Genomic DNA, 57,671 nt, shown 5'->3' with positions numbered 1-57,671 from the left:
AGTTATTTCGAGGATCTGATCCCGGTATCGTGTGCCGTACGGTTTTTCAGGGACGGCAAAGAGAAATGGCATCTATACGCGAAGGCTTCGCACCTTTTGGTCCTTATCAGACCTGGTACCGCATCACCGGTAAGTTCGACGGTAAAAACACACCGCTGGTGATTCTGCATGGCGGCCCGGGCTGCACGCATGATTACGTCGACGCTTTCAAGGACATCGCCGCGAGTGGCTATCCGGTGGTTCATTATGACCAACTGGGTAACGGTCGCTCGACCCACCTACCGGAAAAAGACGCCTCGTTCTGGAATGTAGCGCTGTTTCTCGATGAACTGGATAACCTGCTCGATCACCTTGAGATCAGCGACAATTACGCGCTGCTGGGGCAATCCTGGGGCGGCATGCTCGCCAGTGAGCACGCCGTACGGCAACCGGCGGGACTACGGGCCTTGATCCTCGCCAATTCCCCTGCGGATATGCGCGTCTGGGTTGAGGAAGCCAACCGCTTACGCAAACTACTGCCTGGCGGTGTGCATCAAACATTGCTCGAGTACGAACGGGCAGGGGATTTTCAAGCAGTTGCTTATCAGGAAGCATCGAGGGTTTTTTACGACAATCATGTGTGTCGCGTCCTTCCCTGGCCGGATGAAGTCGCGCGTACGTTTGCCCAAGTCGATGCCGACCCCACCGTTTACCATGCCATGAGCGGGCCGACGGAGTTTCATGTGATAGGCAGCCTGAAAGACTGGACCATTGTCGACCGCTTGCAACAGATCAACGTGCCGACGCTGGTGATCTCCGGTCGCTACGATGAAGCCACACCGACGGTGGTCAAACCCTATCTGGAGCTGATCCCGAACGCGCGTTGGGCGTTGTTCGAAAACTCTAGCCACATGCCTCATGTCGAGGAGCGGGTTGGTTGCATGGGGACGGTGGTGAGTTTTCTGGATGAGTGTTTGTAGAGTGGGATAACCTTTGAGGGTCGGCCCAGGCCTGCTTGCCGCAACCAGGCATAAAAAAATGGACCTCTGAAAAGAGGTCCATTTTTTTTTTGGCCCGAATCATTGCTCAGGTCGCAGACACCATTCGTCAATTGCCCTGCACTCTGGCACGGACAGTGTCTCCAAAGAAGTTCCATTACCTCGTATTGGAGACTGAGATGAAACCCGATCCTTCTACCACCAAAGATGAGCCCACCGAGGATTTGAGCAACCCCAATGACGACGGCTGCGTGCTCGGTACCGCGGGCCGCGATGAAGATCCGAATGCCACCACAGACTGGGACAAGGAAAGGAACGCTGAAGACCATCGCCAAGGCCCGAGTGACGCCCGAGGGATGCCCGGTTACCCGCATGAAGCGCCTGATGAGCAGGCGCCATCGACTACCAATACGCGGCCACAACCTGGCGAAGCAGAGCCCGGCATCGAAACGCCAGAACAGGACAACGACAAGGTTGGTTGATTTGTGCAGGGACCTTAAACCACACCGCTCGCTCTTGCGGGAATTGGGCCGACGATCCTGATCGGTGTGCCATTGCAGCTGGGTCACTTGCCCTGCGGGGCGCAAGTGCGGTGCCGGATCGCGGTGACAGGCTGCTCGTCATTCTTCAGCCGAAATCTGCGGCTGATGTGTTGAGGTCTCAGCTGATAAGAGATGGACCGGGTATTCAGCCTTGATTAATCGCAAGTGCTCGATGGCTTCCAGGTATTTAAGATCGGCCTGTCGTCTTTTCTTCTGATAGTGCGTGAACTTTTCGATGTCCATGTGGGGCTGATCGAGAAGATCAAGGGCGGCATGGCTCAATTGATAGGCGTCGCTGAACAGTTGTTTGTTACGTTCAAGCGCCAGGTTTAGGCAGGCTATCGCTTGATCGGAAGTCATCGTACCGTTCATTGCTGCGACCTCTTTTAGGGTGTGTTCCAGGTTTTTGGGTAGTGCAGGGTAGGAGCCAGACTTGCCGTGATGCCAATCAGTTAAGCCATAACGCGATCTGTAGCAGCTGGCGAAGCCTGCGTTCGGCTGCGTAGCAGTCGTCAATCCGGCTGATGTGGTTTGCCTGACCTACCGCGATCTCTGATTTTACGACTGCTACGCAGCCGAACGCAGGCTTCGCCAGCTGCTACAAAGAGTGCCTCGCGGCTGAAATTGCTTAACTGACTGGCATCGCGCGCCAGGCGCGTTGCAAACAACCGCTGCCGGGATGATCAGCAGGACATACCTGGATATGGACCTGTTGCTCATACCCGTTGCTTTACCGCAACGGGTGCCAATAAATCGGACGGGGCGTGGTATCCATGCGGATTACGCAGTTGCCATCGCCAGGTGTCGATGATCATCCGCACCAGGTCGCGCTGTGCGTACCAGCCCAGATCCCGCCCGGCCTTGGTGGGGTTGGCCCAGCATTCGGCAATATCGCCGGCGCGGCGCGGCGCGAAGCGAAAGGGAATGGTAATACCGGTGATGTCCTCGAAGGCGCGGATGATCTGCAGAACGCTATAGCCAATACCGGTTCCCAGGTTCCAGGCATGGACGCCGTTTCTGCTCTGCAAAGCTTGCAGCGCTTTGAGATGGCCATCGGCAAGGTCGACCACATGCACGTAGTCGCGCACGCACGTTCCGTCAATGGTGGGATAGTCGCTGCCAAACACCATAAGTTCGGGCACTCGCCCCATCGCGACCTGGGTCAGGCAAGGCAGCAGGTTATTGGGCCGGCCATTGGGGTTTTCGCCGATCTGCCCGCTCTCGTGCGCGCCGATCGGGTTGAAGTAGCGCAACACAGCGATGCTCCAGCGCGGATCCGACAGGCACAGATCGGCGAGCAATTCTTCGGTCATGAGCTTGGTGCGACCGTAGGGGCTTATCGGTTTGCCGGTGCCCAGGTCTTCAATGATCGGTATCTGCCGGGGGGCGCCATACACGGTGGCCGATGAGCTGAACACCAGTTTGAAGACTTCGTGGCGGGCCATCGCATGACAGAGATTGAGCGTGCCGACCACATTGTTGGCGTAATAATCCAGCGGCTTTCGAACGCTTTCCTCGACGGATTTGAGGCCGGCAAAGTGCATCACGGCATCGATGTCGTAGCGGCTGAAAATATCGTCGAGCAGCTTTGTATTGCGAATATCGCCTTCGATGAAATCGACCCGAGCAAGGGTCAAACGCTCCAGACGCGTGAGCGATTCCCGGCAGCTGTTGCACAGGTTGTCGAGCACCAGCACCTGCTGGCCGGCGTTGATCAGGGCCAAAGTGGTATGAGAGCCGATGTAGCCGGCTCCGCCTGTAATCAGCGTGGTTTTTCCCATGATAGGGCGCTCCTCCGGTCACAAGAAGACGGTCAAGATAGGGAGTGCGATCCGTGCGAGAGACAGGTGTTGGGTGGGACGCTGTACGTCTTCCCGATTCGGTGTACATATCCGTTGCTGCGGTCACGGCTTCTATTGGTTTCGCTTTTACAGCGAGTCACTTTGGAAAAGCCCCAAAGTAACCAAAAGGCTTCTGCCCCTTTCGTTCGGTGCCTCGCCTAGGCTCGGCATGCCCTCGCTCCGGTCCTGCTCCGTGGGCCCGCCGCGATCGGCCATCCATGGCCGTGCGCGGCTAACCCGGCATCCATGCCGGGTTGCCCACTGCGCAGAACCTCCGCTCGGCCTCTCGAGGGGGCGGTGCGTCAACATCAACAGCTGCAGGCGAGCTAACGCTCGGCCTGTTGAGTGGTGAAAAGCGGAGCGGATGTGCGCTGATTTTTGTGTGGCTTGTCGGGTCGCCGCATCGCTGCGATGGCGACCCGTCAGCCGACCAATCTTCCCCGAATGTACCCAGTCCAATTGTGGGAGCTGGCTTGCCTGCAATGGCGACCCGTCAGCCGACCAATCTTCCCGGGATGTACCCGATCCAACTGTGGGAGCGAGCCTGCTCGCGAAGCTGTTGATCTTGCGGTTGCTGTTGCTTGCCGTTGCTTTGGCTTTTGATCTTGATCTGTTGCCCCTTTCCCAGAGGCCGAACGCAGGCGTTGCGCAGGGGGCACCGCGGCAAGGATGCCGCGGTAGCCGCCCCCGGCCATGGATGGCCGATGGCGGCGTGCCCCCGGAGCAATGCCTTCGTTATGGCATGCCGAGCCTAGGCGAGGCACCGAATGGCGGGGCAAAAGCGCTTTGGTTACTTTCGCGCTTTTCGAAAGTGACTCGCTGTAAAAGCGAAACCGCCAGCGGCCATAACCGCAGAAACGGATATGCACCCGATCAAAGAGTCCCGTCGACTATCAGGCCGCCAATCGCAGGCAAGCCAGCTCCCACAATTTTGATCGGAGTACATCTGCAAGAAACAGGTTGGCTATCAGGCCGCCTTCGCGGGCAAGCCTCGCTCCTACAAAGGGCAATAATCGCCAGCTCTGTGCTCAAGAGATGTGTAGATACCCATGCATTGATAAGAGTATTCACCGAGCCGTAAACACCGATTTGAACTCCTGCGGCCACCGCGGGTGCAGCGCGCTATAGGCCAGCGCATAAGTCAGCGTACCGACACCGATGCTGCAGGCCAGGTGCAGATAGCCGCGCAAACCCAGGTGCGAAGAAACAAACACCACGGCAGCAGCCATGATGAGCGAGGCGATCACGCTGCGATAATTGGATTCGAAGACAGGGCGCCAACCGTAACCTATTGCCGTGTTCAACCCACGCATCTGCAGGGGCGTGATGATCACCATCCGCGCCAGCAAAGCCACGGCTGCGGCCATGCCTGCGTAGTGGTGACCCAGGCTGTAAACCAGCGCCAGCGCCAGCAGCGTGGTTGCGACTTCAGCCTTGACAGTCAGGTGGGTGCAGTTGACCGCCACCAGGGCTGTCGTGGCGTACATGGCGGTGTTGCCGATGGCTGCCGTGCACGCCAGCACTTGCAGCAGGGGAATGGCTTCTGCCCATTTCGCGCCGAATATCAACAGGATGATGTCTTCGGCCGTTAACGCGATGCCGATGAACAGCGGCGTGAGCAGGAAACCACTGATTGCCGTCGAGTCGCTGATCAACCCGATCAACCGCGGGGTATCGCTGCCGCGCCGGGCAAACACCGGCAATGCATAACTCATCAGGCCGTTGTAAATCGCCGTGCGAGGCAGATCGATGATGCGCATGGCCATATTGAACATACCGACGGCGTGGGTGCCGGCCGTAATACCGAGTACCACATTGACGCCGCGCTGCAGCATTTGCCAACTCATCACGTTGATCGCAACCGGTGTTCCGGCCCTCAACAATTCGCGCAGGAATGGCCCGTCGATGTAGAAGGCAATCCGGCGGCGGTTACCGAGCATCAATACAACGACGGAAACGAACTCCATGATCAATACCTGAGCGATCAACGCCCACGCGCCAAATCCCCACAGCGCCATGGCAATGCCTCCCACGCCACCGGCCACTTTGCCCAATAGCGTGCGCGAGGCCAGCATCTTGAAGTTGCTGGTGCGGCGCATCTCCACGACATACACCCGCGCCATCATGGTGAAGAGGATTTTCACCGAGGCGGCCGCCGTCATCCACTGGATCATCAGGGACGTCGTATACAGCATTGTGGCGAACGAGATGACGACGATAGAAGCCAGGCTGATCAGCACGGCGAACCAGAAGGCCGTACAGATGTGTTTCTCTTCCAGATGCTCCAAACGTACCAGTGGGTCTTCGAGCATTGACGAGTAGAGAATGGCCAGTACCTCGACAATGGCAATGATCACCGTGCCCATCCCCAGCTCTGCCGGCGACATGAGCCTGGCAAAAGCGATGAAGGTAATCATGGACAGGAAAATCAGGCCGAATTTTTCTGTGAAGATCCAGATTAATGTCATCAGGCGACGATTGGCCATGGGCAAGGTCCAGACTCAGGGCGTCTTGCGCAGTGTTTTCACCCGTGCATAGGGATTGTGCAAGGTCGGTTTACATCGAAGAAAATCAGCGCTCGTCACGAGTGCTCGAGCATCCGCCGGAACACGCTGATGACCGAGCAGGGTAATTGGGAGGGAACGTTCAACACTGGCTGTTCTCCTTGGACATCGCTTTGGCGGGTACGCCCGCAAGCGTGACGCCATCCCCAGACGTGAAAGGACGTCTTGCCAGGCCGGGGCGTTTGGCGTGGTGGTGACGGAATGACAGGGCCAGGACACAGAACACCAGAAACTCCGCCGAGCGGTAGTTAGGCACGACATACGCCACATAGTTGGTGAGCATGAACAATCCGATGATGACCATTGCGCTGGCGTGGAACCGCGCCGACTGATCAGCTACCACCGCCCGATAGTGTTTGATCAGCGCCTGGACCAGCATCAAGATCAGCGCTATCAACTGAACGATGCCGCCGTTAAGCAAGGTTTCCATGTAACCGCTGTGGGCATTGCCGATGTAACCCCAACGGTTGATGAATACTTCAGCGCTTGGGCTGGACCAGAAGGCGCCGAAGCCGTAACCCTTGAGAAATTCGGCTTCGATCAGTGGTGTGAGCAGTTCCCAGATCCGCGTGCGGTCGGTGAGTGACGGGTCACGACCGGTCAGCTCCAGCAGCAACGCATAATTGCTGTATAGAAAAAAACAGATCAGCACATAGACGATCATCGTACCGAGGAACGCTGGCCATGAACGGTTGATGTGCAAGCGGATCAGCGTGAGGAAGTACCAATAGCTCACCGTGCCTGCGCAGATCAGCGCTATGGCGGTGGCGGATTGGGCCAGCGCAATCGCGATCAGCGAAAACAACGAGCAGAGGAGGGCCCAGGGATTGCGCTGACGGATCATCGGCAGCAGTAACAGAATAGCGACCGCGTTGATCCGTGCGCCGGCATTTTTTTCCGGGAAGATCCCTTTGAACGCACCATCGCGAGGACCGCCATAAACGAAGGCGATGTCAGGCCTGAACAGCGCGAATATCAAGCCTAAAAACGCTGCAGCGCCGATGATGCAGCCGAGCATGAAGGCGATTTTCTCGAGGCTGTAGTTGTAGGCGACGAAACCTGCAAAGAAGAACACGCTGATGATCGCCACAAAACGTCTGAAACTTAACATCGGGTCGTGGGACCAACTGATCGATGCGGCCAGGCAGAGCATGAACATCAGCAGGAAGACATTGTTCCGGTAAAAACTTTTGCTGAGGAAGACCTTGTTGCGAATGAAGAAAAACAGCGGTACCAGCAGGGTGATCAGGCCGCAGATCTGGTTGATTGCGTTGCCTTCGAGGTCTTTTTCGGCGGCATCCAGCCTCGACACATCAGCCAGCCCGAAAAAAAATCCAATCACCTGGGTATAGAACAGCACGCCGAACAACGTGAAGGCGTTGCGCAGGGTGGTGTACCTGACTTCCAGCTTGTTCATGACGACTGGCTTCCAAGTAAAGCGTCCAGATAGGTTTTCGCCGCGCAGGCGCTGACGAAGCGGGCAGCGGCATCAATGCGGGCCTGGCGGTTTGAATCACGCGGCAACGACAGTTCCACGGTGATTGCCTGTGCCAGTGCGTCAGGGTCGTCGACCGCCACCAGCGGGGCGACCGTGCCATTGTCGAGAATCTCTTGCGGGCCATAAGGGCAGTGCGTCGCCACCACCGGGGTGCCCGTGGACATGGCCTCGACCAGCGCATTGGGGCTGCCCTCGAAACGCGACGACAGCACAAAGCAATCGGCCGCTGCCACTTCCGCCAATGGATCGCTGGTGTAGCCCGGCAGATCGAATCTGTGGGCCACACCCAGGGTGACGGCCTGCTCGAGCAATTCGGTTCTGAGCGCGCCTTCGCCGAAAATGATCAATCGGGTATTGGGATCGGGTAATCGGGCGAAGGCATCGAGCAATACGTCGAAGCCTTTTTGCTGTGCCAGGCGACCTACGGCGACAATCACCGGGGTGGTTTTTTTCGACAGCCAGCGGTGGTTCGGACGTGCCGGCGCCTTGTCACGAAAATCGTTGTCGAGCACCGGGTTGTCAGCGATGGTGACATCCTGCGGGCGGGTAATGGTGGTGTCGACCAGGTCCTGGGCGACACCGCGCGAGACGCAGATCACCGGATTGGGAATGAGTCGATACAGCAGCGGTGCCAGCAGATAGGCCGTACGCACTTTCAATGCGGGGTTGACGTATTTGTCATGGGAAAACGCGTTGCGCTCGCTGACATGCAGGCGCGCCAGCGTACCGGACAGCGCGGCGGCGGCGATGGCCACGACGTTGACATGGGTGAGGGCGGCCAGTTGCGCGTCAAAGCGATTGTGGCGAAGAAAGCGTGCCAGCGCCGGCACTGCCCGGGAACTGCGCGCACTGTGCAATTCCACCTGTTTGACCCGGGGGTCGAGGCCAGCCGAGTTCACGCCTGCGCCGGTGAGCATCAGCAAGGTCACGTCATTGCCTGCATCAGTCAGCGCTCCAGCGAGGCGCACCATCATTTTTTCGGCGCCACCACCGCTCAGGTCCTGCAGAATAATCAGCAATCTTTTCATTGATTCCACACCTGATAGTACGCTTGCGCGGCGGATTGACTGGTGTACTGTCGGACGGCTTCAGCGGCCACTTCCCCGCTTGGCGCAGCCTGGCTTTGCGAGGTCACGCTGCGCAGCATCCCTTCGGCCAGCGCCGCTACATCATTGACCTTGACCAGGTCGCCGAGACGGCCGTTATCAAGCAGTTCCCTGGGCCCGGTTTCGCAGTCGCAGGCCAACACTGGCGTACCCAGCGCCAAGGCTTCGATCAGCACGGTCGGCAAGCCCTCGTGAAACGAACTCAGGATCAGCAGTCGTGCCTGCCTGATAAAAGGGTAGGGATTGCTCAGGAAACCGGTGAAATGCACATGGCCCTCGATGCCCAGGTGGCTGGCCTGTGAGGTCAGCGCGGCGAGTTGCGGGCCATCGCCGATGATCACCAGATCCGGCAGCGCGGCGCTGCGCAAGGCCATGGCATAGGCATCGAGCAGCAGGTGGAAACCTTTCGGTTCTACCAGCCGTCCCACCGCTAACCAGAACTCGGTCGGCAAACCGGTGAGCATGGGCGTCTGTGCGGCGCTGAGCAGTTGCTCGGTGACCACGGCATTGGGGCAATAACGAATGCGTTCGCGACCCCAGGGCACGAGCTCGGCGAGGGACTGGCGCAAGCCGTTGGAAACCGTCACGACCCGACCGTTGCCACAGAGGTACAACGCATAGAGCAGACGCAGGGTGGCGGGACTGATTTTTTGTTCGCTGCAATCCAGTGCTGCATGACGGCTATAGATAACCTTGCATGGGCGACCCAAGGTGGCAAACCAGGTGCAGAGGTTGGCTTGTTCTTTGGCGGCGATGAGGTGGGTCACTTGTTCGCGACGAATAATCCGCCGCAGCAATACGATGGACTTGAGCAGGCCAACGATTCCATTGCCGCCGCCATTGAGCGTGGCAGCCCCTTCATCGTCTGGCGTGTCGCCGTTCATGACGAAATAACTGACACGCTGGCCATCTTTGAGAAACTGTCTGGCCAGGCGTTGCTGGACACGCTCGAGGCCACCATCGGGCTTGAAGTCCTTGAGGATGAACAGGATATGCATGGTCGTTGCTCGGTGCCGGATGCTTAGGGATAAGTGATATTGATGGTCACTTTTCGCCGGATGATCATCACCAACAGATGAACAAAATTGGTCGGGTAATCGATAAGGTAGCGTTTGATGGTGTGCGGTTCGCGGTACATCCGATAGAACGCGCGCAGATGCAGGCGGTTGATCAGTTCAGGGTAATATTGATGAGTGGCTGTGGCCTCTTGGCGAATGAAACCGCCACAGGTAAATGCCACCCCGGTGAAACCGGCACGCAGGGCATCCTGCTCGAACCGCTCCTGCAGCCCGGCGCCCAAGCCTACGATCAGGATGTTCGCTTCACTGCGGCAGATGTCTGCCTGGATGCACGCGGCCTGCGCTGCATCGAAATAACCATTGTGATGACCGGCAATAATCAGCGCGGGGTAGCGAGCCTTGATCTTATTGAGGAACAGGTCCAGTTCGGCTTGCCGGGCACCGACAAAATAAAGGCGCTTGCCTTGTTTCTCGGCGCAGCTGAACACCGCGTCGGCGATGGAAGTGAAGTCGAAGCTGACCCGGCCGATCGTGCGGCCGGTGATGCGCGACATGAAGGTCGACATCAGCATGCCGTCGCAAAAATAGGCGATGGACGTCGGGTCCCGGTCGAACAGACTGCCGACGGATGCAAAGTTAATGAAGGAAAAGGCCTTGTTGGCGTCCAGCAAATTCGGGGTGTAATGCCCCATTAATTCCAGACTGATCATTGCCTGACTCCCAAGGATATTTTTTGTGATGCGAATGATTAGAACTGCTGTATCAATCGTGAAACATGTAATGCACAACTAACGGTAGAGTTTTACGTCAGTCAATAATCTGGCGTGCGCAATGATTAATTAACGATGATTCTTGTGCTGCGTTACACTCAAGGCTACTAGTGAGAGTTGTAACGACTGCTTAACACTACAGTGATGTGGCCAAAGCTACCGCAGGGTCCGAACCGTCGGTTCTTTTAAAAAACAAGCACTTCGAACGTTGCTAGATGCTGGGGCGGCGTATAGCTGTTCACTGCACTTTCATCTTTGTTAAACGCCGGCCTTGATAGGTATCGACCACTGCAGGCAGCCTGTCAAATGTCACTAGTCAAAAATATAACCTTCTGTCCAATAACGTATTCAGGCGCTTCAACCATTTGTTTTGGAAATAATTTTCAGCTCGGCTGGACGCCATGTCTGGGTTGAGGGTCGTGTGAAGGAGGCGCTCTGCCAGGGCTGATCAGTCTCTGACACGGTTGAGGGATAATAAAAGGATTTTTTTGATTTGCCTGGCCATGGGGACTTCTATTCTTTTGTGGATGATATAAGAGGCCCATATCATCAAGGCGGTGGTGCCCCATAGCAGTATGTGCGGGTTCACCATTGGATAAGCAAGGTTAAAGATCATAAAGCCGATCATTTGATGTAATAGGTAAAGTGGGTAGGTCAGGGCTCCTAACGTCGTCCAGTTCAAGTTCCCTATGGCTGCCGTTTTGTTCGTTGCGATCAAAAAAAACGTCATGAAGAACAGGATAATTACGCCGCATATGATCAGAGGATTGAATTCGGTTGCATATTTGGTTTCGATCGATGCGGCCCATACAATTGCGGTGTAACAGGCTAATGCTAAAGCACCGGCCAACAGGAAGACTCGTGTTTTAGTGAAGCCCTTGGCCCATATTATGTAGAAGGTGGCGCCCGCGATGAAGTAAGCAGAGTAATCGGTAATTAATATCGAGCGAATCTTTTCAAAAGTGAATGCTTCTACTATGGCGGAGATGAGTAGCCAGAGTACGAGGTAGGTCTCTATTTTTTCTATTTTCTTCAGACCCAACAGAATGGATATCATCAGGTAAAATTTGATTTCTACAAAGAGAGACCAGTAAACGCCATCTATCGACGGGACGCCCATCAAGTCGCTAAGCAATGTCATGTTAACAATGTATTGATAAAAATCAGCCGTATACCTTGGCTGTCCGATGGCAAGCGTGATTAGAAAAGTGAGGGTGCAGCACACCAGGAAAGCAGGGTAGAGGCGAACGACGCGGGAGATGAAGAATACTTTGAGATTATTGCTCGAAGCGGTCATCAGAATGACGAATCCGCTGATCATAAAAAACAGTTCGACTCCTAAATAACCGTATTTGGCAGGTTCAGCCAATAGCGGGTAGGGCATAGTAGACATGTCGCCCCTTGCATACCCGCGAAAAGCATAGTGAAAAATCACTACTGCGAAAGCAGCAAGGAAGCGCAGCAAGTCTAATTCATTCACCCGGCGCTTGATCATGTCTATGCGCTCCAAACGTGTTGGCGCTGATTGAAAACAGACCACCCTGCCGATTGAAATTTTGCCCCGGGGCGAACCTTATAGCGCCGTGTGACGGCTATTGAGCACGTTGCCATACCTTGACGTAGTCGATGCTGAAGGTGGAGGGCAGGTCAGCATCGTCGACCACGCCGAACCATTTCCACATGGCCTCACTGTCAAAGACGATTTGCATGGGGAAGAAGAAGTGGGTGTTCTTCGATTCCCTGACCAGCACGCCATCGACGTACCAGCGCAGGGTGTCGGGCCGCCAGTCGAAGCCGTAGACATGAAAGGCACTTGCCAGGCGCCAAGGGCTGACCCAGGTGCTGCCGTTGGCGATATGTTCGGTGCTTTGTGGCGTGGCCCACACGTGGGCGTTCATGTTGTATAGCCGATCGAAGGCAGCGTCTTTCGTCTTGCCGCCGATTTCGAAGATGTCGATTTCGGTTGCGTTGTCAGCCATGCCCGTCCAGGCGAGCCAGAATGCGCTGGAACCTGCGGAGTTCATGGGTTTGGCATGTGCTTCGTAATATCCGTAGAAGCCGCGTTCAATGGTTCGAACCATGGCAGAGGTGTAGTCCTTGAAACCGAGTAGCTCGTACTTCTGCGGCAAGGTTTCCTTGCGAAAGACAATGTTCAGGTTGCCATTGCTGACGGTGGCGTTGCGCGGAGTGAAAAGCGCCGGTTTGCGTCCGAGCGATTCGTTCCCTATGGCATTGTTGACGTGCCAGCGCCCGGGGTCGAGGGTTGTGCCATTGAAGTCGTCGGACAGTTTCGTGTCGAGAATCCACCGACCGGCATTGGTCTGATCGGACAGCGGCAGATTGGCGTTGGTCCGGGTCGGCAATGTGCCTAGTGGTCCGACACGAGTCCAGGTATCGGCCTGTGAGGGGATGGCAACTGACCACTTGTCTGCCAGGTACTGAAATGCACGCTGGCGCTCTGCGAGGGAGGCAAACGGACGGTCGTACACCAGCACTTCTGCGATGTCGCCGCGAAAGTTGTCGGAATTGCCGACGACGTTGCGCCCGACTGCATACGGACCAATCGGCACATCGTAAAGCTCCAGGACGGAAAAGGTCGGCTCGTACGCGGTGGCCTGTTGCAGGCTGATGGCGAAATTCGGCAACACGTTATCGTTGTTGGCGATTTGCGGGCGTGAGCTGAACAACCGTTGCCAGGGATCCCCCGGGGCTTGTTCGGGCAATCGACGGGACACGATCAATATCGTCACAGGGCCTTTGGCCGTACGGATTGTTTTGCCGAGAAACGCCGAAGCGCCACTGAAACGCACTACCGAATGACCATTCAGGGCGTTTGCCATCCGCTGTGGCTGCAAGGCGGCATCGTCTACTGTGGCGTCATTGGACTTGCCGGATTTGTCGCTCCAGCGCTGGAGACGGTTTTGCGCATCCAGGGTCATTGTTGAAGCATCGGCCGCGTCCAGCCACAGCACGAGCCCGCTGGTGGGTGCACCGGAAGGCGCTTGTGCTGCGTTGCAAACAAGCGAAACCGTCAGCAGTAGTGCCAGCAGATATTCTTTAAACATCGGCATCACTTCACCTCAATGGGCGCCGGAATTTCGAATGAAGACTGATACCCCTGCAGATTTTGAATTTTTCAGGTAGCGGTGGTTGACGCCGTTGCCTTGCGCAATGATCTGACGCGAGCATAGAGGTAGCGCAAGGTCGGTTTGCCATTGGCGAAGATCAGTGTTTGCCAGGAATATTCCAGCATTTGCCGGTACACGCCGATCACCTGGGCATGCTCGCCGCGTCGGGAAAATGCATTGAGAAAATCGGTGTGGTTGCCCAGCACGAAATCGATCCGTTGCTGCTTGCTGAGCTGCGCGCCATAGCGGGCGAGGTACACTTCGATGAACCTGATCTTGTTCAGGTAGTACTTTTGCGGTTGCGCGGTCATGTTGCCGCTGTTGACCGTGCGATCCAGCAGCACCTGTGGCACCGTGTGGATCTCCCAGTATTCGGCTATTCGGGTCCACATGAAGCGGTCTTCGGAGTAACGCAGGCTGGCATCGAAGCCGCCGAAATGCATGATCACGTCGCGCTTGACCAGCGCGGTGGATACGCCATTGACGACGTTGGCGTGGATGAAATCGTAGAAATGCCTGCCGTTCTTGCACCGGTCGTCCACTTGCTGCCTGCCGTCGCTGTAATTGACCTGCGTGTAGCAGTCGATCAGCCCCACCGGCCGTCCCTGACGGCTGAGTTCGTCATACAGTGCCAATTGTTTCTCCAGCTTTTGCGGACGCCATTGGTCATCGGCATCGAGCAACGCCACAAAAGTCTCTTCACTGTGCCGCAATCCGTGGTTGCGGGCGCTGGCCTGGCCTTCGTTGGCTTGCTGCAACAGCGTCAGGCGAAACGGCGCCGCGAAGTCTTTGACCCGTTGTGGTCCGTCATCGGTGGAACCATCGTCGACGACGATGACGTGATCGGGCAGTCGAGTTTGCCCGACCAGGGACGCCAGTGTTTGCTCAATGCTGTCGGCGCCGTTGTACATAGGGATCACGACGCACACTGAATGCGCTAAGGGGGGGGCTTTGTCTGACACGGATGTTTCTCCTTTTGTTACGCCTTGGCTGAGTCGCGCGGTAATGCCTCAGTAAGTGTCTTTTGAGAACAACGTAAAAGGGGTCTTGACCAGAATCTTGATGTCGAGCCACAGCGACCACTGGTTGATGTAGTTGAGGTCCTGGGCGACGCGCTGCTGCATTTTTTCCAACGTCTGGGTTTCACCTCGATGCCCGGTGATCTGGGCCAACCCGGTGATTCCCGGTTTGAGGCGATGACGGGCCATGTAGGCGCGAACCTTGCCGGTGTAATAAATGTTGTGCGTGACCGCATGCGGTCGCGGGCCGACCAGGGCCATTTCGCCGCAAAGCACGTTGAACAGTTGCGGTAGCTCGTCGATGGAACTGCGGCGCAAGAAACGCCCAAGTGGCGTAACGCGGTCATCCTCGCGGGTGGCCTGACGCACTTCGTTGTCGTCGTGCACACGCATCGATCGAAACTTCCAGACCTTGATCACCTCAGCGTTCCAGCCATAGCGATTTTGTTTGAACAACACCGGGCCGGGCGATGACAGCTTCACGGCTGCCGCCACGATCAGCAGCAAGGGGCTGAGCACAACAATGGACACGGCGGCCAGGCTACGTTCGAACAGCTCTTTGCAGAGCAGGCTGCCGGGGTGCGAACTGATCAGACTCTCGTTGAGGTAGATGGCCGGCATTCGCTCTATTTCCGAGATCGACTGATTGAGCAGCACCATGCTGCCGAAATCAGGGATCCAGACCACGTCGACATTCATGTCCAGAAGGTCGATGTACAGCGCTTCAATGATGGCGGCTTGTGCCATCGGCAAAACGATGTACACGCGGCGTATGTGCAGACGGGTGATGATTTCGCGAACCTCATCGATGCGCCCCAATAGCGGCAAAACGCTCGGTGCCGGGCCGGTATGGTCGGCGGTTGCGATAAAACCCAATAGCGGTACGCGATTGCGTCTGGACAGTTTCCTCGCCAGCTTTTGCGCGGTCGGACACGTCCCGATGATCACCGCGCGGCGCTCGTTGCAGAGCTTGTGAGAATGCAGTCGGGCCAGATAATGCAGGGGCAAAAAGCTCGCCGCCTGGACCAGGTAACCCAGCACGGCCCAGACGATGATCACCTGCCGCGAGAAAATCACGCTGGTTTGGGTGACGAAGGCAATGCTGCTCAGAACGGCCAGCAAAATCATCCAGGCCACCAGCAGCCGACCGAGCCCGGACAACCACTCATGACGCTTGTGGTAAACCTGCATGATGCTGTAGATCGGCACCGAACCGAGCGCGGTGAGAATCATCAGGACGCGGTATTCACTGGTCAGGCTGCCGACGCGCCAATACACCAGCAACATCAGCAGCAGGTTGGCCAGGGTTATTGCGCACAGCCATTGGCCCCAGAAGGTCAGACCTCGGCGACGCGTCATTTGAGCGGTGTAGAGCGATGTCATCGGCGCAACCTCCGGGCATGGGTTGGACTTCGGCGCCGAACACTGCACGCCCTCGTTCCCGCACGCTGGTATAGCTCGACTGGGATGAAGCAGCTTTTGGTAGAAGTTGGGAGGAAGACTACGGGTGTCACAGACGCAAGGTTTTACCGGGACATGTAGTCGTAGTTCTGGAACGTATCGGAATGGCTGTAGCCCTGTTTGCGGGCCTTGCTCAGGTCAACCTGGTTAAGCACTACACCGAACACCGGCGCATGACTCTGCTGCAGCATCGCAAGGGACTTCTGCACCTGGCTGACAGGCGTGCTTTCGGCCTTGATCACGTAGATCACCGCGTCCGAATGCTTGGCCAGCAACAATGCATCGCTGACCATTTGTGCAGGCGGAGAGTCGATAATGATGCGTTGGTACCGCGACTTCAGCGCCTCAAGCATTGGGGCCAGGCGCGGCGAGCTGAGCAGATCCAGCGGTGGTGGCGACAGCTTCCCGGCCGGCAGCATGTCGAGATTGCCGACAGTGCGGATACAGTCCTCGAGCCGCGCAGTGCCCGCCAGAACATTGGCCAATCCCGGGCTGTTGGGCGGGAAATCAAAGTTGAGCGACAGGCTGGGTTTGCGCATGTCGGCATCGATCAACAAGACACGCTCGAGCATGGTGAGCGAGTACGCCAGGTTGTTGGCGATGGTGCTTTTACCCTCCTCGGCCATGGTCGAGGCAACGAGTACCACCTGTGACGACGTGTCGCCGCTGTGCAACATCAACCAGGTGCGCAGGTTGCGGATGGTCTCGCAAAAACGCGGATGGTCGTTGTCGTCGAACAGTCGCGCGAGTTGCCGGCGGCTTTTCCTCGTGACCAGCGGCACCACGCTGAGCAGGGGAACGTCAAGCGTGCTTTCGATTGCTTCGTCGGTCTTGAAGGTTTTGTTCAGGGATTCCGACAGCAATGCCAGCACTACGCCGACCAGCGCGGACACGACGGCGACAATCGCCAGAATCAGTGTTTTACGCGGCTTGCTGGGTTCCAGAGGAACAATCGCAGGGTCGACGACGCGTGCCTTGGTGGAGTCCATGTCCGAGGTGGCCGCGGTTTCTTTCAAACGGGTAATGAAGGTCTCATACAGCGCGCGGCTGCTGTCGACTTCACGCTGAAACTCACGCAGTTGGAACTCTTTGCGCGAAATGTCCTGTAATTGCGCCTTGTTGCTGTTGAATGACTTACGCAGTGAGTTTTCATTGGCCAGGGACAGTTGGTATTCACGTTCGATACCGGCAACCACCTGCTGAACCTGCAGGCGCAAACTGTCGGTGGCCATACGCAGTTCGGCGCGAGCGGCCGCCAGGGTCGGATGTTTTGCCCCGTAGCGTCCGGACAATTCCTCGACCTTGGCTTGGGCCTTGGCCTGTTGCGCCTGGAATTTCTGCACCAAAGGATTACTCAGGACCGCCGGCACACTGGACAGTTTGCTCAGGTTGCCATTGCTCAGGGTCTGTACCTGACGGTACTGGCTCTCGGCCTCTGCCAGATTACGGCGGGCATCGATCATGCGGTTGCCGGTCAATTCCAGTTCATTGGCGCTGATGGTAGCCACACCGCCGACATCAACCAGGCCTTGTTCTTCCCGATAGCCCTGAAGCTTGTTTTCGGCATTGCGCAGGTTATTACGCAACTCGATCAGGCGTGAATTCATCCAGCTGGTATTGGTCTGCGAGGATTTGAGGCTGTTGTCGAGCTGACTGTCGATGAAGCTTTGGGCAATCGCATTGGCGGTAGCGGCCGCCAAGCCAGGGTCGGGCAACTCCACCTCTATTTTGATCAGCTGGCTCTTGCCGACGAATTTGACGCTCGTGCGCTGCATGAGGTTCTGCGTGACTTGGTTGAAGACATCGGCTTCAGAGGGCACCACCTGAACCGGTGCCAAACGGCCTACTACGGGCAGCCATTGGCCAAGCTCAAGCGATGCCAACCATCTGCGCGGGGCGAACCATGGCTGTGGTTGCTGGCGTGGATCGGTCACTGGGTGTGTGGTGAGGTTCAGCTTTTTTACCGCCCGTTCGGCAAGGTCCCGCGATTGCAGGAGTGCCAATTGCGTCTGCAAATAATCGACGGTACCGGAACTCGAATCCGTGACTTGCTGGAAGGCCAGCAGCGGTGGCGTTTTTTCTTTGATCAGCAAGGTGGTACTGCCGATGTACTGCTGCGGAATGAACGACAGCGTGGCCATCGCCAGCGCACAGCCAAGCAATACCAACCAGCCAATTTTCCAATGGGCGCGCCAGATCACCCTCCAGTATTTGAGCAGGTCAATGGTGTCCTTTTCCTCGCTGTACTGCTGATGCTGCGGCACGTGCGGCTGGATCGGACGTTCGACATATATGCTAGGGCTGTTGTCCATGATTAGAAAAAGCCTTGTGCAATGGATATGGTGTCACCGGGTGCGATGGCAGTGCTGCGCGTGACCTTGTCGGTCAGTGGTGGGGAGCCATCGCCGCGCACGATGGTCACCCGCTTGATCGAGGCTCGCTCGGTCAGGCCGCCGCCCAGGGCGATGGCTTTCTCCAGCGTCAGCCCGGGTTCGAACGGATAGCTGCCGGGTTTCTGTACTTCGCCATTGATATAGAACGAGCGGTAGGCGATCAGGTTGAGGCTGACCTTGGGATCGACCAGGTAACCTTGCTTCAGTCCGTCGACGATGACCTTTTCTACCTGTTTGGGCGTGAGTCCCTTGGCGGCAATTTCACCCAGGAATGGATAGGAGAACATTCCGGCATCGTTGAGACGGATTTTCTCGAAGCTCAGATCCCGCTCACCGAACACGGTGATGCGCAATACATCGCCGGCCGCCAGTTTGTACTGGGCGCCGGTGTCTGCTGCAAAAGTCGCGGGCAACAGCCACGGCACTAACAACAAGCCAAGCATTCGCGAGTTCATAAAGAAAACCTCTTAAAGGCTTACGTTGAAGCTGAGCAAGAAAATGTTGCGCTCAAAACTCTGATTGTCAGCATCGGAGTCATCCTTGCGGTAGCGATAGCCCAGCTCGATATCCAGCCAGCGGCGCATTGCGTATTCCACGGCGAGGTTGTAGTCACGAAGGTCATCAGTGCGCTCCTGCCCTTCGTATTCATAGCGAGCCAGCCCGACTTCGGCCACCGTGGTGATGCGTTCGGTCCAGCCATGACGCCAGCCGACCAGGGCCGAGGTGGTCTTGACGGCATCAGCACCGTCGTCGCCCTCGGCCATGGCCTGGCGGGCAACAAACGAGAAGGTCGAATAGGTTCGTGGTTTCCATCGCAGATCCACCTGCCAGGTCGGGTTACTGAGGTCATCGACACTGCTGTCATCGAAGTTTTTGCGCTCATAACCAACGCGGACTTTACCGGTGGTGCGTGCGGTGAAATCCCATTCGGCACCGGCGAGGACCGCATCGGATGTGCTGTTGAGACGGGTGTTGGATCGGTAATCAAAGTCGGTATGGTCGTATTCCAGCAATCCACGTGTGTTGCTGCCGATGCGGTGGTACCAGGTGCTGGTCAGGCCAGTGGTATCGCGCTCTTTGTCGTCGTTGATGCCGCCTGAATTGTCGTAGCGAAGTTGAGCGTAGCTGGCGCCCAGATCGATCTGATTGGCAGCGCTCCTGGCGCCGAAGGTATAGAGGCCATTGACGCGGTTACTGCGAATCTTGTCATTAATGCCATCGACAGCGGTCGACGTCGTACGCTCGTATTTACGCGCTTCCGCTTCAAGTTTCAGGCGATGTCGGTCGGTGAATTCCATGATGCTATTGAGTCGCAAGCGTTGTGCTGTATTAGAAGCATCCGAGTCGTCATGATAAATGTACCGGGTAGGCTGCCAGATAAGTCGGGTGGCACTGTTGCGGTCTTCAGCCTTGAGTTCGAAAGTCGGCGCCACTTTTGTCACCATGGAAGACTCCGCCCGCTCCAGTTCGCGGAAATTGTCGTCATAACTTTCTGAAAACAGCAGGGTAGGGGTGAAGTCGAACCCATAGATATCAATGGACTGGGGATCAAGACTCCAGGCCGTTCCGGGACATAAGTACATCATGATCAGTGCGAAAGGGCCGCGGGTCTTGAGGGTCATGTCATTGCTCCTTGGGGGTGAGTTCAATGACTATAGACCGGAAAAACAGTGGGTGAATGTGGTTGTGTAATGCTGGTGGCTATCAATAATTCATTCATGAGAAGGAGTGTGTAAGTTGAATTAATAACTGGGCAGAGTGCAATAATTCAAAAGAGTGCTGGCTATTTGGGGCTGCGCAGGTTGTTGTAAAGTGCGCTAATTAAAAAGTTTATAAATGAGGCCGTGATCGCTCGATATCAGTCAATGGCACACGAACGTGATGTTCTCTATTCAAGAAGTGAAGAAGAATCATGACTCGTTCATCGCCTAACATGCTCAGGAAAATACCTTCAAGTGTCGACAATGGCCCTCGGGTTATTTGCAGTGTTTCCCCAGGCTTGAACGGTTGGGGTGTGTGCAATTCTGGTGGTTTGTAACACCGGGTGCGCAGATGCTCGATGACGTCGTCCGGGACCGTTGCCGGGCCCTGATTGAAATCGACAATGCGGCTCACACCGCGGGTAGAACGCAAGGGCGCCCATTTGTCGTCACGACTCAGCTGGATGAAAAGATACCCTGGGAAGAGAGGTTCAAGCGATTGATGGGGTTTGCCATGAATCAGGCGCTCGCTAATAATTTGCGGGCAAAATATGACGTAGTTTTGTCGCAATAAATTGATTTGTGCCCGTTCATCCTGACGCGGCTTGCACTGTAAAAGATACCAGTTGGCACCTTGGGTACTCGTCAGCATTTCTGGCAAGCTCCGTAGTATGGGTTAAAGCATGCCTGTTCGCGCATCAACAATGCTCGCCCTTCCAATGAACTCTTTAGAGAATATGGCGTCGCGAAAGTGTTAAGTCGATGGAACAGGTGTATCAACAATGAAGCATGTAATGAACAAATAAAGATGACAAAAAATGGTCAGTCAATAATCTGGCGCGTACGCCGCCCTGGTGCGCTAAGGTTCTATTACTTGGGCCGTGCTCAATCAGAACTCTTGATCGAAAGTGTAAACGTTACTTAACGCTATAAGTGATATCGCCGCGTCATCAGAGGAAGGGTATTCTTTGCAATGGGCAAAGCTACCGCAGGGTCCGAACTCCCGGTCCTTTGAAAAACAAGCACTTTCGGTCGTGTACTTAAACGCAGGGGGCGACGTATATCTGTTAATGGAGTTACATCTTTTGTTATACGTCGACCCTCTTAGGTATCGACCACTCCAGACGGCCTGTCAAATGTCACTAGTCAAAAATATAGCCTTCTGTCCAATAATCTATTAAGGCGCTTCAACCAGTTGTTTTAACAGGTGATTTTTTTGACGCATACAAAGCTCTGGCTGAAATAGACACCGGCAGTCAGCACACAAACCCTGCCGATGCGGGGGGCAAGAGCGCGCAGATGAGCCGCGAAGGGTGTTTACTGAAAATCTATCGCACAATACAATGAGAATCGTTACTACTAACTCATCGAGTGCGACGTCTTGAGCCAGCCCCACCCGTTTGCCCGCCGCAAGGTCTTCATGAAACACGCATTGCCAACGCTCTCCTGCGTGATGTTTGCCAGCCCTCTGTGGGCACAGCAAGCCCTCGAACTGCCGACCACTGATATTCAGGCAAGCCGCGTCAGCCAAGACACGAGCTACACCACCTCTCAAGCCAGCACCGCGAGCAAAAGCAATGTGCCGATCAAGGAAGAGGCGCAATCGATCAATGTCGTCACCCGGCAAACCCTGGCCGACTATCAGGTGCGCTCGCTGGACGACGCGATGAAGTTCGTCAGCGGCGTCAGTCAGGGCAATACCTTGGGCGGCTCGCGGGACTCGCTGGTCAAGCGCGGTTTCGGCACCAACGATGACGGCTCGATCCTGCGCGATGGCGTGCGTTCCAACATGGGGCACAACTTCAGCGCCACAACGGATCGTGTGGAAGTACTCAAAGGGCCTGCTTCGATGCTGTACGGCGCGCTGGAGCCCGGTGGATTGATCAACGTGATCAGCAAGAAGCCCGAATACACCCAGAGCACCACCCTGAGCGGCTCAGCCTACAGCGAAGGCGGCGGCACTCTGGCCGTCGACACTACCGGGCCGATGGGAGATACGGGCCTGGCCTATCGCCTGATTGCCGAACGCGGCCATGAAGATTACTGGCGCAACTACGGTGTGAATGAGAGCACCCTGGTCGCGCCATCGCTGAGCTGGACCGGTGACCGTGCCAGCCTGACGTTGAGCTATGAGTACAACGAATACTCCAATCCCTTTGACCGCGGCACCGTGTTCACCAACGGTCATCCGGCTGACATCGACTACGACAAGCGCCTCGACGAAAAATGGGCCAAAAGTGTAGGCATCCGTGAAACGGCCACCGCGCGTTTCGAGTATCAGCTGAGTGACGATTGGAAAACCCGCGTCACTTACGGATGGAACAACGACCGCTACAGCCTCTCGATAGCCCAGCCGAATTCGTTGACCGGCAACAATCTGCGACGTGCCGCCAATGGCGCTCACTACGACGATGAGACCCGCTACGCCAGCTGGGATTTCATCGGCCAGCAAGAACTGTTCGGCCAACGCCATGACCTGCTGATCGGCGCGGATACCGAAGCTTCCGACCAATTCCGTGGCAAAACCTACCGTAATGCCCCGCGGTCAGGCTTCGACATCACCGCGCCGGTTTATGGGCGTCTGGCCGAGCCCAGCCTCGTCAGCGCCGCGCAAAGTGACCTGAGCAATCAGCTGACCTCCAGCTCCCTGTACTTCAAGGATAACTGGCACCTCGATGACCGCTGGATCCTGGTCCTCGGTGGTCGTCAGCAGCATTACGATCAGTACAGCGATCAGGGCCGCGGCAGCAGCTATACCGTCAACCGCGACGATAACGGCGATGCCTTCGTGCCGTTTTTGGGCCTGGTCTACAAAGCCACCGATACCTTGTCGCTGTACGGCAACTACAGCCGTTCGTTCAAACCCAATACCGAAGTCGACGATGCCGGCCACACATTCGATCCGGAGGAGGGCCGTAGCTACGAAGTCGGCGCGAAATACGACCCGTTGCCGGGGCTGAACATCAACCTTGCGCTGTTCGACATCGTCAAGAAAAACGTCGTGACCACTCAGACGGTCAATGGCGTCAGCCTCTCGGAGGCGGCAGGCAAGGTCGGCTCACAGGGCCTGGAACTGGACATCACGGGGCGTGTGGCCGAGCGCTGGGACCTGATCGGCACCTACGCCTACACCCACACGGAAATCCTCGATGATCCGGATGACGAAGGTCACCGCCTCGCCGATGCGCCGAAGCACACCGCGAGCCTGTACCTCACACATCACCTGAACGTTCCTGCGGAGTTCGGAGCCTGGCATGCCGGCGGTGGCGCACGTTACGTCGGCGAGCGCGCCGCCAACAACGCCAACGATTTCTGGCTGAGCAGCTACACCGTGGCCGATGCCTTCGTACGGTGGGAAGCGCCGATGTTCGGCTACAAGACTTCGCTGCAATTCAACGTCGACAACCTGTTCGACAAACAGTACTACCCGTCTTCCACGGGCAGTCAGCTGCAGGTCAATGTTGGCGAGCCGCGTACGGCACGGCTGAGCGCCAGTGTGACGTTCTGATCCTTGTGCATTAATGCGCTGACCCGTTTCGCTGGTGTTCATGCTGGCGGAATGGGAGGCGCCTCAGTCTTTATCCAACATCAATTTCCATCGGGCTCCTAATGTGTGCCCGGCATCTCCTTAAGGTTGATTTGTCGATGCGTCGAACCCTCGTTTCTCTGTGTGTGATCCAAGCCATTTCCCAGACCACTTGGGCTGAACAGGCACCGACTGAACCTGCGTCAATAGAGTTACAAGCGATCGACATCAACGGCACATTGGAAGAACAGGCTCAAGGGCCGGTTCAGGGCTATCGAGCAACCCGTTCGGCCAGTGCAACGCGCACAGACACGCCCATTCACGAAACCCCCCAATCCATCAGCGTCGTCACCAAGGATGTCGTGGAAGACCTTGGCGCTACTCGATTGCAAGACGCGCTCGATTACGCCGGAGGCGTGGGCCGTGCGAACAATTTCGGTGGCCAGGGCCTGACCACTTTCACCGTGCGTGGTTTCACCACCGGTGAGTTTTACCGCAATGGTTTTCCGATTAACCGCGGTTACCCGAACATGCCCGATGCCAATACCATCGAGCGCCTGGAGGTCCTGCGCGGGCCGGCCACCACGCTGTATGGCCGTGGCGACCCGGGCGGCACTTTCAACGTGGTGTCCAAACAACCCCTGGCCGAGCGCACCGTCACCCTGGGCAGTCAACTCAACGATCAAGGCATGCGTCGCGGCACGCTGGATGCCTCAGGGCCGCTGGATGATGAAGGGCGACTGGCCTATCGGCTGAACGTGATAGGCGAGGGCGGCGAGACCTTCCGTGATCACGTCGAAAACGAGCGTTACGGTGTGGCGCCGGTCCTCGGTTGGCAGGTTAACGACACCACCCGTATCACCTTCGAAGGCGATTTCATGCGTAACAACGCGCCGCTCGATCGGGGCGTGACTCGCTATCGCAATCAGATTGGTGTCGCCTCGCGGGATACTTTCTTCGGTGAGAAGGACATCGGCAAGCTGCACAACGACAACAACATGGCGCAAGTGCGTTTCGAGCATTTCCTGAACGACAACTGGACCTTGGGCGGCGGCACGCAATTTCTCGACGGCAGCCTGCAAGGCAATGCCATCGAAGCCAACGGTGTCGCTGCCGACGGCCGAACGCTGGGGCGCAACTTCAACTATCGCAAGCTGGAGTGGCAAGACCTTGATGTGCAGTTGAACCTGACCGGGCATTTTTCCGCCGGTGGATTCGACCACACGTTGCTCACGGGCATCGAGTATGAGGATTACGATTACAAGTCGATCATCCGTCGCTCCAGTGGGGCGGTGAGTGCCTACCCTATCGATATTTTCAATCCGGTCTACGGCCAGCCGCGTCCGGCGCTGACCCGTACCACCACCCACGATCAGGAAAACCTCAAGACTTATGCCGCTTTCGTGCAAGACCAGGTAACGCTGACCGAGCGCTTGAAAGCCTTGGCAGGCGTACGTTTCGAACGCTTCGAACATGATTACGACAACAACCTCGTCAACGGTGTGAGCTGGACCAACAGCGACAACGCTGTCACCCCGCGTCTTGGGCTGATCTACGACTTGACCCCGACCGTGGCGATCTATGCCGACACGGCGCGGTCCTTCAAGCCCAACAGCGGTGCCAGTCGAACGGGTGGCGGCTTCAAACCTGAAGAAGGCAAATCCTACGAGGTGGGGGTCAAGTGGCAGGCGCTTGATCGTCAGCTAAGCGTGGATGCCGCGGTGTATCAGATCGAAAAACGCAACGTCCTGACGACAGACCCGGTGGACTCGACCTTCAGCGTGGCGGCGGGCGAAGTTCGTAGCCGTGGCTTTGATCTGAATGTGGCCGGCAACCTCACGCCAGAGTGGCGCATGATCGGTGGCTACGCCTACGTCGATGCCGAAGTCACCCAGGACAACGTGTTGAAGTCAGGCACCCGCCTGGTGAACATTCCGCGCGACAGTTTCAGCCTGCTGAACGTCTACGAGTTTCAGGACGGTGGCCTTAAAGGATTGGGCCTGGGGCTGGGCGCCAAGTATGTCGACGAGCGCGCCGGCCAGACCGCGGCCAATGCCTTCTCCATGGATAGCTACAAGGTGTTCGACCTGCTCGGCTTTTACAAAGTCAACGAACACCTGCGGCTTAACCTTGACCTGAAGAATGTGTTCGACAGCCACTACGATGAAGGCGCCTTTGGCAACGTTTACGCCTATCCGGGCGCGCCGAGAACCGTGCAGATGGGAATTTCATACACCTTGTAGATTTGCCGGGAAGGATCCTCGATAAAACAACACGTTGTTCGCGACTGCGTGGCACAAAGCCTGCCTCGCTGCGATCAGGCCAACGCTCAATGACGCCAGTCGAACATCAGGAATGAACAGGCCAGGACGCCTGAAACCGAGAAGGTTTCAGGCGTTTTTTTTGCTTTATGAACGCGTCGGTGGCAACGCCCCACTCTGTGGGCGAGGCATCCACTGTGGCGAGGGAACTTGCTCCCGCTCGGCTGCGAAGCGGGACGAACATAGTAGCGAATCTACGGTGAAGGGACGAGTTGTCCGGGCTTTACTTGCACCTCCTACCGGGGGCTTCCTCGGACTCCGTTTTCAAGCCGCCGGCATTTGCTGGCGATGGTAGAGAAACTCGAGGACCGTCGTGCGATAACGGTGGTACTCGGGGTCGTTGGCCAGCACCAGGCGGTTGCGCGGTTTTGCCAGGCCAACGCTGAGGATCTCGCCGACGGTGGCCGCCGGCCCGTTGGTCATCATCACGATGCGATCGGAGAGCAGCACGGCCTCATCGACATCATGGGTGACCATCACCACGGTGCTTTGAGTGGCTGCGACGATACGCAGCAGCTCGTCCTGAAGGTGCGCGCGGGTGAGGGCGTCGAGCGCGCCGAAGGGTTCGTCCATCAGCAGTATTTTCGGCTCCATGGCCAGCGCGCGGGCGATACCGACACGCTGCTTCATGCCCCCGGAAATCTCGTTGGGGTGCTTGTGCATGGCATGCTCAAGTCCGACCATTGTCAGCGCCGCCTCGGTACGCGCCTTCAGCGCGGCTTTGTTTTCGCGTTTGCCGAATACCTTCTCCACGGCCAGGTGCACATTGCCGAAACAAGTCAGCCAGGGTAAGAGGCTGTGGTTTTGAAATACCACTGCGCGTTCAGGGCCAGGACCGTCGATCTCGCGACCGTTGCATATCAAGCCGCCGCCATTGGCTTCCAGCAGACCGGCGATCAGGTTCAGCACGGTGGATTTGCCACAGCCGGAATGGCCGATCAATGAGACGAACTCGCCGCGGGCAATACTCAGGTTGACGTTGCTGAGGGCCTGGAAGCGGCCTTTTTTGGTGTCGAAGTGTTTGCTGACCTGGGTCAGCTCGACGAATTTTGTCATCTCGGTTCTCCTGCATCGGGTAAGCGTCAGGTGCGGGCAACCCAAACACCGGCGCGCATGTCGGTTCAGTTGCTGTAGTCAAAACGTTTGGCGATCCACAGTAGGCCCTGCTCAAGCAGCAGACCGACCAGACCGACGATGATGATGGCGATGAGAATGTGCTCGACGTTGAGGTTGTTCCATTCGTCCCACACCCAGAAGCCCAGACCGACACCGCCAGTGAGCATTTCCGCGGCGACGATCACCAGCCACGCCACGCCGATGGACAGGCGAATACCGGTCATCAGATGCGGCAGCACCGAAGGAAACAGGATATGGGTGAACACCTTCCATTCGCTGAGCTTGAGCACCCGCGCGACGTTCAGATAATCCTGCGGCACGCTGGCGACCCCGGCGGCGGTGTTGAGGATGATCGGCCAGATAGAGCTGATGAAGATCACCCAGATCGATGCCGGGCCGGCGGCCTTGAACACCAGCAGGCCGATTGGCAACCAGGCCAACGGCGAGACTGGACGTAGCAGACTGATGATCGGCGCGAACATGCCGCCGAGAAAGGCGAAGCGGCCAATGGCGAAGCCCAGCGGAATACCGAGCAGGGCGGCAAGGCCGAAACCGATGCCGACTCGGCCAAGGGATGCCAGCACGTTCCAGCCGATGCCCATGTCGTTCGGACCGTTATCGTAGAAGGGGGAGCGGAACAACTCCAGAGCCGAATACCAGGTCGCCAGCGGGCCGGGCAGGCCTTCGCTACGCGCAGCTATCAACGCCCAGACGGCGAGAAACAGGGCGATACCCAATACGGGGGCAATGCCATCCCTGGCGCGTTGACGCAACCCGCTCAGGAGGGGGGCGCGACGCTCTGGCGGGGTATTCGCCGTAGCGGTGGGCGACGCTGGCAACTTGAGGGGTGCGTTCATGGCGGTGACTCCGGTCAGGCTTTGATGGTGAAGGAGTTGGCATAGGCGGCCGGATTGGAGCCGTCCCAGACCTTGCCGTCGATCAGGGTGCTACTGCGCAGCGGACTGCCCGGTATGGTCAGGCCAAGCTGGCTGGCGGCTTCGCCGTAGAGTTTGGTCTGGTTGATGGACTTGGCCACGCCGGCGTAATCCACATCTTCCTTGAGCAGGCCCCAACGGCGGAACTGAGTGAGGAACCACATGCCGTCCGACAGGTAGGGATAGTTGACGCTGCCGTCCTTGCAGAAGGACATCGCATGCGCGTCCGTCCATTGATTGCCCAGCCCGTCCTCATAGTGGCCGAGGAAGCGTTGCTCGATCACTTCGACGGGCGCATTCACATAGGCCTTGCCGGCGATCAGTTGGGCGGTGCTTTTCTTGTTCTCGACGCTGGCCTCGATGAATCGGCTGGCGTCGAGCACCGCCATGGTCAGCGCACGGGCGGTATTAGGGTATTGCTCGACGAAGGCACGGGTGGTGCCAAGGATTTTTTCCGGATGGTCCGGCCAGAGCTTTTGGGTGGTCAGGGCGGTGAAGCCGATGTTGTCGGCGATCGCCCGGGCTCCCCAAGGCTCGCCGACACAGAAGCCGTCCATGTTGCCCACACGCATGTTGGCGACCATCTGCGGCGGTGGCACCACAATGGTTTTCACGTCGCTCATCGGGTTAATGCCGAGGCTGGCGAGCCAGTAATTGAGCCACATGGCATGGGTGCCGGTGGGGAACGTCTGGGCGAAAGTCAGTGGCGTGCCGCCTTGCTTGACCTTGGCTGCCAGTTGTTCGCCATTGGTCACGCCCGCTTGCTGCAACTGCTTGGAGAGGGTGATCGCCTGGCCGTTCTGGTTCAGTCCCATGAGCATGGCCATATCTTTCTGCGGCCCGCCGATGCCCAGTTGCACACCATAGATCAGGCCGTAGAGCACATGCGCAGCATCCAGTTCGCCGTTGAGCAGTTTGTCGCGAACGCCGGCCCAGGATGCCTCTTTGCTCGGGGTGATAGTGAGACCGTATTTTTCGCCGAAACCCTGGGTTGCCGCGACCACCACTGACGCGCAATCGGTGAGTGGAATGAAGCCGACCTTCAGCGCAGCTTTCTCCGGCGCATCGCTGCCAGCGGCCCAGACCGCGCTGCGCAGCAAGCTCGGCACGGCCATGTCGAGGGCGGTGATCCCGGCGACAGTGCCGGCCGCCACCAGGGATTGCTTGAGGAAGGTGCGTCGGCCGGGGTGTACCGGATGTTGCAAGTCACGCTCATCAGTCATAACCACATCCTTTTTGAGGGGCAAACAAAAACGGCGTGCGCCAGGCACCCTCGATAGAGGGGCCTGGCGGACGCCGTTGTCCGGAAGTGCAGCACGCCGCCATTGGCGCGCCGCATGAATCTGTAAGACAGCAGTAGCAAAGGGCTTGCCAAGTTCATGTTCGATCTTTTTTTATGCTCTAAAAGTCAATAGGAACAATGACTTGAGGTGATTCTGTGATGTCTTCCAGGAAGAAATCGAAGGGGGCATAGAGCCAAGAGGAGCGAAGCACTGATCGTTTGTTGGGCAGCTTCTGTGCGAGGTGAACTAAAACGGCTCTCCTCGGCACCGTTGCGAAGTCGAATGGCGTCAAGCCTCAGTTCAGCTCCCGACGGATAGCGTCCAGGCGTTCGTCGAGCAATGGGGTGAGGAGGGCGTAGCACTCCGCCGGGGTAATAGACACAGTCGTTGTACCGATCAGGCAGCGCTGCAGCCGTTCGAGAGCAGTGTGCAGCGAACGGGGGGCATGCTTGAGCAGGCGTTCGTGCAGGTACTGCAATTGAATCAGCATTTCCAATGGGCAACTTCGATGGGCGGCGGCGCGTACCGACAGACCGCGCAGTCGTCCCAACTCTTCAAGCTCCCAGCAGCGTCCGGCGATGCTCGGGGGTGTCAGGTTGAGCGCACAGCGTTGCAGTTCGAGGTGCTGGATGGCGCCGAGCAGGTCTTGTAGCAACCGGCAATGCCCATCGAAATCCGCAGGGTTGCGGCGTAATGCATTCCAGACCTGGCACTGTGCGGAATACGGCCACTCCCTCCAGCGTTGGTCGAGCGCGTGACCCAGTGCCTGGCAACGCTGTTGCGCCTCGCGGGTGGTTTGTCCGCCGAGACCACGATGCTGCTGCAGACCTTGCAGCAGGTCGAGACCCAGCAAAAGAGCCTGTCTTAGTCCGGTGTCAGCCTGTGGCAGACGGACTCGTCGGGATTGCCCAGCATCAAGTGTTGTGCCGAGTTGTAGGTTCATGGGCGGCTTCCGACGGTGAGCTGGTTGAGATAACGAGTCAGATCGTGCAGCACATGGGTCTGCGCGCTCTGTTCCTGCACCGCCCCATTGACCTGTTGCAACTGTTCGCTGAGGGCATGGTTGGCTTGTTGGTGCTCGCTGAGCGCCTGTTGCATGGCGCCGAGGTGTTGCAGATTGACTTGGCTATGTTGAGCCAGGTCGTCGAGGTTGGCGGCGAGTTGCTCGCTCTGTCGGCTACCGGCAGCCAGCAGGTCGCGGTGTTCCTTGACCTCGCCATCCACCTGGCGCACGGCTGTGGCGATCGCCGTCGCCGCCGTGGTGATTTCGTTGGTCGCCCGGTCGGTGGCTTGGGCCAGGCTGCGGACCTCATCGGCGACCACGGCGAAACCGCGACCGTGCTCACCCGCGCGGGCAGCCTCGATGGAGGCATTGAGCGCCAGCAACTGGGTCTGCCTGGCCAGTGCCTGGATGCTAGTGACGGTGCTTTCAACTGCGGTAGTGCGCTGCAGCAACGCTTCCACGGCGTGTGCAGTATTGCCCAGGCTGTGCTGAATGGAGCGCATGCTGTCACCCACCGAGCGCGCCTCCAGACAACCGGCGTCGCTCATGGTATGGGCGTTGGCGAAGGCCGCCAACGCACCTTGGGCCAAGGCATCGATACTGTGCAAGGTCTGATCGATCTGCTCGCTGGCGGCAGCGATCATGGCGATTCGTTGGCTTTGTTCTTCACCTTGGTCGCGGGCCTGTTGAGCCATTTGCTCCAGGGCGCGGCTGGCGAACTGTACTTCGCTGCGTAAGCGTTCGTTGTTGCGCAGTTGCATGCTGGCGGCCACCAGGAGCGTCGCTGGGTCGGCATCCCGGGAGCTGCGCAGCAGTTGTGCAAGTTCAGTGTCCCAGAATCTCTGTAGATGGCGTTGATGACGCTCGCGCCGGTGCCAGGCGCAGCCCAGATAGAGGACGCCAGGTATCAGAGTCAGTGCGCTTGCGGGCTGTTCGGCCAGTGCGAGACCGCAGGCGCCGAGGGCCAGTCCAAGCGGTAACCAGAAACCGGTTCTACTGCGTTCGAGCAGGGCCATACCGGGTTCGAACAATGCCTTGGCGACTGGTATGCCGACCGGGTGCGATTTGCTGCCATCGCTGCGCAGATTAACGATGGCATGACCCGTGGGGTGCATTCCTTGAGCAGGCATGTGGATTTCCTTCTAATGCCAGGATGAAAGCAAAAACGGCGCACGCTCTCCTGCCGCAATGTGCAGGGAAGCGGACGCCGTTGTCCGGGATATTTGCGAAGCCATCGTCATTGATGGCTCAGGCTTGACCAGAGCCAAGCAAGTTGTTTGCCAGCCTTCGCACTCGACAAAGAATCGGCCTGTCGCCCACGCGGTGAAAGGGGATGGCTATAAGGCAGCGGAAGGCAGAACAGGCGATCAACGCACCAGTCGCGGGAATGGCTGAGCCGCAGTGCTCTGTTCTGGTTCGTGCCCATCAGCACTGGTCGCACTCTTTGTAGCAGCTGCCGAGCTTGCGAGGCTGCGTTCGGCTGCGCAGCAGTCGTAAAACCAGAAATCGCGGTGTGTCAGGCAGACCGCATCAGCCGGATTCACGACTGCTTCGCAGCCGAACGCAGCCTCGCAAGCTCGACAGCTGCTACGGATCGCATTGCGGCTTACACAGCGCAAGAAAACCCGGCATGGTTAGTTCATAAATTTCTGAACTAACTATTTGCTGCAGCCTATTCAATCATTTGCCGACATGATCTTAGGATCCTTCCCCACGGGACTGACGCCATCAGAGCAGCAGCCCGCAGCATCCCCTTTCGACTGCCCAGTAACGCCACCAGCCCAATCCGCTAGTGGCCCGACGCAGTCGAGAGGAATGCATGAAGCTAGAGATTTTCCGCACGTTGTGGGGCTATACCGCCAGCAAGGCACAAGCCCTGGATGAATTGCTCGCCGCCGGCTTCGATGGCATCGAAGCACGCCTGCCGCTGCAGGCCGATGAGCGTAGCGAGTTCGACGCTTTCCTGCGCAGCAATCAGGTTCCCTATATCTGCACGCTGTTCAGTGCTTACGATGTATTGCCCGACCAGAACGCCACGCCCACCCAACACTTGGCCGACATTGATCGCAAACTGGGCTGGGCCTCGGAGCTGACCCCACGTTTCGTCAATCTGCTGGCAGGCAACGACCGCTGGCCGCAGGCATTGCAGGTCGAATTCTTCGGCCAGGCCATGGAGCTGGCCGCCAGGCATGGGGTGTTCTGCAGTTTCGAGACTCACCGCGCCCGTTCCCTATACAGCCCTTGGGTGACCCTGGAACTGATCCGCCAACTGCCGGGACTGCGTTTCACCAGTGACATCAGTCATTGGGTGGTGTGCTGCGAGCGACTGTTGGACGATCCGGCCGACGATCTTTCGGCCTTCGTCGAACGCGTGCATCACATCCAGGCCCGGGTCGGCTATGACCAGGGCCCGCAAGTCCCCCATCCCGCCGCCCCGGAATATGCCCGTGAACTGGCGTTTCACCAGCGCCACTGGGAGGCCGTCTGGACCTCTCAGCTTCAGCGTGGCTACCCGGTCAGCACCCTGACCCCGGAGTTCGGTGCCGACGGTTATCTGCATCACTTGCCCTTCACCAATATGCCAGTGGCCGACCTCTGGACCTTGAACCAGTGGATGGCTCGGACCGAGCGCGAACACTTCGACCGTTTCACCCGTGAAGGAACCCGCCATGAGTAATACCTCGTCAACCCAGGCCAACTTCGACAGCATCCCGGTGGTGAACATCGCCGGACTCTTCAGTATCGAACTGGAGCACCGTCTGGCCGTGGCCGAGCAACTAGGGCATGCCGCCAGCGATGTGGGCTTTCTGTACATCACCGGGCATGGCATCGATCCGGCGCTGATCGAGGGCCTGCGCCAGGCGGCCAGGGATTATTTCGCACAGCCGCTGGAAGCCAAGATGCGCCACTACATCGGCGCCTCGCAAAGCCACAAGGGCTTCGTGCCCGAAGGCGAGGAGGTGTATTCCAAGGGCAAGCCGGATCATAAAGAGGCCTTCGATATCGGCTTCGAAGTGTCAGTGGATGACCCACTGTTCCTCAACCGTACGCCGCTGCTGGGGCCGAACCACTGGCCCGACGTGCCGGGCTTCCAGGGCGCGGTACAAAACTACTATCAGGCTGTGTTTGCCCTCGGCCGCCGGCTGTTCGATGGCTTCGCCTTGGCCCTGGGGCTGGAGGAGGGCTATTTCGACGCGCTGGTGACTCGCCCGCCCTCCAAGTTGCGGCTGATTCATTATCCCTTCGACGCCGAAGCCGTGGATGCCCCCGGCATTGGCGCACATACCGATTACGAGTGCTTCACCATCCTGCACGCCGATCAACCGGGGCTGGAGGTGCTTAACGATCAGGGGCAGTGGGTCGACGCACCGCCGATGCCCGGGGCATTCGTGGTGAACATCGGCGACATGCTGGAAGTCATGACCGCAGGTGCCTTTGTCGCCACCGCTCACCGGGTGCGCAAGGTCGCTCAGGAGCGCTACAGCTTCCCGCTGTTCTACGCCTGCGACTATCACACGCTGATCAAACCGCTGCCGGCTTTCGCCAAGGATGCCGGGGATTACGAGGCGCTGGCGATTGGCGAGCACATGTGGAGCCAAGCGCTGCAGACCTACCAGTATCTGCGCAAACGCGTGGAAAACGGCGAGCTTGAACTGCCGTCCCGGGCTCGAAAGCCATCGAGCTTCGGCCGCCTGAAGAACACCACCACTCATTCCTAAAAAAACAACCAACGGAGCTTCCCATGATGAAAACCCCCTGCACCCTGACCCGACTGAGTCTGCTCGCCGCTGGCCTGTTCTGCGCCAGTACCGCCTTCGCCAGCACCGCGACCCCAGGTGTGTTGAAAGTCGGTATGGAAATCACCTACCCGCCGTTCGAGTCCTACGACGCAGACAAGAATGTGGTCGGCTCCGACCCTGAGTTGGCCCACTCCCTGGCCAAGGCGATGGACGTCAAGGCTGACTTCGTTGATACCAAGTTTCCCAATCTGATCAACGGCCTCAACGCCGGGCATTACGACGCGATCATTTCCGGCATGTACATCACCCCCGAACGCCAACTCCAGGCCCGCACCATCGCCTACGCCAACACCGGCGCCGCGATCATGGTGCCCAAGGGCAGTGAGTTAAACCCGCAGGTTCCTGAAGACTTGTGCGGCCTGAAGATCGGCCTGGAGCAGGGCACCACCTGGGTCGGCAAATTCACCCAGTTGTCCAAAGACTATTGCGTACCGAACAACAAAGGCGCCATCACCGTCAACGAGTACCCCTCGGCTCCCGAAGTGACGCAGGCGCTGCTCTCGAAGAACATTCAGGCCCAGGTGGAAATCGCCGGTGCCGCGCACATGATCGCCCAGCGTACCAACGGACGGGTCGTGGTCAGCTCGCAGAAGCTGGTGTACCCGCAGACCTTGGGTATCTACGTCAAGAAAGACGCCGTGGCTACCTATCAGGCGTTGGTCAAAGCCCTGGCCGACAGTAAAGCCAACGGTGAGTACGCCACCATTCTCAAAAAATATGATCTGGAACCGGTCTCCGAGTAATGGCTGAAACCGCGCCCTCGGTCGAGGGTGCGGCTTGCACGAGGTGTCTATGCAATTCGACTGGTCTTATTTTATTTCGCTGTTCTCCAAGACTGACTTCTGGGCGGCGAGCCTGACTGTCATCGAACTCAGCGCTCTGGCCTGGTTGCTGGGGATGTTGCTGGGCTTCGTTCTGGCATCAGCCAAATTGTCCAGCTTGCCCTGGCTGCGCATGCCGGCGTCACTCTACATCTGGTTCTTTCGCAGCATTCCGCTGCTGGTGCTGGTGGTCTTCATCTACAACCTTCCGCAGTTGCTGCCCGGTGCCGGGCCGGTGCTGTCGGTGCCGTTCTATTCCGGTCTGTTGGCGCTGGTGGTCACTGAGGCCGCCTACATGGCCGAAATTCATCGTGGCGGACTGATCTCGGTCGCCAAGGGTCAGAAGGAAGCCGGCCGTGCTCTGGGTATCGGCCTGTTCGGCCTGCAACGATTGATAGTGATTCCCCAGGCGTTTCGTATCTCACTGCCGACCTTGATCAACGAATACATCACAGTGGTCAAACTGACCTCGTTGATCTCGGTGATTTCACTGACCGAACTGTTGACCGTCGGCCAGCGCCTGTATGCCCAGAACTTCCTGGTGATGGAAACCCTGGCGGCGGTGGGTGTGTATTACGTGCTGATCGTCACTGTGTTCGGCTTCGCCCTGCAGCGTCTGGAACGCCATCTGGACCTCAACCTGCGGACACCGCAAACCCTCGATAGCGCCTCGGCACACGTGCTGCGTGACAGTCTGGCGCCTGTAGCAACGAGCACGTTCAAACCCCCGGCCAAAGGCGCCGCCCCGGCCCTGCAACTGCAGGGCGTGCACAAATGCTACGGCGATCATCAGGTGCTCAAGGGCATTGACCTGAAGGTACAAAGTGGCCAGGTCATTTCTATCATCGGCCCGTCGGGCTCCGGCAAGACCTCGCTGATTCGTACCGTCAATGGCCTGGAGCGCATCGATCAAGGTGAAATCCTGTTGTTCGGGGAGAGCTTCATCAATGCCGAGGACAAACCGGATGGCCGTCGGGTTCGTCAGGGTGTACGGCGCATCGGCATGGTGTTCCAGAACTTCAACCTGTTCCCGCACCGGACACTGCTGGACAACATCAGCCTCGCTCCCCGTTATCATGGCGTCAGCCGCGCACTGAGCGAACAACGCGCCTGTCAGTTGCTCGACAAGGTCGGCTTGTTGGCCCACGTCCACAAATATCCGCATCAACTGTCCGGGGGGCAGCAACAGCGCGTGGCTATTGCCCGGGCCATGGCCATGGACCCGGACATCCTGTTGTTCGACGAACCCACCTCGGCGCTGGATCCGGAACTGGTCGGCGAGGTGCTCACGGTCATCAGCAATCTGGCCCGGGAAGGCATGACCCTGCTGATTGTCACTCACGAAATGGACTTTGCGCTGTCGATCTCTGACCGGGTGATCTTCATGGAAAACGGCCACATTCAGCTGGATTCCTCGCCACAGGCGATTCGCGAGGAGACTGAGGCTCATAGAGTGCGGCGGTTCATGGGGTTGCAGGCGCCAGTGGAGGAGGGATGCCTGTCTTGAGACACATCTTCCCCCAGGTGCCTTAGGAGGAAGGCGCTGATCTGGTCCAGTGCACGACGGGCTTCTTCGAGATGATCGCTCATGGTCTGGAAGACATGAATCATTCCCGGCCAGACGTCCAGGTGTACCGCCACTTCGGCGCTGGCCAGGCGGCTGGCGAGCCGGGTTGAATCGTCCAGCAGGCATTCCCGACTGCCCACCTGGATCAGCACGGGCGGTAGACTCCGAAGGTCACCGTACAGCGGGGAAGCCAACGGATTCAGTGGCTCGGCGCCCTGCAGATAGGTATCGGCCATAAGGGTCTTGCCAGCAAGCGCGCCGAGCAATGGATCTCGAGCCTTTTGCAAATCCCAGGACTCTCCCGTCTGAGCCATGTCGACCCAAGGCGACATCACTACCGCAGCCGCGGGCAGCGGCAAACCCGCAGCCTTGGCAGCCAACATCAGAGCCATGCACAGACCGCCGCCGGCACTGTCGCCGGCCAGCACCAGATGATCTGCGTTCACTCCTGTTTCGAGGAGTGCACGGTAGACATCCAGAGCGTCCTCTATGGCGGCCGGGAAAGGGTGTTCCGGGGCCAGGCGGTAATCGATGCACAGGGTACGAATCCCGCTGCGGGCTGCCAGTTGGCTGACGAGCGGGCGATAAGCCTGGGCGCTGCCGAATGAATAGCCTCCGCCATGCAGATACAGCAAAACGAAGTCTGGCCGGGCATCTGCGGGAGTGGCCCAAAGTCCGCTGACGCTGGCCAGATTGGCGGCCTCAAAGGTCACGCCCGCGGCACAGGAGCCGGCACCGAAGAGTTGTTCGGCCTGTTGCCGCTGCTGATCGACAGTCAGCGAGCTGAGGGGAGGCAGTTGGCTGAGTTGTTCAATGATGCCGTCGATATTGTTGTTATTGGGCATGTGGACTCCGGAGCGCGTGTGATGAGGCAAACAAATTAACTTCAAACATAGTTAATTGTCATAACTATATTGGCAAGAAATTTCGTTTCATCCTCATCTGCGACGGGTAGTCGTTGCTACGCCAACCTCCGTGCCTCAGCCTGAGTCAAACCGATGCTTGTCGGTACTTCTTCAGTCGGTAGGCAAACTGCGCACGACTCAACCCCAGCAAGCGCGCGGCGGCAGCCAGGTTGCCTTCGCTCTGTTGCAGCGCTTCGTCGATCAAACGCGACTCCAGACCTTCAATGGAGAAGCCGTGTTCCAGGCGCGTCAGGGTTTCCAGCAAGGCTGGACGAGGTTGCGTGCTGGCGGGGCTCGGGTCAGTGGCAGCGAGGCTGCCATTGCCGTCCAGAGAGTACGCCTCCTGCGGCATGGGTTCGTTGCGAAACAGGTGGACCAGATCGATGGCTTGACCGTCTTCGCTGGCGATCAGGCCGCGCTCTACCAGGTTCTGCAATTCCCGCACGTTGCCGGGGAAGTCATAGCGCAACAACACTTTGAGCGCGCGCATGGTCAGCCCCGCAGGCTTGCGGGCGTAGGCCTGACAGAAGCGCCGCAGGAACGCATTGACCAGCAACGGGATGTCGTCACGGCGTTCGCGCAGTGGCGGCAACGTGATGGGGTAGACGTTCAGGCGGTAGAACAGGTCCTCGCGAAAGTCTCCGGCCGCCACGGCTTTGCGCAGGTCGACATTGGTTGCCGCCACCACCCGCACATCGACCTTGATCGCCTCGCCACCACCGATGCGCTCGATCTCACGCTCTTGCAATGCACGCAGCAGCTTGCCTTGGCCCGGCAGGCTGAGGCTGGCGATTTCGTCGAGAAACAGGGTGCCACCGTGAGCGCGTTCGAAGCGTCCAGGGCGCGAATGAGTCGCGCCGGTATAGGCGCCGCGTTCGACCCCGAACAGTTCGGCCTCGATCAGATTGTCCGGGATCGCGGCGCAGTTGAGGGCCACGAAAGGTCCTTGATGGCGTGGGCTGAACTGATGCAACTGACGGGCGAACAATTCCTTGCCGACTCCCGACTCGCCGCTAAACAGCACCGTGGCCGGCGTCGGCGCAACGCGCTGCAAGGCGAGAGTCGCGGCGTTGAAGGCGGCGCTGGCCCCGATGGGTTTTGGCCCGCCGGGTGTTTCGTTGTCATCGTCTTGGGGTGCGGGCGCCGGGGCTGGACGCTGCTTGGGGGCGACGCTGGATGGCGTGGCGGTAAGGTAACTCAGGTCCTGTTCGACATCGCCCCATTGCTCGGCGGTCTTGCCGATCACCCGACAGCTCTCATGGCCCATGCCCCGGCACTCGGTTTCACGGAAAATTACCAGGCGGCCGAATAGCCCGCTGACATAACCGATGGCATAGCCCAGTTCGGTCCAGCACACCGGATCCTGGCCGATCCCGTAGGCGGCGATATGTTCGTCGGCCTCACAGGAGTGGTGCCAGAGGAACTCACCTTCGTAGAAGCCTGAGTCGGCGTCGAATTTGAAGTGCAGGGGTTCGACCTTGGTCATGCCTTCGAGTGTGTGCAGGCGCGTGCCGGCCGAGAAAACCGCCGCGGCATCGGCGTCTGGCCAGCGCTCGCGGATCAATCGCGCATCGCGTGCACCCGACAAATAGCCGGTGCGGGTAAACAGACCGCGGGTCTGTTCCAGTCCCTGGCGCTCGATAATCTCCCGTCGCAGCGCGCCGAAGGATGAACTGTGCAATAGCAGCATGCGCTGGTCGTTGAGCCAGATACGTCCGTCAACGGGGGAAAAGAACAGGCATTCGGTCAACTCGGCCAGGGTCGGTGAGTTGCCCTCGGTCAGTTGAGTGCTGTCTCCCCGGGGCGAGAAATGCTCCTCCTGTACCGCGAGATGAGGAAGCAGCGAATGGGGATTATTCATTGTTATATGCCCCTGAACGAGTCGACTGATCGAAATGATCAATCAGCAAAACAGTTATTAAACATAACTTTATCATTTGGACAAGTGGCCGGGTGTCGGCCGAGCGCCAGACGCCTTGCCCTACTCATCAGTGCTCCTCTCAAACCTTCAAGCCAGAGCCTTCGCCACCTAAATCGCGTGGCAACAGAGGAAGTCGGCACAGCCCTTGCTCTAGTGCTTTCACGACGCTGCATCGTTATCGCAAGGCGGCGTCAGGCAATTACAAACACAAGAGCCGGGAGACCGAAATGTCGGTAAGTGAACCATCTGATTTTCTGGGGGACGCGCTGTGGTGCGAACGCATCTTCAATGGCGACTGGATACGTCCATTGGGCGGCGTCAACAGAGTCATCGAGCCGGCCACCGGCGAGGTACTCACCGTCACCGGTTTAGCCGATGCGGCGGACATCGCGTTTGCCAGCCTGACCGCTGCCCGTGTTCAACCGGCCTGGGCGGCATTGGGGCCACGGGAACGCGCAGAGATCTTTCGCAAAGCCGCAGCCCTGGCCCAGCAACACTTTGCCGAACTGGCGCTGTACATCGCCCGGGAAAGTGGCGGCAGCCTGTTCAAGGGCGAACATGAGGTCCGTGAGGCGATCGTCTTGCTGCATCAGGCCGCCGGTCTGCTATCGCAACCCCATGGTGTGGTTCTCCCAAGCGAGGCGGGACGTTTGTCCTATGCACGTCGGTTGCCCCATGGCGTGGTCGGGGTGATCTCGCCGTTCAACTTTCCCCTGGTGCTCTCCCTGCGTTCGGTGGCACCGGCGCTGGCGGCCGGCAACGCGGTGGTGCTCAAGCCCGATCCGCAGACCCCGGTCAGTGGCGGTTTTATCATTGCCCGGTTGTTCGAGGCGGCCGGTCTGCCCAAGGGGCTGCTGCAGGTTTTGCCGGGCGCAGCGGTGGCCGGTGAGGCCCTGTGCCGCGACCCGCATGTTCGGATGATCGCGTTCACCGGTTCGACTGCGGCCGGGCGCAAGGTCGCGGAGGTGGCTGGGCGTCATCTGAAAAAAGTCGCTCTGGAACTGGGCGGCAAGAACTCGTTGATCGTGCTCGAAGATGCCGATCTTGAATTGGCGGCGAGCAATGCCGCCTGGGGTGCCTGGCTGCATCAGGGGCAAATCTGCATGGCCACCGGACGCATTCTGGCCCATGAATCGATCGCGCAAGAACTGGTCCGCCGGCTGACAGAGAAAGCCCGGGCGATCACGGTCGGCAATGCCGCTCGTGGCGAGGCGGTGCTGGGGCCTTTGATCAACAAGCGACAGTTGCAACGCGTGCATGAAATCGTCACCGAGAGTGTGACTGCCGGGGCAACCCTGGAAGCCGGCGGCGAGTTTGACCGGCTCTTCTACCAACCCACGGTGCTGTCCGGCGTGCGCCCGGGCATGCGCGCATTCGACGAAGAGATCTTCGGCCCGGTCGCCACGGTGGTGAGTTTTGCTAGCGACGACGAGGCCATCGACCTGGCCAACCGCACCGAGTATGGCTTGTCCGCAGGGATCATTACGCCTTCGGTCGGGCACGCGATGGCGATTGGCGAACAACTCAACTGCGGTCTGCTGCACATCAACGATCAGACGGTAGCCGACGAGTGCATTAACCCGTTCGGTGGGCGCGGCAGCTCGGGCAATGGCGGTAGCGTTGGCGGTCCGGCCGATTGGGACGAATACACCCAATGGCAATGGGTGACGGTCAAGGATAAGGCGCCGCGCTACCCGTTCTGACGGACAGGACCAGGCCGACGAGGTCGGCGAGTACACAAAAATAATAAGAGGACTCAACATGAAACTCGACAACAAGATTGTGCTGGTGACCGGGGTCTCCTCGGGTATCGGCGCCGCTACTGCAAGCCTGCTGCGCGCCCACGGCGCCCACGTGATTGGCGTCGATCTGAAGGCGCCGCACATGACCCTGGACGGTTTTGTTCAGGGCGATCTGAGCAGTGCCGAGAACATCGATCGGCTGCTGCCGCAGTTACCGGCACAGATCGACAGCCTGTGCAATATCGCCGGGGTGCCGGGCACTGCAAACCCGCAATTGCTGGCGCAGGTCAACTACCTTGGGCTGCGTCACCTGAGCCAGGCATTGCTGCCGCGAATCACCGCGGGCGGCAGCATCGTCAATATCGCCTCGATCCTCGGTGCCGAGTGGCCGTTACGTCTGGAACAGCACAAGGCGCTGGCACGCATTGAAGGTTTCGCCGCCGCGCAAGCCTGGCTGGCCGAGCACCCGGTACCGGACGCGACCTGCTACCAGTATTTCAAGGAAGCCTTGATCGTCTGGAATTACCTGCAGGCCCAGCCCTGGTTTCTCGAACATTCAGTGCGCATGAACAGCGTGGCGCCGGGCCCGGTCTTCACCCCCATCCTCGGCGACTTCGTGAGCATGCTCGGTGAAGCACGAACCCAGGCCGATGCCCATCGCATGAAACGTCCCGGTTATGCCGATGAGGTGGCGGCGGTGATCGCTTTCCTGTGTGCCGACGAGTCGCGCTGGATCAACGGCGTCAACCTGCCAGTCGATGGCGGATTGGCCTCCACCTACATCTGAAAACGCACACCCATAGACAGCGGCGCAAGTCGCTACCTGAGTGTGTTGGCTGGTGCCATGCGTGCAAAGCCATACCAAAAATAAAAATAATGAGGAGCGTCCATGGACAACGTTAAACGTTGCTTTCGTTTCAAGCATTGCGCCTTGTTTCTGGCGTTATGCAGCGCAGGCGTGATGATCGAAAGGGCCGAGGCCATGCAAATGGACCTGGGAGATTCGGACTGGAAACTGCGTTGGGACAACACCATCAAGTACAGCCAGGCCTGGCGTCTGCACGGTCAGGACAGCCGATTGGTCAACGCACCGACCGCCAATGGCCTGTACCCCTCGATCCAGAGTCAGGGCGATAAAAACTTCAGCCGCGGTCTGGTCTCCAACCGTCTGGATCTGTTTTCCGAAATGGACCTCAGCCGGCAAAACTATGGGCTGCGTGTGAGCGGCGCGGCCTGGTACGACGATATCTACAACCAGGACACCGACAGCAGCGAGCAACCGCATTTCCTCAGCGAAACCCGCGAGCTCCATGGTCGCGACGCTGAAATTCTCGACGCCTTCGTGTTTCTGCGCGGTGACCTCGGTGAAGACTCCCAGGGCGTGGCGCGTCTGGGCCGACACAGCCTGATTTACGGTGAAAGCCTGTTCTACGGCGGCAACGGCATTGCCAATGCCCAAGGCCCGACCGATGTGGTCAAGCTGCTCAGCGTGCCGGGAACCCAGTTCAAGGAAATCCTGCGCCCGGTCAATCAGATCTCCGGGCAGTTGCAGATCAACCCGCAGTTGTCGGTGGGCGCTTACTACCAATTGGAGTGGGAGCGTTCCAATTTGCCCGGCGCCGGCAGCTACCTGAGCGATGCCGATGCCATCGGTTACGGCAGCGGTTCCCTGCGCCAAGTGTTCGGCAATGACACGGTGAATGGCGGCGATCTGAAACCGCGAAATTCGGGGCAGGGCGGCATGCAGATTCGCTTCAAACCGACCGGGACCGAACTGGAGCTGGGTTTCTACGCCGCGCAGTATCACGACAAAGCGCCGATCGGCTTGTACGCCTACCTCGACGGTGCGGCAGCAGCGGCCACCGGGCTGCCGATCCTGAGTTCCTATCGTCAGGTCTACGCCGAAGATATCAAGACCGCCGGCGTCAGCTTCTCCACTGCCTATGGGCCGTTCAACTTTGCCGGCGAAACCTCCGTGCGCTGGAATGCGCCGCTGGTGAGCAACCTGCAAGTGGTGGCCCCAGGCATGGAGGCCGATGGTGGCGATGACGCACTGTTTGCCCGGGGCAAAACCGCTCACGCCAACCTGTCGGCGATTTACCTGTTATCGCCTGGCGCTTTCTGGGACGGCGGTTCGGCACTGGCCGAACTGGCCTGGAACCGCACCCTGAGCGTCACCGAGAACGCCGCGGCGCTGGATTCCAACACCACCCGCGATGCCACTGCGTTGCGGGTGTTGGTGGAGCCTGCGTACTTCCAGATTGTCGACGGGATCGACCTGACCGTGCCGATCGGCATGGGCGTGGTGCTCGATGGGCGTTCTTCGGCCGTGAACAAGTCGGGCTTCGGCAATACCCATGCCGGCGACTGGAGTGTCGGGCTCAAGGCGACCTACCTGCAGCGCTGGGATGTCGGCCTCAACTACGTGAACTTCTTCGGGGCCCCGAAGGCCGGGCTGCGCGAGGACGGCAATTTCAGCTACGGGCAGTCGCTGGCCGACCGCGACTTCGTCTCGCTCTACGTGAAAACCTCATTTTAATAAGGTGGATTCGCCATGCAGAACAACACTTTCCTGAACACTTGCGTCCTCACCGTGGCCCTGGCCGGCATCAGCCTGGCGCAAGCAGCGGTATCGCCGGAACAGGCTGCCCGTTTGAAGTCTGAACTGACACCCCTTGGCGGCGAGCGCGCCGGCAATGCCGATGGCAGCATTCCGGCCTGGGAGGGTGGCTACACCAAGGTCGCGCCGGGCTACAAACCGGGTGATAAACGTCCCGATCCATTCGCCGCTGAGAAACCGCTGTATTCGATCAAGGCCTCGAACATGGAGCATTACGCCAGCGTGCTGGCCGAAGGCAGCAAGGTTCTGTTGAAGAAATACCCCGACTATCGCCTGGACATTTACCCGACCCATCGCTCGGCGGCAGCCCCGCAATGGGTGTATGACAACACCGGCAAGAATGCCACCCGTGCCACGCTGGATGTGGAAACCGAGAAAGTCACCAGTGCCTATGGCGGCATCCCGTTCCCGATCCCGGAGAACGGCGCGCAAGTACTGTGGAACTACCGGTTGTCCTGGCAGGGCGGCGAGACCATCAGCTCGCCGTTCGATACCTGGCTGATGACCGCCGGAGGCAAGAAGGTCCAGGCGACCCGGGCCCTGTTCAGCTATCAGTTTCCCTACTACTCCGAAAGTGGCAGCCTGGAAAATTTTGCCGGCAAGTATCAGGTTGGCAAGCTGCTGACCGAACTGCCGTCATCCAAGGCCGGCGAAGGCCTGATGACCCATTGGGACATGGACCCGGCCAACCGTGCGGCCTGGCAGTATCTGGTCGGCCAGCGCCGGGTACGCCGAGCGCCGAACATCGCCTACGACACCCCGGACTTCGTCACCTCTGGCGTCGGTCTGTTTGACGAAGCGTTCATGCTGTTCGGGCCTACCGATCGCTACGATCTCAAGCTTGCGGGCAAGAAAGAACTGATCGTCCCCTACAACAATAATCGCGCCGGCCTGGCCAAGAGCGACGATCTGGTCAAACCGAACTTTCTCAATCCTGATCTGGTGCGCTGGGAGAAGCATCGGGTCTGGGTGGTCGAGGCCACGCTCAAATCCGGCAAGCGCCATGTGGTGCCGCATCGGACTTACTACGTCGACGAGGACTCCTGGCAGATCCTGATGGTCGACGGGTATGACGCCCAGGGCAAACTAGGACGGCAGATGTATTCGCTGACGCTGTTGGCGCCAGACCTGCCGGCGCTCACGGCGCAAGTCATGTGGGGCAGCTACAACCTCGATACTGGCGCTTACTTCCTCAACGCTTCGAGCAACGATCTGGCGGTCCAGTACCAGACGATCGCAAAACCTTCGGCTTCCTATTACACACCGGATGCCATGGCCAACGAAAACATGCGTTGAACCATGGAGCGCCGTGACGAGCGAGAAGCTCGTCGCGGTCGCTGGCGATTTTCCAGGCGGGATAAAGACATGAACGTTGAAAAAATCTTTGCGAGTTTCGGTCTGCGATGGAGGGCCTGCGCGCTGGCGTTGTGTCTGTTGGCGAGCACTTCCATGGCTGCGCAGGTCGCGACGTTTGCTGTGCTGCAGCAGCCGGCACTGCCTACCGCCAAGGCCAAGCGCGCAGTATTGCTTGGCTTGGCCCGGGCTGGCGAGCGTCTGGTGGCGGTCGGCGAGCGCGGCATCGTGCTGCTCTCGGATGACTCTGGAATGACTTGGCGCCAGGCCCGTGTGCCGGTCAGCGTCAGCCTGACCGCGGTGCAATTTGTCGATGCGGAGCAGGGCTGGGCGGTCGGTCATCTGGGCGTGGTGTTGCACACCGAGGACGGTGGTGAAACCTGGCACAAGCAACTCGACGGTGAGCGTGCCGCCGCGCTGGCGGTGCAGTTTGCGGAGCGCGATGCCGATCAACCGAATGGCGCCAGCAACCTTGCGCAGGCACGGCAGATGCTGGGCGACGGTCCGGATAAACCGTTTCTCGACCTGTACTTCAGTGACCGCCTGCATGGCTACATTGTTGGCGCCTACAACCAGATTTACCGCACCGACGACGGCGGGCGAAGCTGGAGGCCGTGGATGCAGCATGTGGACAATCCGCAGGGCCTGAACCTGTATGGCATCCGCGCTTCGGGTAACGACCTGCTGCTGGTGGGGGAGCGCGGTTTGCTGTTGCGTTCGACCGATGCCGGGCATTCGTTCCAGCCTCTGAAATCACCTTATGAAGGCAGCTTCTTCGGTCTGCTCGGCACCCGCAGCGGCGCCTTGGTCGCCTATGGCCTGCGCGGCAATGCGTGGTGGTCCGAGGACCGTGGCAGCAGTTGGCGACGCCTCGACACCGGCATCGAATCAACACTGGCGACCGCCATCGAGCTGCGTGACGGCAGTCTGTTGTTGGCCAGCCAGAGCGGTGAATTCTTGTTCAGCCATGACCAGGGTCGCAGCTTCGACAAGCGCCAGAGCCGCAGCGGCGGCACGGTCGCTGCCGTGCAACAGGCAGCCGATGGCAGTCTGGCCAGGGTCGGTTTGAGTGGCGTGGCCACTGACCAGGATCCGCGGGCCTCCGCCAAACCTTGAAACTTCACGGTGTAGCGCTATCGGGCCATGGCCCGTGCAACAGGAGTCAGACTTGAAAGACGACAAAACCCAAACCGTGATCGGCCTCCTGGAAGACTTCGACCAGGCGTCGGGCAATTTCGCCGAACGAATGATCTTCAACCATCGACCGCTGGTGATCCTGCTGTGTCTGCTGGTGACGCTAGTGCTCGGCTGGCAAGCCACGCGCATCGGTATCAACGCCAGCTATGAGAAGACCATCCCTACGGGGCACCCCTACGTCGCCAACTTCCTGGAGAACCGCAGCGAGTTGAGCGGTCTGGGCAACTCGTTGCGAATCGCTGTGGAGGTCAAACAGGGCAGCATCTTTACCAAGGATTACCTCGACACCCTGGCCAGGCTCAACGACGAGCTTTATCTGCTGCCGGGTGTCGACCGCCCCTACATGAAGTCGTTATGGACCCCGACCACGCGCTGGACCGCCGTGACCGAAGAGGGGCTCGATGGCGGTACCGTGATTCCCGACGACTACGATGGTTCGGCGACCAGTATCGAGCAGGTGCGGACCAACGTCGCGCGTTCCGGGGAGGTCGGTCAATTGGTCGCCGGCAACTTCAAATCCAGCGTGATCTTCGTGCCGTTGCTCGAAGTCAGTCCGCAGACTGGCAAAGCCCTGGACTACGGTGAGTTTTCCCGGCAGTTGGAGGCACTGCGGGACAAGTACCAGACCGATGAACTGCGAATTCACATCACCGGTTTCACCAAAATCGTCGGCGATCTGATCGAGGGGCTGACCCAGGTCTTGTTGTTCTTCGTGATGGCGGTGTTGGTGACCGTGGTGGTGCTTTACGGTTACACCCGCTGCGCGCGCAGCACCCTGGTCGTGGTGACTTGTTCGTTGGTGGCCGTGCTCTGGCAGATGGGCCTGCTCGCGATACTTGGGTTTGAGCTGGACCCGTACTCGGCGCTGGTGCCGTTTCTGGTGTTCGCCATCGGCATGAGCCATGGCGCGCAGAAGATGAACGGCATCATGCAGGACGTCGGTCGTGGCACCCATCGGGTGGTGGCCGCGCGTTATACCTTTCGCCGACTGTTCGCCGCGGGCATGACCGCTTTGCTCTGCGATGCGGTGGGCTTCGCCGTCTTGTTGCTGATCAATATCCGGGTGATTCAGGACCTGGCGATCACCGCCAGCCTCGGCGTGGCGGTGTTGATTTTCACCAACCTGATTCTGCTGCCGATCCTGCTCAGTTATATCGGTGTCAGCCCGGCAGCGGCGCAACGCAGCCTGAGCTCCGAAACCTCCGAGTTGCAAGCACAGATCAAGCATCCGTTGTGGCGCGCGCTCGATTTGTTCACTCAACGGCGCTGGGCCATTGGTGCGATGCTGGGCGGCCTGCTGCTGGCAGCGTTTGGTTTTGCCGTGAGCCTGAACCTGAAGATCGGTGATCTCGACCCCGGCGCTCCGGAGTTGCGCGCCGACTCGCGCTACAACCGCGACGCGCTGTTCATGACCCAAAACTATGCGGCCAGTTCGGATATTTTCGTGATCATGATCAAGACCCCGGAAGATCAGTGCACGCGCTACGCCAGCCTGTCCGCGGTGGACGCGTTGGCCTGGCAACTGGAGCAATTCCCTGGCGTGGAATCGACCACTTCAATGGCGGCGCTGAGCAAGATCGCCACGGCCGGTTACAACGAAGGCAACTTCAAGTGGTATGAGCTGATCCCCAATGACGGTGCGCTGGGCGCCGTGCAGACTCGGGCCCCGCGGGAACTGTTCAATCAGGGCTGTTCGATGCTGTCGTTGTACGTTTACCTGGCCGATCACAAGGCCGATACCCTGAGTCGGGTGGTGGAGGCCAGCGAGAAATTTATCGCCGAGCATCAGGTGCCCGAAGTCAAATTCATGCTGGCCGCCGGCAGCGCCGGCATCGAAGCCGCGACCAACATCGTGGTGAAAAAATCCATGCACGAGATGCTGTTCTGGGTCTACGGCGCGGTCAGCCTGCTATGCCTGCTGACCTTCCGCAGCTGGCGTGCAACTCTTTGCGCGATGCTGCCGCTGATGCTCACCTCGATTCTTTGCGAGGCGCTGATGGTGGGACTGGGCATGGGAGTAAAAGTGGCGACACTGCCGGTGATCGCGCTCGGGGTGGGTATCGGCATCGACTATGCGCTTTATGTGTTGAGCGTGATCCTGGCGCGAATGCGTGCCGGTGACACTCTGGCCCAAGCCTATTACCAGGCGCTGTTGTTCACCGGCAAAGTGGTATTGCTGACCGGCATGACACTGGCGGTTGCGGTATCGACCTGGGCCTTCTCGCCGATCAAATTCCAGGCCGACATGGGCATCCTGCTGGCCTTCATGTTCCTGGTGAACATGCTCGGCGCCTTGATCTTGCTGCCGGCACTGGCCTGGCTGCTGCTGCCGCAGAAGGTCTTCGCAAAAAAGCCTGAAACGAGCCAGCTTGTGCAGCAGATCGCCGATTTTCAGGCGAACGGCCATCGGGGATGAGTACGACACGAGATGCACGGCACCGTTGTGAACTATTCTTCTCAAGTGGCCCCTGTCTGGAGTCGGATCATGAGCCAGTATCAACGGTTATTACTGATCATCAACCCGCTGTTGCGTCATTCTCCTGCGATCAATCATGGCGCTGCCCTGGCCAAGGCCAGCGGGGCGAGCTTGCACATTGCCGGCCTGATTCCCTCGTTGGACATTCTGTCGCTGCTCGAAGAGGGCGACCGCAAAATGGCTCGGGCGAGCTACCTGCAGGAGCACCGCGACTGGCTTGATGAGCAGGTGGTAAAGATGCACGGCCGGGGGATCGAGGTGACAGCCGAAGTTGCATGGGCCGACAACATGCGCCAGGACATCCTTGACCTCGTCACGCAAATGCAGCCGGATCTGTTGATCAAGCAAGTGCAGCATGAGCCGGTGCTCAAACGCGCATTTTTCACACCGCTGGATTGGCGTTTGTTGCGCCATTGTCCGGTACCGGTTTACCTGGTGGGCGGCGAAGGTCACGCCCTGCCACAGAAGGTGGTGGCCGCGGTTGACGTGTCAGACACTGAGCCTTCGAACAGTGAATTCAATGACCGGATTATCTTGCAGGCGTCGGGCCTGGCGTTGCAGTGCAATGCCGAATTGCATCTGCTGTACGCCTGTGACATTTCGGCAGCTTTTCTGGCGGATATGGGCGGCAGTCTGACGCTCGCGCAGCTCACCCGGGAACTGCGCAGCGACCTGGAAAAGTCTTTTCTCAAATTGGCCGCCCGGTTCGGTGTGCCCTCTGACTGTCGGCATTTCATCATGGGGCACCCGGTCTCGGTGCTGAGCGAATTCGCCCACCAGCAGCAGATGGATGTGGTCGTGGTGGGCAGAACCCAATACCGTGGTCTGGAACGGCTGCTGGGCAGCACGACCGAACATATTCTGTATCAGGTGCCTTGCAGCATTCTGGCGGTCTAGGGGCAGGCGCCCCAATCGGAATGATGGCCGCCGTCAAACGAACGCCCGATTTTTGGGGCCCCCGCCCCAGGGAGGTTTTCAAATGACTAGTCCTTCATTGCAAACCATCTTGCATGACCGGGTGGATGCCGGCCGAGGCTTGGTGGAGCCATTGCTTAAATACGCTAAAAGAGCCGATGTCATCGTTCTCGCCTTACCCCGTGGCGGCGTTCCGGTCGCCTATGAAGTGGCCACGGCCCTGGAGGTTCGCCTGGACCTGATGCTGGTGCGCAAGCTGGGAGTACCGTCCCACCAGGAGTTCGCCATGGGCGCGATTGCCAGTGGCGGCATACAAATCGTGAATGAGGATGCGCTGCGGGCTAACGGTATTGATCAACGTACGCTCGATGCCGTGGTTGCAAAGGAAACGCAGGAATTGTTGCGTCGCGAGCGGGTATACCGGGCATCGCGCGCACCGGTGGCGCTCAAGGATCAGGTGGTGATTCTGATCGATGACGGCCTGGCGACAGGCGCCACGATGATGGCCGCGATACAGGCTGTGCGCCTGCAAGCGCCATCTCGCATCGTCGTTGCCGTGCCGGTGGCACCGCTTGAGACGGCAGAGGCGCTGCGCGATGAAGTGGACGAGTTGATTTGCCCACTCATCCCCGACTGGCTGATTTCGATCGGCCATTGGTACACGGATTTTTCGCAGACATCCGACGAAGAGGTCATCGAGCTGCTGCACCGGGCGTGGCAAAGAGAGTCCGGTTCAGGCGAATCATTTCAGAACGGTTCCGGTATTTGAGCCGTACCGCAGACGTTGCCTGGCGTGGAGCAAACCACGTCAGGCCTTCAAGTGATCCTGACGTTCACGAATTGCCACGGATCGGATTCATCGGTGTGCTCGGGCATCAGTGAGTGACGTCCGGTAAGGGGCGTCCAGTTGGAATAAATGCCTTCTACATTGCCAAGGTAAGGCATGCAGATCTGCAGAATCTCCCTGAAGGGCAATTCATCCGGTTCGACAATGCCGCGTTGAGGGTTGCGAATAGCCCAGATCACACCGGCCAGCACCGCCGCCGTCACTTGCAGGCTAGTGGCGCTGTTATAGGGGCATAGCGCCCGGGCTTGCTGGATCGATAAGCGCGAACCATACCAATAACTGTTTCTGGCATGCCCCATCAGCAGCACGCCGAGTTCGTCACTGCCGTCGAGGATTTCGTCGTCGAGCAGGCGCTCGCCGCTCTGGGGTTTCCAGCTGCGCTCGGCGAGTTCATGCACCGAGAGCAAGGCATCATCACAGGGCCGATAAGCGTAATGGACGGTCGGCCGGTAAGTCGGCTGCCTTCCCTGGCCAAGGGTCAGGTAGTCGGCAATCGACAGGGCTTCGTTATGGGTCACGAGCAGCCCATGGGTGGGCCCCGTCGAGGGTGTCCAGGTACGAACCGGCGTGGAGGCACCGGGGCGTTGCAGATAGATCCCGGCCTGGCACCCGAAGGCGTGGTAATAGCCATCCTCGGGAAGCGCTTTCTCATGGCTGCCCCAACCCAATTCCGCCGGCTGGCAGCCTTCACTGATGAAACCGTCCACTGACCAGGTATTGACGAATTCATCGGCGATTTTGTGCTGGGATGAATACTGCGAATCGCGTTCGGCGATGTGGATGCAGCGGATATTCAGTCGGCTGGCCAGTTGCGCCCATTCTTCGCGAGTCGCGGGCAGGGGCGTGGTGTCACCCAAATCATGAGCGAGGTTGACCAGTGCCTGTTTGACCAAATGGGACACCAGCCCCGGATTGGCACCGTGGGTCAATATGGCGGTGGACAGACCTTGCGCACTTTCGCCCCGAAGCTGAAGTGCCGCTTCCCTCAATGCATAGTTGGATCTTTCGGACAGGGATTTGTCGGGGTCGGTATAACCGCCTTCCCACGGCTCGATACAGGTGTCCAGATACAGCACGCCTTTACGCTGGGCGAACTGAATCAGGGACAGGCTCGATACCCCCACCGAGAGGTTGAGCAGGAAATCGCCAGCGCTCAACAGAGGGTCCAGCACCGCCTCGTAATTGCTCTGATCCAGTTGCTCGGCTTGGTGGGAGACGCCGAATTCCTGCGCGAGCAAGCGTCCATCGTCATCGGGGCTAAGGATCAACAGTCGTTGCGGCTCAAGCTCAAGATGACGCAACAACAGCGGGAGTACGCCTTTGCCGATACAGCCAGAGCCGATCATCACCAACCTGGCATTAAAGGACTGAATGACATGCTCAAGATCTGACATCGATGCCTCCACCCGCCTGACCGCGCGTTCGCCGCCAATGACCTGTCGATAACCACGACGCTCTCAAACTAGAGACTGCAAGGCTCGGTTAAAGCTCAAAAAAGTTTCGGACACCGTGAGGGAGGCTTTGCTGTGCCGATCGAGGCCAAAAAAAACAGATGAGAATGAGGCGAACTGCTGGCCCCCCGGTTTCCGTTTCGTTGTCAAACTTGCTTTCTTTTCAGAAGGTTAGGCATTGGCGATATGCGGACTTTGGTATGGATGGCTGCAACGTTTGCCCTGGTGACGCTCTCGCTTGAGGCTCAGGCAAAGGACCTGACCAAGAACAGTCGTTTCGTTTGCAGCTGGGGCTCGGACATAGCCGCCGACGCGCAAGCGGCGAAGCTTTCCGGATTCACGCTTTACGGGGCACGCAAGAAACTGCAATCGCGAAAATTCCCCCGGCCGTGGATGCGCATGACGGCCATGGGGATTACCGAACAAACCTATAACAGTCCCTCGCGTCTCAAGCCTGCCGGTATCAAGCAAACCTATTACGAACAATGCATCCGGCACGAGTTGGCCCGACGCTAGGGTGTGGGCTCCTCAACTGAAACGATCGGAACGCACGGTCAGAAGTTGATCGAGGCGCTCAGCCGGGCGGTCAGTGGCGCGCCCTGGAACACGTAGCCATCGCCCATGTATTCACCGGCGTCACGCCAGTAGCGTTTGTCGAACAGGTTGTCCACGGTCAGGCGGAACACCGTGTCGTAACCGTCGATGCGCGTGCTGTAGCGGCTGCCGATGTTGAAGATGGCGTAGGCACCGGTCTGCACTTCACCCTGGCGGTTGGCGTACTTGCTGGCGCTGTACTGGACACCTCCGAGCAGCGCCAGGCCGTCGAACCAGGGCAGGGCATAGTCGCCGTAAAGGTTGGCGCGCAGGGTTGGAACGTTGATTGCCTGGTGGCCCTCATAAGCTGGCGTGCCGCTGTCGGTGACCCGCGCGCGGATCGCCGCGACACTGGCAGAAATCTGCAGGCGCTGGCTGGCCCAGCCATTGGCCGAGAGCTCCAGCCCGGTGTTCTTCTGTTCGCCCTGTTGGGTGAACGTGAACGTGCCGTCGTCATTCGGTCGCGAGTACTGATAGGCTTGGCGAATCTGGAATAGAGCCGCGGCCAGGCTGATGCGCTGCCAGTCGTATTTGATGCCGGCCTCGATTTGTCGCGATACGGTGGGCGCGAGGATTTCATAGGCATTGGTGGTGAACCACGCCGCTTCGCCGCCCAGGGACAAGCCCTTGCTGTAGCGGGTGTACAGCGACAGGTTTTGCACCGGCTTGTAGATCAGCGCGGCCTGGGGCAGGAACTCATAGCGTTGGGTGTGCCGGGTGGTGTCGCCCTGGCTGTCGAAGGTCTCTTCATCCAGGCGCACTTCGCGCCCGCCAAGCACTGCCTGCCATTGCTCGTTGAAGCTGATCCGGTCATTGAAGAACAGCCCATGCTGACGGCTGTCCAGGCGTCGATAGGAATCGTTAAGTGGACCGTCGTAGCGGGCAAAATCAGCCGGCTCGCTGTTGATGTTGGCGCTGCCGATCATCTGGTTGATGGCATCACGTTTGTCCACCACGCGGCGGAACGCGCTAGTCCCGATGCTCAGTTCGTGGCCCAGGCCGCCGGTTTCGAAGCGGCCGCTGAGGGCAGCCTGCACTTCGTCGTTGCGGCGGGTATCGTCGGGGCTGCGGAAATCATAAATGTCGTAGTCGCCCTCGGGGCTGAAGTAATTTGGCACTGCTGCGCTGGCGCAACTGGCGGAGCCGTAGCAGCCCCAGGCGAACGAGCTGTAGTCATCGATCACCACCCGGCTGCGCGAGGCGCTGAGGCTGCCTTTCCACTGGTCGCTGAAGCGGTATTCGAAGTTGCCATTGAGGTTCAGCGCATCGGTGGTGACCGGCTTCGAACCGCTCTGGTGTGCCAGCAGCTTTTTCGGCGAGGCGTGGTGCGGCAGGCTGGAACCGCCGAGCAATTGATAGCCCGGTGCCGAGCGCTGTTCCTTGGTCTGGTACTCGGCGTCCAGTTGCAGCAGCGCATTGGGGCTGATGTTCCAGTCGAAGGCCAGCGAGGCGAAATCTCGTTGGCCATTGGTGTGTTCGACATAGGAATGCAGGTCTTCATGGGCCAGGTTGGCGCGCAGGCCGAACTGCTGCTCGCTGCCGAACCAGCCACCGACGTCAGTGGCCAGGTAACCGCTGCCGCGATCGTCGGTGGAGACGGTGACCGAACGCACATCGGCAGGCCGCTTGGTCACGTAGTTGACCAGCCCGCCGGGCTCGCTGACACCGCTTTGCAGACCGGAAAGACCCTTGAGCAACTCCACCTGCTGTTTGTTTTCCAGCCCGACGTTCTGCTCGCCGGTGATGGTGCGGCCGTTGATCTTGTAGCTGCTGGCGGAGTTGAGTGAGAAGCCGCGCACGACGAAGTTTTCGTAGTAGCCGACCGGCGCGTAGCTTTCACCCACCGAGGCGTCATTGCGCAAAACTTCGCTGAGCAGGCGGGCCTGCTGATCCTTGATCAAGGCTTCATTGATGACCGAAATCGAGGCCGGCGTATCGAGCAATGGCGCCGCTTCGAAACCCCCGACCGAAGCGCTGTCGGCCTGATAACCGGAGGTGTCTTCGCCGGTGACGGTCACCGCCGGCAGTTCGGTCGCGGCGGCCCAGGCCGAAGGCACGGCGCTGGACAGCAGCAGGCCCAGGCCCAGGTTCAGGGGATTGAGCGCGAACCGCGGGGCGGCCACTCCCTGGCGGGAGGTCCGGTAAAGCCTATTCATGAAAAATCCTCGACGACGGCGGGCCTGGGTTTGGCGAGTCTTGGCCTGCGGCTCACGCTTGAAGCGGGGCATCATACAAGAGGATCGTCGCGGCGATCGACGCACTTCTTGTAGCAACTGGTGAAGCCTGCTGCTACAGATCCTTGACTCGGGACCCATGGCGGGTCATGCGTTGTCCGGCGCCTGGCGAAACCGCTCCTCGAGGGCCTCCGCAAACGGATAGAACGAAAACCACGGCCTGGCTTCGGCAATCACTCGCTGAAATGACGGTCTCTGGACCAACCTCTCGAAATAGGCGCTCAAATGCCGGTAGTCGGCGGGGAACGGCACGAGCGTCCTGGCGTAGAAAAGTGCCGGGGCAGCGGCGCAATCGGCCATGCTGAACGCCGGGCTGGCCACCCAGATTCTGGACGCCATTCGGCGATCGAGCATGCTGTACGCCGTTTCCAGCGTAGACCGCTCCCTGCTCAAATCACCGTTGGTCGCGTGTAGTCGATCACTGACAATCTGTTGCAATGGCACTTGTACATAATGGTCGAAGAAACGATCCCATAACCGGACCTCCAGTGCGCTATCCCAATCATCTGGAATCAGGCTGTGCGTGCCTGGATACAGTCGATCCAGGTACTCGATGATGATGCTGGATTCCGGCAGATTCCGCTGGTGAGCAAGGTCACAAATAACTGGGAACTTTCCGATTGGCCACAATGCCTGAAGTTCTGCGCGGTCGGCAGCGTCCGCGAGATCGATGATTTTTCTTTCGAATTCAGTGCCGTTTTCGTAGAGCGCGATGAGCACTTTGTGGCAGAACGACGCCAGCGGATGGTAGTAAAGGGTCAGCGACATCTTTCAACTCCCGGTGGATTGAGAGCGTAATCATAGGCGGATGTCGGCAGGGCGTCAGGGGCCGCCGCTTTCAAGCCTGAGTACTTGCAGACGGAAGAATTCCTGCTTAACTGTGGACCACTGGTCGGTTTGTGACTTGTTGGTCATGGCGTTCATCTCAGCGGCCTTGTACCGTTGTCGCTGGTTTTGTGCTGTCTGGCTTGCCCGGAGGAAGCCGGAGAGTCACTCAAGCTGTGTGGCTGATCCATTTGTTCAAGGAATAGAATGAAAATGATGCTGAAAACTGCGATCGTCGAGATTGGTAAGAAGTACAAGGTTTATACCGAGCATTATCTCAATGCCACCGCCGACAAGACCATTATTCTGGTCAATGGCTCGCTGGCAACGACCGCATCTTTTGCCCAAACGGTGCGATACCTGCGACCACGCTTCAACGTAGTCCTCTACGATCAGCCCTACGCCGGTCAATCGAAACAACACAACCAGCACGACCAGCCGATCCGCAAGGAAGACGAGGCCGCGATCTTGTTGGAGTTGATCGAGCACTTTCGCGCGCAGCATGTACTGTCCTTTTCCTGGGGCGGGGCGGCGACCTTGCTGGCGCTGGCGCAGCATCCACGACGAATCGAAAAGGCAGTGATCAGTTCATTCGCCGCGCGGATCAACACCCCGATGCGCGATTATCTGGAGAGCGGCCGCCATTTTCTTCAGGCCTGTGACCGGCGCAATGTCGGGCGCTTGATCAACAGCACTATCGGCAAGCACCTGCCGTCGCTGTTCAAGCGTTTCAATGAGCGCCATGTCAGCAGCCTGGACGAACACGAATACCGGCAGATGCATTTTCACGTCAATGAGGTGCTGACCCAGGACACTCATTGCTATGTTTCCTGTGCCGATGCCATCGAAGTCCCACTGCTGTTTATCAACGGCGAACGGGATGAGTACACCTCGGTGGAAGACGCCCGTCTTTTTGCGGCTCATAGCCGTCAGGCTCAGTTTCAGACCATCAAGAACGCCGGGCACTTCCTCGATATGGAACACCCGACGGCCTGGAATGACACCCAGCAAGCCTTGCTGGGCTTTCTGCAGCCGGTCGCCAAAATACCGAGCCAGCCCCGTGACCTGACATTCAGTAGCAAATCGTCAGTGATTCCGCCCCTTCAGTCAGCTAACTGGGTGCGGCTTTAACTGACGCAGCAATTCAAACTGATCCGCTGGGACCAAGGTGCGCTTGCCGCACCGCTGGCCCCTACATGTGCGTTGTGTTCAGTTCAATGCCAAGTCGTCCACAGGCTGCTGCCCACGGGCCTGCGCCGCGCGTTGCAACTGGCTGGCGATCAGGGTGTTTTTCAGCAGATAGGCAATGGTCATCGGCCCGACGCCACCGGGTACCGGGGTGATGGCACTGGCGACGGTGCGGGCGCTGGCGTAATCGACATCGCCGACCAGACGGTCGCCGGACTCGCTGGCGATGCGGTTGATGCCGACATCGATCACCACCGCGCCGGGCTTGAGCCAACTGGCGTCGATCAACCCCGGTCGGCCCACTGCAGCGACCACGATATCCGCCAACCGGCACAACGCCGGGGCATCGACGCTGCGCGAATGCACCACACTGACCGAACAGTCGGCCCGCAACAGCAAGGTCGCCATCGGTTTGCCGACAATGTTCGAACGGCCGATAACCACCGCGTGCAAGCCGCTCAAGTCATCACCGCAGGTCTCGTGCAGCAGGCGCATGCAGCCGCTGGGCGTGCAGGGGGTCAACACCTCCATGCCTTGCACCAGCCCGCCGACGTTTTCCCGATGAAAACCGTCCACGTCCTTGATCGGATCGATGGCATGAATCACTGCCTGTTCGTCGATACGGGCCGGCAAGGGCAGCTGCACCAGGATGCCGTTCACCGAGGCGTCGGCATTGAGTTGCGCAATCAGCTCCAGTACCTGGGACTGGCTGGCGGTTTCCGGCAGACGATATTCAAGGGAGCGGATACCCACTTCCTTGGCGCGCAGCAGTTTATTGCGCACATAAACGTGGCTGGCAGGGTCGTCGCCCACCAACAGGACCGCCAAAGCGGGGTAGATCTGCTGGCCGGCCAAGGCCAGAACCTCTTCCCGGACCTCGTCGAGGACCTTGGCAGAAATGGCTTTGCCGTCGATATCGCGGGCCAGTGGTGGGGTACTGCTGATCAAATGCGTCACCGTCGTCATTGAAAGAGCAGGGCGCAGGTTACCAGTCGATGACCACCCTCTACCAC

44 protein-coding genes are annotated in these 57,671 nt (G+C 58.8%); 18 read left to right on the top strand and 26 right to left on the bottom strand.

Annotated features, from left to right (window positions below; translation table 11 throughout):
- The first annotated feature begins 65 nt into the window (after positions 1–65).
- Both NHU87_RS18410 and NHU87_RS18405 read left to right on the top strand, forming a co-directional pair.
- On the top strand, positions 66–959 hold the full coding sequence (locus NHU87_RS18410) for a proline iminopeptidase-family hydrolase (RefSeq protein WP_253551426.1): 894 nt from the start codon (positions 66–68) through the stop codon (positions 957–959).
- Positions 960–1,156: 197 nt separating this feature from the next.
- Positions 1,157–1,459, top strand: coding sequence for a hypothetical protein (locus NHU87_RS18405; RefSeq protein WP_253551425.1), 303 nt, complete (start codon positions 1,157–1,159; stop codon positions 1,457–1,459).
- Between the two features lie 138 nt (positions 1,460–1,597).
- Here NHU87_RS18405 and NHU87_RS18400 read toward each other — a convergent pair whose 3' ends face one another.
- The 15 genes from NHU87_RS18400 to rfaH all read right to left on the bottom strand — a co-directional run bounded on the left by NHU87_RS18400 (position 1,598) and on the right by rfaH (position 20,670).
- Positions 1,598–1,891 carry a hypothetical protein gene (locus NHU87_RS18400; RefSeq protein ID WP_253551424.1) on the bottom strand — a complete coding sequence of 98 codons (294 nt, stop codon included), beginning with the start codon at positions 1,889–1,891 and terminating at the stop codon, positions 1,598–1,600.
- Positions 1,892–2,235: 344 nt separating this feature from the next.
- The gene (gene galE, locus NHU87_RS18395) at positions 2,236–3,300 is read right to left on the bottom strand and encodes a UDP-glucose 4-epimerase GalE (protein ID WP_253551423.1); all 1,065 of its coding nucleotides are present in this window, start codon (positions 3,298–3,300) and stop codon (positions 2,236–2,238) included.
- Between the two features lie 1,127 nt (positions 3,301–4,427).
- Positions 4,428–5,846: an oligosaccharide flippase family protein gene (locus NHU87_RS18390; protein WP_253551422.1), complete on the bottom strand. Its 1,419-nt coding sequence runs from the start codon at positions 5,844–5,846 to the stop codon at positions 4,428–4,430.
- A gap of 160 nt (positions 5,847–6,006) precedes the next feature.
- Positions 6,007–7,341 carry an O-antigen ligase family protein gene (locus NHU87_RS18385; RefSeq protein WP_253551421.1) on the bottom strand — a complete coding sequence of 445 codons (1,335 nt, stop codon included), beginning with the start codon at positions 7,339–7,341 and terminating at the stop codon, positions 6,007–6,009.
- Complete coding sequence (locus tag NHU87_RS18380; protein WP_253551420.1) at positions 7,338–8,450, bottom strand: glycosyltransferase; 1,113 nt, start codon at positions 8,448–8,450, stop codon at positions 7,338–7,340. The genes NHU87_RS18385 and NHU87_RS18380 overlap by 4 nt, the downstream gene beginning before the upstream one ends.
- Entirely contained in the window at positions 8,447–9,526 is a 1,080-nt protein-coding gene (locus NHU87_RS18375) for a glycosyltransferase (protein WP_253551419.1), read from the bottom strand. Before NHU87_RS18375 ends, NHU87_RS18380 begins: the two co-directional genes overlap by 4 nt.
- Positions 9,527–9,549: 23 nt before the next feature.
- Positions 9,550–10,257: a WecB/TagA/CpsF family glycosyltransferase gene (locus NHU87_RS18370; protein ID WP_253551418.1), complete on the bottom strand. Its 708-nt coding sequence runs from the start codon at positions 10,255–10,257 to the stop codon at positions 9,550–9,552.
- Between the two features lie 508 nt (positions 10,258–10,765).
- Positions 10,766–11,812: an acyltransferase family protein gene (locus NHU87_RS18365; protein WP_253551417.1), complete on the bottom strand. Its 1,047-nt coding sequence runs from the start codon at positions 11,810–11,812 to the stop codon at positions 10,766–10,768.
- A 97-nt stretch (positions 11,813–11,909) separates the two neighbouring features.
- A complete protein-coding gene (locus tag NHU87_RS18360) occupies positions 11,910–13,388 on the bottom strand; it encodes a family 16 glycosylhydrolase (protein ID WP_253551416.1) in 1,479 nt (492 codons plus the stop codon).
- Between the two features lie 65 nt (positions 13,389–13,453).
- Positions 13,454–14,407, bottom strand: coding sequence for a glycosyltransferase family 2 protein (locus NHU87_RS18355; protein WP_253551415.1), 954 nt, complete (start codon positions 14,405–14,407; stop codon positions 13,454–13,456).
- Positions 14,408–14,455: 48 nt separating this feature from the next.
- Positions 14,456–15,847 carry an undecaprenyl-phosphate glucose phosphotransferase gene (locus NHU87_RS18350; RefSeq protein WP_253551414.1) on the bottom strand — a complete coding sequence of 464 codons (1,392 nt, stop codon included), beginning with the start codon at positions 15,845–15,847 and terminating at the stop codon, positions 14,456–14,458.
- Between the two features lie 143 nt (positions 15,848–15,990).
- On the bottom strand, positions 15,991–18,237 hold the full coding sequence (locus NHU87_RS18345) for a GumC family protein (protein ID WP_253551413.1): 2,247 nt from the start codon (positions 18,235–18,237) through the stop codon (positions 15,991–15,993).
- A 2-nt stretch (positions 18,238–18,239) separates the two neighbouring features.
- Positions 18,240–18,773, bottom strand: a complete 534-nt coding sequence (locus NHU87_RS18340) for a polysaccharide biosynthesis/export family protein (RefSeq protein WP_253551412.1) — start codon at positions 18,771–18,773, stop codon at positions 18,240–18,242.
- A 12-nt stretch (positions 18,774–18,785) separates the two neighbouring features.
- Positions 18,786–19,940, bottom strand: a complete 1,155-nt coding sequence (locus tag NHU87_RS18335) for an outer membrane beta-barrel protein (RefSeq protein WP_253551411.1) — start codon at positions 19,938–19,940, stop codon at positions 18,786–18,788.
- A gap of 208 nt (positions 19,941–20,148) precedes the next feature.
- The gene (gene rfaH / locus NHU87_RS18330; RefSeq protein ID WP_253551410.1) at positions 20,149–20,670 is read right to left on the bottom strand and encodes a transcription/translation regulatory transformer protein RfaH; all 522 of its coding nucleotides are present in this window, start codon (positions 20,668–20,670) and stop codon (positions 20,149–20,151) included.
- 729 nt (positions 20,671–21,399) lie between these two features.
- On the opposite strand from rfaH, the gene NHU87_RS18325 reads away from it, so the two are divergent.
- Both NHU87_RS18325 and NHU87_RS18320 read left to right on the top strand, forming a co-directional pair.
- Positions 21,400–23,526 carry a TonB-dependent siderophore receptor gene (locus tag NHU87_RS18325; protein ID WP_253551409.1) on the top strand — a complete coding sequence of 709 codons (2,127 nt, stop codon included), beginning with the start codon at positions 21,400–21,402 and terminating at the stop codon, positions 23,524–23,526.
- Between the two features lie 137 nt (positions 23,527–23,663).
- On the top strand, positions 23,664–25,787 hold the full coding sequence (locus NHU87_RS18320) for a TonB-dependent siderophore receptor (protein WP_253551408.1): 2,124 nt from the start codon (positions 23,664–23,666) through the stop codon (positions 25,785–25,787).
- Between the two features lie 342 nt (positions 25,788–26,129).
- Here NHU87_RS18320 and NHU87_RS18315 read toward each other — a convergent pair whose 3' ends face one another.
- From NHU87_RS18315 to NHU87_RS28695, 5 genes are all read right to left on the bottom strand, one after another.
- Positions 26,130–26,921, bottom strand: coding sequence for an ABC transporter ATP-binding protein (locus tag NHU87_RS18315; RefSeq protein ID WP_253551407.1), 792 nt, complete (start codon positions 26,919–26,921; stop codon positions 26,130–26,132).
- A gap of 65 nt (positions 26,922–26,986) precedes the next feature.
- Entirely contained in the window at positions 26,987–27,838 is an 852-nt protein-coding gene (gene ntrB, locus NHU87_RS18310) for a nitrate ABC transporter permease (RefSeq protein WP_253551406.1), read from the bottom strand.
- Positions 27,839–27,852: 14 nt separating this feature from the next.
- Positions 27,853–29,139 carry a CmpA/NrtA family ABC transporter substrate-binding protein gene (locus tag NHU87_RS18305; RefSeq protein ID WP_253551405.1) on the bottom strand — a complete coding sequence of 429 codons (1,287 nt, stop codon included), beginning with the start codon at positions 29,137–29,139 and terminating at the stop codon, positions 27,853–27,855.
- Between the two features lie 355 nt (positions 29,140–29,494).
- Positions 29,495–30,052 carry a hypothetical protein gene (locus tag NHU87_RS18300; RefSeq protein WP_367399033.1) on the bottom strand — a complete coding sequence of 186 codons (558 nt, stop codon included), beginning with the start codon at positions 30,050–30,052 and terminating at the stop codon, positions 29,495–29,497.
- An 86-nt stretch (positions 30,053–30,138) separates the two neighbouring features.
- Positions 30,139–30,705 carry a methyl-accepting chemotaxis protein gene (locus tag NHU87_RS28695; RefSeq protein WP_437180841.1) on the bottom strand — a complete coding sequence of 189 codons (567 nt, stop codon included), beginning with the start codon at positions 30,703–30,705 and terminating at the stop codon, positions 30,139–30,141.
- A gap of 1,316 nt (positions 30,706–32,021) precedes the next feature.
- On the opposite strand from NHU87_RS28695, the gene NHU87_RS18290 reads away from it, so the two are divergent.
- The 4 genes from NHU87_RS18290 to NHU87_RS18275 are packed head-to-tail and all read left to right on the top strand — an operon-like array spanning position 32,022 to position 36,330.
- Positions 32,022–32,879, top strand: coding sequence for a sugar phosphate isomerase/epimerase family protein (locus NHU87_RS18290; RefSeq protein ID WP_253551402.1), 858 nt, complete (start codon positions 32,022–32,024; stop codon positions 32,877–32,879).
- Entirely contained in the window at positions 32,872–33,921 is a 1,050-nt protein-coding gene (locus NHU87_RS18285; RefSeq protein ID WP_253551401.1) for an isopenicillin N synthase family dioxygenase, read from the top strand. Before NHU87_RS18290 ends, NHU87_RS18285 begins: the two co-directional genes overlap by 8 nt.
- A gap of 26 nt (positions 33,922–33,947) precedes the next feature.
- The gene (locus NHU87_RS18280) at positions 33,948–34,745 is read left to right on the top strand and encodes a transporter substrate-binding domain-containing protein (RefSeq protein ID WP_253551451.1); all 798 of its coding nucleotides are present in this window, start codon (positions 33,948–33,950) and stop codon (positions 34,743–34,745) included.
- 49 nt (positions 34,746–34,794) lie between these two features.
- Entirely contained in the window at positions 34,795–36,330 is a 1,536-nt protein-coding gene (locus tag NHU87_RS18275) for an amino acid ABC transporter permease/ATP-binding protein (RefSeq protein ID WP_253551400.1), read from the top strand.
- On the opposite strand, the gene NHU87_RS18270 is transcribed toward NHU87_RS18275, so the two are convergent.
- Together NHU87_RS18270 and NHU87_RS18265 are read right to left on the bottom strand one after the other, a co-directional pair.
- Positions 36,270–37,235, bottom strand: a complete 966-nt coding sequence (locus NHU87_RS18270; protein ID WP_253551399.1) for an alpha/beta hydrolase — start codon at positions 37,233–37,235, stop codon at positions 36,270–36,272. The genes NHU87_RS18275 and NHU87_RS18270 overlap by 61 nt on opposite strands.
- A gap of 145 nt (positions 37,236–37,380) precedes the next feature.
- Positions 37,381–39,156: a sigma-54-dependent Fis family transcriptional regulator gene (locus NHU87_RS18265; protein ID WP_253551398.1), complete on the bottom strand. Its 1,776-nt coding sequence runs from the start codon at positions 39,154–39,156 to the stop codon at positions 37,381–37,383.
- A gap of 287 nt (positions 39,157–39,443) precedes the next feature.
- On the opposite strand from NHU87_RS18265, the gene NHU87_RS18260 reads away from it, so the two are divergent.
- The 8 genes from NHU87_RS18260 (at position 39,444) to NHU87_RS18225 (ending at position 50,288) form a co-directional block, all read left to right on the top strand.
- A complete protein-coding gene (locus NHU87_RS18260; protein WP_253551397.1) occupies positions 39,444–40,919 on the top strand; it encodes a benzaldehyde dehydrogenase in 1,476 nt (491 codons plus the stop codon).
- Positions 40,920–40,977: 58 nt separating this feature from the next.
- Positions 40,978–41,745, top strand: a complete 768-nt coding sequence (locus NHU87_RS18255; RefSeq protein WP_253551396.1) for a coniferyl-alcohol dehydrogenase — start codon at positions 40,978–40,980, stop codon at positions 41,743–41,745.
- Between the two features lie 102 nt (positions 41,746–41,847).
- A complete protein-coding gene (locus tag NHU87_RS18250; RefSeq protein WP_253551395.1) occupies positions 41,848–43,497 on the top strand; it encodes a DUF1302 domain-containing protein in 1,650 nt (549 codons plus the stop codon).
- Between the two features lie 15 nt (positions 43,498–43,512).
- The gene (locus tag NHU87_RS18245) at positions 43,513–44,874 is read left to right on the top strand and encodes a DUF1329 domain-containing protein (protein WP_253551394.1); all 1,362 of its coding nucleotides are present in this window, start codon (positions 43,513–43,515) and stop codon (positions 44,872–44,874) included.
- A 69-nt stretch (positions 44,875–44,943) separates the two neighbouring features.
- Positions 44,944–46,047: a WD40/YVTN/BNR-like repeat-containing protein gene (locus tag NHU87_RS18240; protein ID WP_253551393.1), complete on the top strand. Its 1,104-nt coding sequence runs from the start codon at positions 44,944–44,946 to the stop codon at positions 46,045–46,047.
- Between the two features lie 52 nt (positions 46,048–46,099).
- Positions 46,100–48,544: an efflux RND transporter permease subunit gene (locus NHU87_RS18235; protein ID WP_253551392.1), complete on the top strand. Its 2,445-nt coding sequence runs from the start codon at positions 46,100–46,102 to the stop codon at positions 48,542–48,544.
- 69 nt (positions 48,545–48,613) lie between these two features.
- On the top strand, positions 48,614–49,501 hold the full coding sequence (locus NHU87_RS18230) for a universal stress protein (protein WP_253551391.1): 888 nt from the start codon (positions 48,614–48,616) through the stop codon (positions 49,499–49,501).
- 82 nt (positions 49,502–49,583) lie between these two features.
- Positions 49,584–50,288 (top strand): phosphoribosyltransferase, encoded by a 705-nt coding sequence (locus NHU87_RS18225; RefSeq protein ID WP_253551390.1) that lies wholly within the window; start codon positions 49,584–49,586, stop codon positions 50,286–50,288.
- Between the two features lie 47 nt (positions 50,289–50,335).
- Here the strand turns inward: NHU87_RS18225 and NHU87_RS18220 are convergent, their stop codons facing one another.
- On the bottom strand, positions 50,336–51,760 hold the full coding sequence (locus NHU87_RS18220) for a homospermidine synthase (protein ID WP_253551389.1): 1,425 nt from the start codon (positions 51,758–51,760) through the stop codon (positions 50,336–50,338).
- Positions 51,761–52,003: 243 nt separating this feature from the next.
- Here NHU87_RS18220 and NHU87_RS18215 point away from each other — a divergent pair, with 243 nt between their 5' ends.
- Positions 52,004–52,333, top strand: coding sequence for a hypothetical protein (locus tag NHU87_RS18215; RefSeq protein ID WP_253551388.1), 330 nt, complete (start codon positions 52,004–52,006; stop codon positions 52,331–52,333).
- Positions 52,334–52,371: 38 nt separating this feature from the next.
- On the opposite strand, the gene NHU87_RS18210 is transcribed toward NHU87_RS18215, so the two are convergent.
- Together NHU87_RS18210 and NHU87_RS18205 are read right to left on the bottom strand one after the other, a co-directional pair.
- Complete coding sequence (locus NHU87_RS18210) at positions 52,372–54,567, bottom strand: TonB-dependent siderophore receptor (protein ID WP_253551387.1); 2,196 nt, start codon at positions 54,565–54,567, stop codon at positions 52,372–52,374.
- Positions 54,568–54,732: 165 nt separating this feature from the next.
- Positions 54,733–55,413 carry a glutathione S-transferase family protein gene (locus tag NHU87_RS18205; RefSeq protein WP_253551386.1) on the bottom strand — a complete coding sequence of 227 codons (681 nt, stop codon included), beginning with the start codon at positions 55,411–55,413 and terminating at the stop codon, positions 54,733–54,735.
- A gap of 270 nt (positions 55,414–55,683) precedes the next feature.
- Between NHU87_RS18205 and NHU87_RS18200 the strand changes: the two genes are divergently transcribed.
- Positions 55,684–56,601, top strand: coding sequence for an alpha/beta fold hydrolase (locus tag NHU87_RS18200; RefSeq protein ID WP_253551385.1), 918 nt, complete (start codon positions 55,684–55,686; stop codon positions 56,599–56,601).
- 78 nt (positions 56,602–56,679) lie between these two features.
- Here NHU87_RS18200 and NHU87_RS18195 read toward each other — a convergent pair whose 3' ends face one another.
- On the bottom strand, positions 56,680–57,624 hold the full coding sequence (locus NHU87_RS18195) for a bifunctional 5,10-methylenetetrahydrofolate dehydrogenase/5,10-methenyltetrahydrofolate cyclohydrolase (RefSeq protein ID WP_253551384.1): 945 nt from the start codon (positions 57,622–57,624) through the stop codon (positions 56,680–56,682).
- Positions 57,625–57,671: the final 47 nt, after the last annotated feature.

The organism is Pseudomonas mandelii (assembly GCF_024138395.1).
Lineage (GTDB): Bacteria > Pseudomonadota > Gammaproteobacteria > Pseudomonadales > Pseudomonadaceae > Aquipseudomonas > Aquipseudomonas mandelii_E.
Note: the sequence above shows the minus strand (reverse complement) of the source record. Positions and strands in the feature narration are given on the sequence as shown.

What these genes read in the sequence shown, in the direction of transcription:
- NHU87_RS18410 (WP_253551426.1), top strand. Translation starts at nt 66, where the DNA reads ATGGCATCTATACGCGAAGGCTTCGCACCTTTTGGTCCTTATCAGACC.
- NHU87_RS18405 (WP_253551425.1), top strand. Translation starts at nt 1,157, where the DNA reads ATGAAACCCGATCCTTCTACCACCAAAGATGAGCCCACCGAGGATTTG.
- NHU87_RS18400 (WP_253551424.1), bottom strand. Translation starts at nt 1,891, where the DNA reads ATGAACGGTACGATGACTTCCGATCAAGCGATAGCCTGCCTAAACCTG.
- galE (WP_253551423.1), bottom strand. Translation starts at nt 3,300, where the DNA reads ATGGGAAAAACCACGCTGATTACAGGCGGAGCCGGCTACATCGGCTCT.
- NHU87_RS18390 (WP_253551422.1), bottom strand. Translation starts at nt 5,846, where the DNA reads ATGGCCAATCGTCGCCTGATGACATTAATCTGGATCTTCACAGAAAAA.
- NHU87_RS18385 (WP_253551421.1), bottom strand. Translation starts at nt 7,341, where the DNA reads ATGAACAAGCTGGAAGTCAGGTACACCACCCTGCGCAACGCCTTCACG.
- NHU87_RS18380 (WP_253551420.1), bottom strand. Translation starts at nt 8,450, where the DNA reads ATGAAAAGATTGCTGATTATTCTGCAGGACCTGAGCGGTGGTGGCGCC.
- NHU87_RS18375 (WP_253551419.1), bottom strand. Translation starts at nt 9,526, where the DNA reads ATGCATATCCTGTTCATCCTCAAGGACTTCAAGCCCGATGGTGGCCTC.
- NHU87_RS18370 (WP_253551418.1), bottom strand. Translation starts at nt 10,257, where the DNA reads ATGATCAGTCTGGAATTAATGGGGCATTACACCCCGAATTTGCTGGAC.
- NHU87_RS18365 (WP_253551417.1), bottom strand. Translation starts at nt 11,812, where the DNA reads ATGATCAAGCGCCGGGTGAATGAATTAGACTTGCTGCGCTTCCTTGCT.
- NHU87_RS18360 (WP_253551416.1), bottom strand. Translation starts at nt 13,388, where the DNA reads ATGCCGATGTTTAAAGAATATCTGCTGGCACTACTGCTGACGGTTTCG.
- NHU87_RS18350 (WP_253551414.1), bottom strand. Translation starts at nt 15,847, where the DNA reads ATGACATCGCTCTACACCGCTCAAATGACGCGTCGCCGAGGTCTGACC.
- NHU87_RS18345 (WP_253551413.1), bottom strand. Translation starts at nt 18,237, where the DNA reads ATGGACAACAGCCCTAGCATATATGTCGAACGTCCGATCCAGCCGCAC.
- NHU87_RS18340 (WP_253551412.1), bottom strand. Translation starts at nt 18,773, where the DNA reads ATGAACTCGCGAATGCTTGGCTTGTTGTTAGTGCCGTGGCTGTTGCCC.
- NHU87_RS18335 (WP_253551411.1), bottom strand. Translation starts at nt 19,940, where the DNA reads ATGACCCTCAAGACCCGCGGCCCTTTCGCACTGATCATGATGTACTTA.
- rfaH (WP_253551410.1), bottom strand. Translation starts at nt 20,670, where the DNA reads ATGCTGACGAGTACCCAAGGTGCCAACTGGTATCTTTTACAGTGCAAG.
- NHU87_RS18320 (WP_253551408.1), top strand. Translation starts at nt 23,664, where the DNA reads ATGCGTCGAACCCTCGTTTCTCTGTGTGTGATCCAAGCCATTTCCCAG.
- NHU87_RS18315 (WP_253551407.1), bottom strand. Translation starts at nt 26,921, where the DNA reads ATGACAAAATTCGTCGAGCTGACCCAGGTCAGCAAACACTTCGACACC.
- ntrB (WP_253551406.1), bottom strand. Translation starts at nt 27,838, where the DNA reads ATGAACGCACCCCTCAAGTTGCCAGCGTCGCCCACCGCTACGGCGAAT.
- NHU87_RS18305 (WP_253551405.1), bottom strand. Translation starts at nt 29,139, where the DNA reads ATGACTGATGAGCGTGACTTGCAACATCCGGTACACCCCGGCCGACGC.
- NHU87_RS28695 (WP_437180841.1), bottom strand. Translation starts at nt 30,705, where the DNA reads ATGCGCTCCATTCAGCACAGCCTGGGCAATACTGCACACGCCGTGGAA.
- NHU87_RS18290 (WP_253551402.1), top strand. Translation starts at nt 32,022, where the DNA reads ATGAAGCTAGAGATTTTCCGCACGTTGTGGGGCTATACCGCCAGCAAG.
- NHU87_RS18285 (WP_253551401.1), top strand. Translation starts at nt 32,872, where the DNA reads ATGAGTAATACCTCGTCAACCCAGGCCAACTTCGACAGCATCCCGGTG.
- NHU87_RS18280 (WP_253551451.1), top strand. Translation starts at nt 33,948, where the DNA reads ATGAAAACCCCCTGCACCCTGACCCGACTGAGTCTGCTCGCCGCTGGC.
- NHU87_RS18275 (WP_253551400.1), top strand. Translation starts at nt 34,795, where the DNA reads ATGCAATTCGACTGGTCTTATTTTATTTCGCTGTTCTCCAAGACTGAC.
- NHU87_RS18270 (WP_253551399.1), bottom strand. Translation starts at nt 37,235, where the DNA reads ATGCCCAATAACAACAATATCGACGGCATCATTGAACAACTCAGCCAA.
- NHU87_RS18265 (WP_253551398.1), bottom strand. Translation starts at nt 39,156, where the DNA reads ATGAATAATCCCCATTCGCTGCTTCCTCATCTCGCGGTACAGGAGGAG.
- NHU87_RS18260 (WP_253551397.1), top strand. Translation starts at nt 39,444, where the DNA reads ATGTCGGTAAGTGAACCATCTGATTTTCTGGGGGACGCGCTGTGGTGC.
- NHU87_RS18255 (WP_253551396.1), top strand. Translation starts at nt 40,978, where the DNA reads ATGAAACTCGACAACAAGATTGTGCTGGTGACCGGGGTCTCCTCGGGT.
- NHU87_RS18250 (WP_253551395.1), top strand. Translation starts at nt 41,848, where the DNA reads ATGGACAACGTTAAACGTTGCTTTCGTTTCAAGCATTGCGCCTTGTTT.
- NHU87_RS18245 (WP_253551394.1), top strand. Translation starts at nt 43,513, where the DNA reads ATGCAGAACAACACTTTCCTGAACACTTGCGTCCTCACCGTGGCCCTG.
- NHU87_RS18240 (WP_253551393.1), top strand. Translation starts at nt 44,944, where the DNA reads ATGAACGTTGAAAAAATCTTTGCGAGTTTCGGTCTGCGATGGAGGGCC.
- NHU87_RS18230 (WP_253551391.1), top strand. Translation starts at nt 48,614, where the DNA reads ATGAGCCAGTATCAACGGTTATTACTGATCATCAACCCGCTGTTGCGT.
- NHU87_RS18225 (WP_253551390.1), top strand. Translation starts at nt 49,584, where the DNA reads ATGACTAGTCCTTCATTGCAAACCATCTTGCATGACCGGGTGGATGCC.
- NHU87_RS18220 (WP_253551389.1), bottom strand. Translation starts at nt 51,760, where the DNA reads ATGTCAGATCTTGAGCATGTCATTCAGTCCTTTAATGCCAGGTTGGTG.
- NHU87_RS18215 (WP_253551388.1), top strand. Translation starts at nt 52,004, where the DNA reads ATGCGGACTTTGGTATGGATGGCTGCAACGTTTGCCCTGGTGACGCTC.
- NHU87_RS18210 (WP_253551387.1), bottom strand. Translation starts at nt 54,567, where the DNA reads ATGAATAGGCTTTACCGGACCTCCCGCCAGGGAGTGGCCGCCCCGCGG.
- NHU87_RS18205 (WP_253551386.1), bottom strand. Translation starts at nt 55,413, where the DNA reads ATGTCGCTGACCCTTTACTACCATCCGCTGGCGTCGTTCTGCCACAAA.
- NHU87_RS18200 (WP_253551385.1), top strand. Translation starts at nt 55,684, where the DNA reads ATGATGCTGAAAACTGCGATCGTCGAGATTGGTAAGAAGTACAAGGTT.
- NHU87_RS18195 (WP_253551384.1), bottom strand. Translation starts at nt 57,624, where the DNA reads ATGACGACGGTGACGCATTTGATCAGCAGTACCCCACCACTGGCCCGC.